The sequence below is a fragment of the Ferrimonas senticii DSM 18821 genome, assembly GCF_000422665.1.
GTDB classification, from domain to species: domain Bacteria; phylum Pseudomonadota; class Gammaproteobacteria; order Enterobacterales; family Shewanellaceae; genus Ferrimonas; species Ferrimonas senticii.
Genome location: NZ_AUGM01000007.1, coordinates 57,672 through 114,587, shown reverse-complemented (window position 1 = coordinate 114,587; position 56,916 = coordinate 57,672). Strand labels below are relative to the sequence as shown.

General features: G+C 55.1%; 54 protein-coding genes (2 of these 54 running past the window's edge). 31 read left to right on the top strand and 23 right to left on the bottom strand.

Annotated elements, in window-relative coordinates; all coding sequences use genetic code 11:
- Positions 1–186, bottom strand: the 5' end (the start) of a protein-coding gene (gene tolC, locus G506_RS0105935) for an outer membrane channel protein TolC (RefSeq protein WP_028116060.1). 1,113 nt of this gene lie to the left of the window's left edge; 186 of the gene's 1,299 nt are visible here — the first part of the coding sequence; it begins with the start codon at positions 184–186; its stop codon lies off the left edge, out of view.
- A 196-nt stretch (positions 187–382) separates the two neighbouring features.
- Here tolC and G506_RS0105930 point away from each other — a divergent pair, with 196 nt between their 5' ends.
- The 11 genes from G506_RS0105930 to G506_RS18985 all read left to right on the top strand — a co-directional run bounded on the left by G506_RS0105930 (position 383) and on the right by G506_RS18985 (position 10,106).
- Positions 383–997 (top strand): NUDIX domain-containing protein, encoded by a 615-nt coding sequence (locus G506_RS0105930; protein WP_028116059.1) that lies wholly within the window; start codon positions 383–385, stop codon positions 995–997.
- Complete coding sequence (locus G506_RS18995; RefSeq protein ID WP_051201943.1) at positions 994–1,458, top strand: DUF1249 domain-containing protein; 465 nt, start codon at positions 994–996, stop codon at positions 1,456–1,458. Before G506_RS0105930 ends, G506_RS18995 begins: the two co-directional genes overlap by 4 nt.
- Positions 1,455–2,282, top strand: a complete 828-nt coding sequence (gene cpdA / locus G506_RS0105920; RefSeq protein WP_028116058.1) for a 3',5'-cyclic-AMP phosphodiesterase — start codon at positions 1,455–1,457, stop codon at positions 2,280–2,282. The genes G506_RS18995 and cpdA overlap by 4 nt, the downstream gene beginning before the upstream one ends.
- A gap of 41 nt (positions 2,283–2,323) precedes the next feature.
- Complete coding sequence (locus G506_RS0105915; protein WP_028116057.1) at positions 2,324–2,920, top strand: YqiA/YcfP family alpha/beta fold hydrolase; 597 nt, start codon at positions 2,324–2,326, stop codon at positions 2,918–2,920.
- 48 nt (positions 2,921–2,968) lie between these two features.
- On the top strand, positions 2,969–4,858 hold the full coding sequence (gene parE / locus G506_RS0105910) for a DNA topoisomerase IV subunit B (protein ID WP_028116056.1): 1,890 nt from the start codon (positions 2,969–2,971) through the stop codon (positions 4,856–4,858).
- A 53-nt stretch (positions 4,859–4,911) separates the two neighbouring features.
- Positions 4,912–6,051 (top strand): PQQ-dependent sugar dehydrogenase, encoded by a 1,140-nt coding sequence (locus G506_RS18990; protein WP_051201941.1) that lies wholly within the window; start codon positions 4,912–4,914, stop codon positions 6,049–6,051.
- A complete protein-coding gene (gene parC, locus G506_RS0105900; RefSeq protein ID WP_028116055.1) occupies positions 6,048–8,315 on the top strand; it encodes a DNA topoisomerase IV subunit A in 2,268 nt (755 codons plus the stop codon). The genes G506_RS18990 and parC overlap by 4 nt, the downstream gene beginning before the upstream one ends.
- Positions 8,316–8,497: 182 nt before the next feature.
- On the top strand, positions 8,498–9,226 hold the full coding sequence (locus G506_RS0105895; protein WP_028116054.1) for a 1-acylglycerol-3-phosphate O-acyltransferase: 729 nt from the start codon (positions 8,498–8,500) through the stop codon (positions 9,224–9,226).
- A gap of 15 nt (positions 9,227–9,241) precedes the next feature.
- Positions 9,242–9,610: a ribonuclease E inhibitor RraB gene (rraB, locus tag G506_RS0105890; protein ID WP_240473392.1), complete on the top strand. Its 369-nt coding sequence runs from the start codon at positions 9,242–9,244 to the stop codon at positions 9,608–9,610.
- 154 nt (positions 9,611–9,764) lie between these two features.
- Positions 9,765–9,914 (top strand): hypothetical protein, encoded by a 150-nt coding sequence (locus tag G506_RS20880; protein ID WP_156904814.1) that lies wholly within the window; start codon positions 9,765–9,767, stop codon positions 9,912–9,914.
- Positions 9,915–9,926: 12 nt separating this feature from the next.
- Positions 9,927–10,106 carry a hypothetical protein gene (locus tag G506_RS18985; RefSeq protein ID WP_035387076.1) on the top strand — a complete coding sequence of 60 codons (180 nt, stop codon included), beginning with the start codon at positions 9,927–9,929 and terminating at the stop codon, positions 10,104–10,106.
- Here the strand turns inward: G506_RS18985 and G506_RS0105875 are convergent.
- The 3 genes from G506_RS0105875 to G506_RS0105865 are packed head-to-tail and all read right to left on the bottom strand — an operon-like array spanning position 10,103 to position 12,598.
- Entirely contained in the window at positions 10,103–10,606 is a 504-nt protein-coding gene (locus tag G506_RS0105875; RefSeq protein ID WP_028116052.1) for a GNAT family N-acetyltransferase, read from the bottom strand. The genes G506_RS18985 and G506_RS0105875 overlap by 4 nt on opposite strands.
- Before the next feature lie 46 nt (positions 10,607–10,652).
- Entirely contained in the window at positions 10,653–11,606 is a 954-nt protein-coding gene (locus G506_RS0105870) for a sensor domain-containing diguanylate cyclase (protein WP_240473391.1), read from the bottom strand.
- Positions 11,607–11,620: 14 nt separating this feature from the next.
- A complete protein-coding gene (locus tag G506_RS0105865; RefSeq protein WP_028116050.1) occupies positions 11,621–12,598 on the bottom strand; it encodes a response regulator in 978 nt (325 codons plus the stop codon).
- Positions 12,599–12,782: 184 nt separating this feature from the next.
- Here G506_RS0105865 and G506_RS0105860 point away from each other — a divergent pair, with 184 nt between their 5' ends.
- Positions 12,783–13,577: a crotonase/enoyl-CoA hydratase family protein gene (locus G506_RS0105860; RefSeq protein WP_028116049.1), complete on the top strand. Its 795-nt coding sequence runs from the start codon at positions 12,783–12,785 to the stop codon at positions 13,575–13,577.
- A gap of 264 nt (positions 13,578–13,841) precedes the next feature.
- Here G506_RS0105860 and rpoD read toward each other — a convergent pair whose 3' ends face one another.
- The 4 genes from rpoD to rpsU form a co-directional block, all read right to left on the bottom strand.
- Complete coding sequence (rpoD, locus tag G506_RS0105855; RefSeq protein ID WP_028116048.1) at positions 13,842–15,683, bottom strand: RNA polymerase sigma factor RpoD; 1,842 nt, start codon at positions 15,681–15,683, stop codon at positions 13,842–13,844.
- Positions 15,684–15,819: 136 nt separating this feature from the next.
- Positions 15,820–17,640 carry a DNA primase gene (gene dnaG / locus G506_RS18980; protein ID WP_035387074.1) on the bottom strand — a complete coding sequence of 607 codons (1,821 nt, stop codon included), beginning with the start codon at positions 17,638–17,640 and terminating at the stop codon, positions 15,820–15,822.
- A gap of 150 nt (positions 17,641–17,790) precedes the next feature.
- Positions 17,791–18,234: a GatB/YqeY domain-containing protein gene (locus tag G506_RS0105845; RefSeq protein WP_028116047.1), complete on the bottom strand. Its 444-nt coding sequence runs from the start codon at positions 18,232–18,234 to the stop codon at positions 17,791–17,793.
- 3 nt (positions 18,235–18,237) lie between these two features.
- Complete coding sequence (gene rpsU, locus G506_RS0105840) at positions 18,238–18,453, bottom strand: 30S ribosomal protein S21 (RefSeq protein ID WP_028116046.1); 216 nt, start codon at positions 18,451–18,453, stop codon at positions 18,238–18,240.
- Between the two features lie 187 nt (positions 18,454–18,640).
- Between rpsU and tsaD the strand changes: the two genes are divergently transcribed.
- Positions 18,641–19,657, top strand: a complete 1,017-nt coding sequence (tsaD, locus tag G506_RS0105835) for a tRNA (adenosine(37)-N6)-threonylcarbamoyltransferase complex transferase subunit TsaD (protein ID WP_028116045.1) — start codon at positions 18,641–18,643, stop codon at positions 19,655–19,657.
- Here tsaD and plsY read toward each other — a convergent pair.
- Complete coding sequence (gene plsY / locus G506_RS0105830) at positions 19,654–20,268, bottom strand: glycerol-3-phosphate 1-O-acyltransferase PlsY (protein ID WP_205619484.1); 615 nt, start codon at positions 20,266–20,268, stop codon at positions 19,654–19,656. The two genes, tsaD and plsY, sit on opposite strands and share 4 nt — an antisense overlap.
- A 197-nt stretch (positions 20,269–20,465) precedes the next feature.
- Here plsY and folB point away from each other — a divergent pair, with 197 nt between their 5' ends.
- From folB to G506_RS0105815, 3 genes are read left to right on the top strand one after another with little or no spacing between them, the layout of a single operon-like run.
- Complete coding sequence (gene folB / locus G506_RS0105825) at positions 20,466–20,822, top strand: dihydroneopterin aldolase (RefSeq protein ID WP_028116043.1); 357 nt, start codon at positions 20,466–20,468, stop codon at positions 20,820–20,822.
- Positions 20,819–21,328: a 2-amino-4-hydroxy-6-hydroxymethyldihydropteridine diphosphokinase gene (gene folK, locus G506_RS0105820; protein ID WP_028116042.1), complete on the top strand. Its 510-nt coding sequence runs from the start codon at positions 20,819–20,821 to the stop codon at positions 21,326–21,328. The genes folB and folK overlap by 4 nt, the downstream gene beginning before the upstream one ends.
- 12 nt (positions 21,329–21,340) lie before the next feature.
- The gene (locus tag G506_RS0105815) at positions 21,341–22,135 is read left to right on the top strand and encodes an undecaprenyl-diphosphate phosphatase (RefSeq protein ID WP_028116041.1); all 795 of its coding nucleotides are present in this window, start codon (positions 21,341–21,343) and stop codon (positions 22,133–22,135) included.
- A gap of 58 nt (positions 22,136–22,193) precedes the next feature.
- On the opposite strand, the gene G506_RS0105810 is transcribed toward G506_RS0105815, so the two are convergent.
- Positions 22,194–23,420, bottom strand: coding sequence for a multifunctional CCA addition/repair protein (locus G506_RS0105810; RefSeq protein ID WP_028116040.1), 1,227 nt, complete (start codon positions 23,418–23,420; stop codon positions 22,194–22,196).
- Between the two features lie 120 nt (positions 23,421–23,540).
- Here G506_RS0105810 and G506_RS0105805 point away from each other — a divergent pair, with 120 nt between their 5' ends.
- Both G506_RS0105805 and G506_RS0105800 read left to right on the top strand, forming a co-directional pair.
- Positions 23,541–25,106 carry an ExeA family protein gene (locus G506_RS0105805; RefSeq protein WP_028116039.1) on the top strand — a complete coding sequence of 522 codons (1,566 nt, stop codon included), beginning with the start codon at positions 23,541–23,543 and terminating at the stop codon, positions 25,104–25,106.
- Entirely contained in the window at positions 25,107–26,033 is a 927-nt protein-coding gene (locus G506_RS0105800; protein WP_028116038.1) for a general secretion pathway protein GspB, read from the top strand.
- Between the two features lie 208 nt (positions 26,034–26,241).
- On the opposite strand, the gene putA is transcribed toward G506_RS0105800, so the two are convergent.
- The 4 genes from putA to G506_RS0105780 form a co-directional block, all read right to left on the bottom strand.
- On the bottom strand, positions 26,242–29,397 hold the full coding sequence (putA, locus tag G506_RS0105795) for a bifunctional proline dehydrogenase/L-glutamate gamma-semialdehyde dehydrogenase PutA (protein WP_028116037.1): 3,156 nt from the start codon (positions 29,395–29,397) through the stop codon (positions 26,242–26,244).
- Between the two features lie 242 nt (positions 29,398–29,639).
- Positions 29,640–30,287, bottom strand: a complete 648-nt coding sequence (locus G506_RS0105790) for a TIGR04211 family SH3 domain-containing protein (RefSeq protein ID WP_028116036.1) — start codon at positions 30,285–30,287, stop codon at positions 29,640–29,642.
- Positions 30,288–30,479: 192 nt separating this feature from the next.
- A complete protein-coding gene (locus tag G506_RS0105785) occupies positions 30,480–31,745 on the bottom strand; it encodes an inorganic phosphate transporter (RefSeq protein ID WP_028116035.1) in 1,266 nt (421 codons plus the stop codon).
- Positions 31,746–31,789: 44 nt separating this feature from the next.
- A complete protein-coding gene (locus tag G506_RS0105780; RefSeq protein ID WP_028116034.1) occupies positions 31,790–32,467 on the bottom strand; it encodes a TIGR00153 family protein in 678 nt (225 codons plus the stop codon).
- Between the two features lie 228 nt (positions 32,468–32,695).
- On the opposite strand from G506_RS0105780, the gene G506_RS18975 reads away from it, so the two are divergent.
- Positions 32,696–33,589, top strand: coding sequence for a CYTH domain-containing protein (locus G506_RS18975; RefSeq protein ID WP_051201939.1), 894 nt, complete (start codon positions 32,696–32,698; stop codon positions 33,587–33,589).
- Here the strand turns inward: G506_RS18975 and G506_RS0105770 are convergent.
- A complete protein-coding gene (locus tag G506_RS0105770) occupies positions 33,586–34,488 on the bottom strand; it encodes a DUF350 domain-containing protein (protein WP_051201938.1) in 903 nt (300 codons plus the stop codon). The two genes, G506_RS18975 and G506_RS0105770, sit on opposite strands and share 4 nt — an antisense overlap.
- Positions 34,489–34,611: 123 nt before the next feature.
- Here G506_RS0105770 and glnE point away from each other — a divergent pair, with 123 nt between their 5' ends.
- Positions 34,612–37,473: a bifunctional [glutamate--ammonia ligase]-adenylyl-L-tyrosine phosphorylase/[glutamate--ammonia-ligase] adenylyltransferase gene (gene glnE, locus G506_RS0105765; RefSeq protein ID WP_028116032.1), complete on the top strand. Its 2,862-nt coding sequence runs from the start codon at positions 34,612–34,614 to the stop codon at positions 37,471–37,473.
- Positions 37,474–37,525: 52 nt separating this feature from the next.
- Here glnE and lpxL read toward each other — a convergent pair whose 3' ends face one another.
- Entirely contained in the window at positions 37,526–38,449 is a 924-nt protein-coding gene (gene lpxL, locus G506_RS18970; protein WP_051201937.1) for an LpxL/LpxP family Kdo(2)-lipid IV(A) lauroyl/palmitoleoyl acyltransferase, read from the bottom strand.
- A gap of 143 nt (positions 38,450–38,592) precedes the next feature.
- On the opposite strand from lpxL, the gene G506_RS0105755 reads away from it, so the two are divergent.
- From G506_RS0105755 to G506_RS20360, 3 genes are all read left to right on the top strand, one after another.
- Positions 38,593–39,429 carry a hypothetical protein gene (locus G506_RS0105755; RefSeq protein WP_028116031.1) on the top strand — a complete coding sequence of 279 codons (837 nt, stop codon included), beginning with the start codon at positions 38,593–38,595 and terminating at the stop codon, positions 39,427–39,429.
- A gap of 375 nt (positions 39,430–39,804) precedes the next feature.
- Positions 39,805–40,047, top strand: coding sequence for a hypothetical protein (locus G506_RS0105750; RefSeq protein ID WP_028116030.1), 243 nt, complete (start codon positions 39,805–39,807; stop codon positions 40,045–40,047).
- 29 nt (positions 40,048–40,076) lie between these two features.
- A complete protein-coding gene (locus tag G506_RS20360; protein WP_156904813.1) occupies positions 40,077–40,394 on the top strand; it encodes a hypothetical protein in 318 nt (105 codons plus the stop codon).
- Between the two features lie 340 nt (positions 40,395–40,734).
- Here G506_RS20360 and G506_RS0105740 read toward each other — a convergent pair whose 3' ends face one another.
- The 4 genes from G506_RS0105740 to G506_RS0105725 all read right to left on the bottom strand — a co-directional run bounded on the left by G506_RS0105740 (position 40,735) and on the right by G506_RS0105725 (position 43,057).
- Positions 40,735–41,379: a LysE family translocator gene (locus tag G506_RS0105740; RefSeq protein WP_035387072.1), complete on the bottom strand. Its 645-nt coding sequence runs from the start codon at positions 41,377–41,379 to the stop codon at positions 40,735–40,737.
- A 49-nt stretch (positions 41,380–41,428) separates the two neighbouring features.
- Positions 41,429–41,596 (bottom strand): hypothetical protein, encoded by a 168-nt coding sequence (locus tag G506_RS21020; RefSeq protein WP_169628076.1) that lies wholly within the window; start codon positions 41,594–41,596, stop codon positions 41,429–41,431.
- A 75-nt stretch (positions 41,597–41,671) separates the two neighbouring features.
- Positions 41,672–42,139, bottom strand: coding sequence for a YaiI/YqxD family protein (locus G506_RS0105730; RefSeq protein ID WP_028116028.1), 468 nt, complete (start codon positions 42,137–42,139; stop codon positions 41,672–41,674).
- A 36-nt stretch (positions 42,140–42,175) separates the two neighbouring features.
- Positions 42,176–43,057, bottom strand: coding sequence for a bile acid:sodium symporter family protein (locus tag G506_RS0105725; RefSeq protein ID WP_028116027.1), 882 nt, complete (start codon positions 43,055–43,057; stop codon positions 42,176–42,178).
- A gap of 153 nt (positions 43,058–43,210) precedes the next feature.
- Here G506_RS0105725 and G506_RS0105720 point away from each other — a divergent pair, with 153 nt between their 5' ends.
- From G506_RS0105720 to G506_RS0105710, 3 genes are all read left to right on the top strand, one after another.
- Positions 43,211–43,720, top strand: coding sequence for a M48 metallopeptidase family protein (locus G506_RS0105720; protein WP_035387071.1), 510 nt, complete (start codon positions 43,211–43,213; stop codon positions 43,718–43,720).
- A gap of 96 nt (positions 43,721–43,816) precedes the next feature.
- Positions 43,817–44,350, top strand: a complete 534-nt coding sequence (locus G506_RS0105715) for a GNAT family N-acetyltransferase (RefSeq protein ID WP_156904812.1) — start codon at positions 43,817–43,819, stop codon at positions 44,348–44,350.
- A 68-nt stretch (positions 44,351–44,418) separates the two neighbouring features.
- Positions 44,419–46,674: a peptidase U32 family protein gene (locus G506_RS0105710; protein WP_028116024.1), complete on the top strand. Its 2,256-nt coding sequence runs from the start codon at positions 44,419–44,421 to the stop codon at positions 46,672–46,674.
- Here G506_RS0105710 and G506_RS0105705 read toward each other — a convergent pair.
- Positions 46,667–47,161, bottom strand: a complete 495-nt coding sequence (locus G506_RS0105705) for a hypothetical protein (RefSeq protein ID WP_028116023.1) — start codon at positions 47,159–47,161, stop codon at positions 46,667–46,669. The genes G506_RS0105710 and G506_RS0105705 overlap by 8 nt on opposite strands.
- 204 nt (positions 47,162–47,365) lie before the next feature.
- Here G506_RS0105705 and G506_RS0105700 point away from each other — a divergent pair, with 204 nt between their 5' ends.
- The 3 genes from G506_RS0105700 (at position 47,366) to G506_RS0105690 (ending at position 48,964) form a co-directional block, all read left to right on the top strand.
- Positions 47,366–47,662 carry a DUF3144 domain-containing protein gene (locus G506_RS0105700; RefSeq protein ID WP_028116022.1) on the top strand — a complete coding sequence of 99 codons (297 nt, stop codon included), beginning with the start codon at positions 47,366–47,368 and terminating at the stop codon, positions 47,660–47,662.
- Between the two features lie 99 nt (positions 47,663–47,761).
- The gene (locus tag G506_RS0105695) at positions 47,762–48,457 is read left to right on the top strand and encodes an aspartate/glutamate racemase family protein (protein WP_028116021.1); all 696 of its coding nucleotides are present in this window, start codon (positions 47,762–47,764) and stop codon (positions 48,455–48,457) included.
- A gap of 3 nt (positions 48,458–48,460) precedes the next feature.
- Complete coding sequence (locus G506_RS0105690) at positions 48,461–48,964, top strand: GNAT family N-acetyltransferase (protein ID WP_028116020.1); 504 nt, start codon at positions 48,461–48,463, stop codon at positions 48,962–48,964.
- Between the two features lie 81 nt (positions 48,965–49,045).
- On the opposite strand, the gene pulA is transcribed toward G506_RS0105690, so the two are convergent.
- On the bottom strand, positions 49,046–53,083 hold the full coding sequence (gene pulA, locus G506_RS18960) for a pullulanase-type alpha-1,6-glucosidase (protein ID WP_051201935.1): 4,038 nt from the start codon (positions 53,081–53,083) through the stop codon (positions 49,046–49,048).
- Between the two features lie 283 nt (positions 53,084–53,366).
- Here pulA and G506_RS0105680 point away from each other — a divergent pair, with 283 nt between their 5' ends.
- Positions 53,367–54,158 (top strand): CLCA_X family protein, encoded by a 792-nt coding sequence (locus tag G506_RS0105680; RefSeq protein ID WP_028116019.1) that lies wholly within the window; start codon positions 53,367–53,369, stop codon positions 54,156–54,158.
- A 108-nt stretch (positions 54,159–54,266) separates the two neighbouring features.
- Here G506_RS0105680 and G506_RS0105675 read toward each other — a convergent pair whose 3' ends face one another.
- Positions 54,267–54,569, bottom strand: a complete 303-nt coding sequence (locus G506_RS0105675) for a cytochrome c3 family protein (protein ID WP_028116018.1) — start codon at positions 54,567–54,569, stop codon at positions 54,267–54,269.
- Between the two features lie 631 nt (positions 54,570–55,200).
- Here G506_RS0105675 and G506_RS0105670 point away from each other — a divergent pair.
- Positions 55,201–56,916, top strand: partial view of an OmcA/MtrC family decaheme c-type cytochrome gene (locus G506_RS0105670; RefSeq protein WP_028116017.1) — the 5' portion only. The gene runs 537 nt beyond the window's last position; the window shows 1,716 of its 2,253 coding nt (coding positions 1–1,716); it begins with the start codon at positions 55,201–55,203; its stop codon lies off the right edge, out of view.

The following is a 56,916-nucleotide window of genomic DNA, read 5'->3' as shown; positions in this document are numbered from 1 at the left end:
TGGCAACAAGCTGGCACGGCTCTGGCCAATGCGTTCGTAAGCGGCGGTGCGCGCGGAATCGGCCTGCAACAACTGTGGATCTTTAGTCAGCGCCAATTGGTAGATCTGCATTAGGTCGTCGGCTTGGGCCGCGCCGGTCAGCGATAGACCTAACGCTAGGCAGACGGAACGCAATTTGAAGTTCATTAATCTTCCTTAGTCGAAAACGGTAGCTTCGCCCGACTATGGCAAAGCTTGAATGAAAATTAAGTGTCCCCGAGCGGTGCTGACAGGGGTGGCATAGACTGGAATAGTGGCCAATTGATGGCTCTCAGTACAACGCCTAATTGTAACATAGTACTCTGATCTGCTTATCGAAAGCAGACTTGAAGGCGGATATTTAATGGACCAATTCCCGCATAAATTCAATCGTAATGACGTTTTGATTGATAAAATCGAGACCGCATTTCAAGGTTTTTTTCGCCTTGATAAGGTCACCTTTCGCCATCCGCTGTTTGCTGGTGGCATCAGCCCCAGCACCACCCGCGAGGTATTTGAGCGAGGGGATGCGGTGGTGGTGCTGGCCTATGACCGACAGCAAGACAAACTCGTTCTGGTGGAACAAATTCGCATTCCAGCGCTGCGCACCGCCGCCAACCCTTGGCAGTTAGAGCTGGTGGCCGGGATTGTTGAAGCGGGTGAAACCCCAGCCGAGGTGGCACAGCGAGAACTGCTGGAAGAATCGGGCTTAACCGCGCAATCGCTCAAGCAAATTTGCAGTTATTTACCCAGCCCCGGCGGTTGCAGCGAACGTCACACCCTGTTTTTGGCGTTGGTGGAGCTGCCGCAGGATCAGCAGCAGATGCAGGTCTTTGGTCTTGGCAGTGAAAACGAAGACATTCGTCGCCACATCGTTAGCCGCGAACAGGCGCTGCAACTGTTGGAGCAAGGCGCCATCGACAACGCCCCGACCATCTTGGGGTTGCAGTGGCTGGCGCTGCACTATCTGCGACTATGAATGCTCGCCGTCGCTACGCCCCGAACTTGCCTAAGTTGATGGCGCTGTACGCTCGCAACTACCGCTCGTTGCAATGGTTGTTAACCCAAGCGCGGCGTCAGCAGGGCGAGCAACGCGTGTTTCACTGGCGCCATCAAAGCCAGCCGCTGCAGTTAAAGTTAACCCTGACCGAACAAACCAAATACACCGAAACGGTACTATTAAGCCGCGAAGACCGCAGCCTGCCAAGTTGGCCGCTGCCGCAGATCCAACTGCGAATCTACCATGACGCGCAGGTGGCAGAAGTGTTAACTGGGCAGCAGTTTTCAAGATTTCTTCCGGTTTATTCCTACCCAAATGACGCCATGGTGCAGCGTGATGAAAAGTTTCAGGTTAACCTATTTGCAACCGAGCTATTAGAGCAGTTTCAGCGTCATCAATGGCGTTTAATTAACCATCGGGCGGAGAGCCACAACCCTTGAGTCAGCAAAGCGAAACCCTATCAATATCAACAAATAATGGCAGTGTGGTGTTGGCGCAATTAAGCGATCCGCATCTGTTCACTGATGTTGATAGTGTGTTTTTGGGGATAAACCCGCACGCTAGCCTGACGGAAATTTTGAATGTTATTCAAAATGAACGGGAACTCAATGCGGTGCTGGCTACCGGTGACATTAGCCAAGATCATCAAGACAGCACCTATCGGTTGTTTGAGCAGATGATGACCACTCTGCCGGTACCCACTTTTGTGTTGCCGGGCAACCACGACAAGCCGCACTCGATGCAGCAGGCGTTTGCTGGTGACAAAGTCCATTACGGCCGCCGGGTGGTCGCAGGCAACTGGCAGATTTTGCTGCTCGACTCGACGGTAGCGGGGCGCCCTAGTGGCCACCTAAGCGACAACGAGTTGGATTGGTTGGGGCGGATGCTACAACAGTTCGGTGAGATGCCAACGGTGGTGGCACTGCACCACAATCCGGTGCTTACCGAATGCGTCTGGCTAGACCAACATTGTCTGGCCAATGGCAACCAGCTGCTGGCGATGTTGGCGCTGCATCCGCAGGTTAAAGCTGTACTGTGGGGGCATGTGCACCAGCAGATGGATCTGTACCATCAGCACATTCGACTGCTGGCGGTACCGTCCACCAGCATCCAATTTAAGCCGAAGCAGACCAATTTTGTCTTGGATAAGCTGCAACCCGGCTACCGATTGCTGCGTTTATACCCAGATGGCACCTTTGATACTGAGGTTAAACGTCTGAAAGATGGTAAATTTATTGCCGATAGCAGCGCCACCGGATATTAGGTAAGGTATCAGCGCTCAAGTATTAATCAGACGCTGACACTATGCTTCTCTACCTACACGGCTTCAATAGCAGTCCCAATTCCGCCAAAGCACAACAAACCTTGGCTTATCTGCGTCAGCACTGCGCCGAGGTGCCATACGCGATGCCACAACTGGCCAACACCCCGGCCGAGGCTGTCGCGCAGATCTTACCGATTGCTGAAAGTGCTGCCGCCGTGGGGGAACCGCTGCGGATCATCGGCAGTTCCATGGGCGGATTTTTAGCGACCTATCTGATTGAGACGTTGCAGCCCAAGTATCCGGACACGCTGATGTCGGCGGTGCTGATCAATCCGGCGGTAACGCCTTGGGTGTTGAAGCCACTGCTGATTGGTGAGCATCACAACCCGTATACTGATCAGCACTTTACTCTGACCGCCGAGCAGATCGACCAGTTGCATCAATACCATATTGAGCGACTTCGTTATCCGGCGGCTTATCGGGTGCTACTGCAAGCTGGCGACGAGGTCCTAGACTATCGCTTGGCGTTGGCACACTACCAATTGTGCCAGTTACATATTGAGCCAAACGGCGACCACAGTTTTATCGGCTTCGAGCAACAACTGCCCGCAGCCTTTGCATTTTTGGATCTGGCCTAAGGGCGGATCACGGCGCAATGCGCTTAACCCTGATTTTTGGAATCGTTGATGAGTAATCAATACACCTCGAACTCGATTGAGGTTCTCAGTGGCCTAGAACCGGTACAAAAACGGCCGGGGATGTACACCGAAACCAGTCGTCCTAACCACCTTGGTCAAGAAGTTATCGACAACAGTGTCGATGAAGCCTTGGCCGGTCACGCCGATGACATTCAGGTGATTTTGCATAAGGACCAATCGCTGGAGGTGATTGATAACGGCCGTGGTATGCCGGTGGATATCCACCCAGAAGAGGGCATTTCTGGGGTCGAGTTGATCCTGACTCGACTGCACGCTGGCGGCAAGTTCTCTAATGACAACTACCAGTTCTCTGGTGGTTTGCACGGGGTGGGGATCTCGGTAGTAAACGCGCTGTCGAAGCGGGTTGAAATTAAGGTTCGCCGCGATGGCCAGATGCACGAGATCGCCTTTGAAAATGGCGAAAAGGTCTCAGAGCTGGAAATTACCGGCAGCGTAGGCAAGCGCAATACCGGCACCAGCGTTCATTTTTGGCCAGACGCCAAATATTTCGATTCCGCTAATTTTTCGGCCTCACGACTGATCCACGATCTGCGCGCCAAGGCGGTATTGTGCCCGGGGCTGCGGGTACGATTTGATAACAAAGTTAATGGCGAACGCTACGAATGGCACTTTGAAGCCGGTCTCAAAGATTACTTGATGGAGGCGGTCAAAGAGTGGCCGTGCCTGCCTGAACAGCCGTTTATCGGCAGCTTTAACAGCAACACCGAAGCGGTGGATTGGGCGGTACTGTGGCAGCCAGAGGGCGGCGACAGCATCAGCGAAAGCTACGTCAACCTGATCCCAACCGCCCAAGGCGGTACTCACGTTAACGGTTTCCGTCAGGGCCTGCTGGAGGCGATGCGCGAATTCTGTGAGTTCCGTAACTTGCTGCCTCGTGGCGTTAAGTTGGGGCCAGAAGATATCTGGGATAAAGCCGCGTACGTGCTGTCGACCAAGATGCAGGATCCGCAGTTCTCCGGCCAGACCAAAGAACGCTTGTCTTCCCGTCAGGCCAGCGCGTTTGTGTCTGGGGTGGTGCGTGACGCCTTCAGTTTGTGGCTTAACGAGCATACCGAACAGGCAGAGCTGTTGGCGGAACTGTGCATCAGTAACGCCCAAAGCCGTCTGCGCAAAGCCAAAAAGGTGGCCCGTAAGCGAGTTACCTCAGGCCCAGCGCTGCCGGGCAAACTGACCGATTGTGCCGGTGCCGATGCCAGCCGCGGCGAGCTGTTCTTGGTGGAGGGTGACTCTGCCGGCGGCAGCGCCAAACAGGCGCGCGACAAAGAGTTTCAAGCGATCATGCCGCTGCGCGGGAAGATCCTGAATACTTGGGAGGTGGATGCCTCGCAGGTATTGGCGTCGCAAGAGGTGCATGACATCTCGGTGGCGATCGGCTGCGATCCGGATTCTGAGGATATCTCCGGCCTGCGTTACGGCAAGATCTGTATCCTGGCGGATGCCGATTCCGACGGTTTGCACATCGCCACCTTGCTGTGTGCGCTGTTTATGCGCCACTTCCGCAAGTTGGTTGAGCTGGGCCACATCTACGTGGCGATGCCGCCGCTGTTCCGTATCGATATCGGTAAAGAGGTCTACTACGCGCTGGATGACAGCGAGCGTCAGGGGATCCTCGATCGCATCGAAAAAGAGAAAAAACGCGGCAAGGTACAGGTGACTCGATTTAAAGGTCTGGGTGAGATGAACCCGGGCCAGTTGCGGGAAACCACCATGGATCCGAATACCCGCCGTTTGGTGCAGCTGACCATCGACGATGGCGAAGCAACCTTGGCGTTGATGGATATGCTGCTGGCCAAAAAACGCGCCGGCGATCGCAAGAGCTGGTTGGAAAGCAACGGCGATATGGCGCAACTCGACTAAGCCACGCCGCCGTTTCGGTGCTTCGGCACCCTCTACTGTTGATGAGGTGAGTTATGACGCGATGGAATGCGTTGTGGGCAGTGGCGGTTGGCTTAGGTTTAAGCGCGACTGCTGTGGCAAAAGAGCTGCCGCAGGCGGTAACTCAAGCGCATTTGCCGCCGGGCTTTAGCTTAGAGCTGTACGTCGATGGCGTTGCCAATGCGCGGCAGATGGCGTGGGGGCCCAACGGTACTTTATTGGTTGGCAGTCGTCGTGAAGGCAAGGTTTATGCGGTCTACGATCGCGATCAAAACGGCCACCCAGAAACGGTCACCATCTTGGCCAGCGATCTCAACATGCCCAGTGGCCTAGCAGTTAAAGACAACCAGTTGTATGTAGCGGCGGTTAATCAGATCCTGCGGTTTGATCTGAGCAAGCCCGGCAGCGATCCAGCCGTGGTGTACGACGATCTGCCCAGCGATCGCCACCATGGCTGGAAGTTTATTCGCTTCGCGCCTGACGGGCGCTTGATAGTGCCGATTGGCGCGCCGTGCAATGTGTGCGATGAGCCGCTGCCTTACAACAGCATCTACGCCATCGATTTAGCGTCCGGTGAGCGCGAGCTATTGGCCCAAGGGGTGCGTAACTCGGTCGGTTTTGATTTCGACAGCGACGGTAAGTTGGTGTTTAGCGACAACGGCGCCGACATGATGGGCGACGATCTGCCGCCTTGTGAAATCAATCGGGTAGAGGTGAACGGCAGCCACTTTGGCTATCCCTATTGGCACGGTGGGGTAGTGGAAGACGCCAGCTATAAGATCCCCGCCGCGCTTAACGGCAAGCTGGTGGATCCCATCGCCCAGTTGCAGGCCCATGTGGCGCCGCTGGGGGTCGAATTTTATCGGGGCACGCAGTTCCCCAAACCATGGCAGGGAGCGCTGTTGATTGCTGAACACGGCAGTTGGAACCGCTCTAGCAAGGTCGGTTATCGCATCAGCGCATTAACCTTCGATGGCACAGCCAACAGCGGCTATCAAGTCTTAGTGGATGGCTGGCTCGATGGCGACACGCCGTTGGCGCGACCGGTGGCATTTTTGCCCCACGCCGATGGCAGTATGTTGATCTCTGATGATCATCACGGCCGGATCTACCGGCTTAGCTTCAACCCAGAATTAGTTAAACGTGCCGGCGATGCCGCGCAAGGAACACCATGACCGAACTCAGTGATATGAGCTTAGAGGGCGTAGAGCAGCAGCCACTGCGCCAGTTTGCCGAGCAGGCTTACCTCAACTACTCCATGTACGTGATCATGGATCGCGCCTTGCCGCACATTGGCGATGGCCTTAAACCGGTGCAGCGCCGCATCGTCTACGCCATGAGTGAACTGGGCTTAAGCGCCACCGCTAAGTACAAGAAATCTGCCCGTACCGTCGGTGACGTGCTGGGTAAGTACCACCCGCACGGCGACAGCGCCTGTTACGAAGCGATGGTGCTGATGGCGCAGCCATTTACTTACCGCTACCCATTGGTAGACGGTCAAGGTAACTGGGGCGCGCCGGACGATCCAAAATCGTTCGCGGCGATGCGTTACACCGAATCACGGTTATCGCGCTTCTCAGAGGTGCTGCTGGCGGAGCTTGGCCAAGGCACGGTGGAGTGGGGGCCCAACTTTGATGGCACCATGAAAGAGCCGAAACTGCTGCCAGCGCGGTTGCCGCACATTCTGCTTAATGGCGTTACCGGCATTGCCGTTGGTATGGCCACCGACATCCCACCGCACAACGCTCGCGAAGTGGCGCAGGCGTGTGCGCATCTGCTGGATAACCCGAAGGCGGAACTGGGCGAGCTGCTGCAGTTTGTCCAAGGCCCGGATTACCCAACCAAAGCTGAGATCATCACTCCGCAAAGCGAGATCGAGAAGATCTACCGCAGTGGTCGTGGTTCGGTGAAGATGCGCGCCACCTACAGCGTTCAAGATGGCGAGATCGTGGTGGATGCACTGCCGCATCAAGTTTCTGGTGCCAAGCTGATCGAACAGATCGCCGGCCAGATGCAGGCTAAGAAGCTGCCGATGGTGGCGGACTTGCGCGATGAATCGGATCACGAAAACCCAGTGCGACTGGTGATTGTGCCACGCTCGAATCGGATCGATCTGGATCAGTTGATGGCGCACCTGTTTGCCACCACCGATTTGGAAAAGAGCTATCGCGTGAACCTCAACATGCTGGGGCTGGATAACCGCCCGGGCGTGCGCGATCTGAAATCGATTCTGGCGGAATGGTTGCAGTTTAGAACCGAAACCGTCCGTCGCCGTTTGCAATACCGCTTAGACAAAGTGCTGGCGCGCCTGCATATCCTTGAAGGTCTGTTGGTGGCGTTTCTCAACATCGATGAGGTGATTGAGATCATCCGCAGCGAGGACGATCCGAAAGCGGAACTGATTAAACGCTTTGCTCTGTCTGAAAAACAGGCCGAAGCGATCCTTGAGATCAAACTGCGCCAGTTGGCCAAGCTGGAAGAGATTAAGATCCGCGGCGAACTGGACGAATTAGCCGCCGAGCGTGACAAACTGGAAACCCTGTTGGGCTCGGAGCGTCGCCTGAAAACTCTGGTGAAAAAAGAGCTACTGCGTGACGCTGAAACTTACGGCGACGATCGCCGCAGCCCCTTGGTTGAGCGCAGCGAAGCCAAGGCGATGACCGAGCAAGAGTTGACCCCAGCGGAGGCGATCACTGTGGTTATCTCCGACAAAGCGTGGGCGCGCGCCGCTAAAGGCCACGACGTCGATGCCGAAGCGCTGTCGTACCGTGCCGGTGACAGCTACTTGGGGCATGCCCGTGGTCGCTCGAACCAGCCGGTGGTGTTTATCGAAAGCTCTGGTCGCGCCTATACCACCGAGCCGCACACCTTGCCATCGGCGCGCAGCCAAGGCGAGCCACTGTCCGGCCGCTTTAACTTGGTGGCGGGCAGCCGCCTTGAGCACGTGTTGATGAGCGCCGACGATGACATGTACTTGCTGGCCACTGACGCCGGTTACGGCTTTATCGGTCAGTTCAAAGATATGATCAGCCGCAACAAGTCCGGCAAGGCGCTGTTAAGCGTGCCGACCAATGCCGAAATTCTGCCACCGCAGAAGATCGCCAACGACGGTAGCGAACGCCTGCTGGCGGTGACCACCGAAGGGCGAATGCTGCTGTTCCCGCTGTCGCAGTTGCCGGTATTGGCCAAAGGCAAGGGCAATAAGATCATCGGCATCCCAAGCGAACGCTCCAAGAGCCGCGAGGAGTACGTTAAGCACTTGGTGGTGGTTAACGACAGCACTCAAGTCACGCTGTGGGCTGGTAAGCGTAAGTTGACCCTGAGACCAGAGGATCTTAGCCACTACGTCGGCGAGCGTGGTCGCCGTGGTAACAAGCTGCCACGAGGCCTGCAACGGGTCGACAAGGTCGAGCTAGAACAGCCGCAAACCGAGCCTTAACCGCCGCTTACGGTTATCCAGCGCCCAGCCATTGTGCTGGGCGTTGTGCTTTTTCTGCAGAGGTCAGGTGGCTTCGGCGGCCAACGCTTACAAATTCAGCGCACATCTGTTAACCAAAGCTATTGCTCGTGAATATGGCCAGCCCTATACTGAGCGCCCTTTTTTGCCAAAGAGACTTGCTAGTGCTGACTCTATTGCGGGGCCTGTTGATGGTCCTATTGTTGTTGGTGGTGTTTCTGGCCACTTTAGTGGTCTGTATTTTCCGCCCGTTTCATAAAGATAACGTGGCGTTAGTTGCCCGTTGGTTTGCGGCTTCCGGTCGCTTCTTAGGCCTGAAACTGGAGCGGCGCGGCACCGAGCATCTGCAACTGGACACCCCAGTGGTGTTTGTTGGCAATCACCAGAATAACTTCGATCTGTTTACCCAGTCGTCGATGGTACCCAAGGGTACCGTCAGCATTGGCAAAAAGAGCCTCAAGTGGATCCCGTTTTTCGGTTTGATCTACTGGTTGACCGGCAACATTTTGATCGACCGGAAAAACAGCTCGAAAGCCCGCGGCACTATTGAAAACACCACCAATAGCATCCGCGAAAAAGGGTTGTCGGTATGGATTTTTCCTGAGGGTACCCGCTCTCGGGGCCAAGGGCTATTGCCGTTTAAAACCGGTGCCTTTCACACCGCCATCAATGCCGGTGTGCCGATTGTGCCAGTGATCGCCTCCTGTCAGAAAGATCTTAGCCTTGGCCGCTGGGATAACGGCACCATCATTGTTGAAGCGCTTGAGCCGATCAGCACTGAGGGCTTAGGCCGGGAAGATGTGCGACAATTGGCGCAGCAGGTGCATCAGTTGATGGCTGAGCGCCTAGAGCAGTTAAATGAACAAGCGCGCGCATTAAGCGCAGCGAAATAATTCGGAGAAATCGCGATGATGACCGCAGAGCAGCTGAAACAAGAGCAGCAGATGGAAACCCGCGAAATCGTGCAAGCGCTGCTGGAAGATGGCTCGGTTGCTGACGCCACTTACCGCATCGAGCACCACTTTGCGGCAGAGAACTTCGACGCGCTAGAGAAAGTCGCGGTAGACGTTTACAAAGCCGGTTTCGAGGTGGAAGACCCAGAAGAGATCGAACTGGACGATGGCGAAATCGCTTTTTGCTTCAGCGCAGTCATCGACCACGAGCTGAGTGTTGAACGTCTGGATAAAGATTGTGATCAACTGATCGACATCGCCGCAAAATACAAGGTGCTGTACGACGGTTGGGGCACCCACTTTATCGATCCAGAAGAGCAGTAATAGCCAGTTGGTCGTGGTCAGTCGATAGTTGTTAGTAACAGCAAAGCCAGACCTCGTGTGGGCTAACTGCCACTGAGCGGCGTAAATGAAAAGGGCATCCGATTGGATGCCCTTTTCTATACTTAGCGTTTGCGATTGATACTGGAGGTCGTCGATGAAATACCAAGGTCCCGAGCGCCGTGGCAAAGATCGCCGTTGGCAGATCCCGCGAGAGCTAGCCGAACGTTGGCAGGATGCCGGGGTTGACCGTCGTAAGCCGAGTCGTGGTCGGCGCGCCGATGATGTGCTGCCGCCCTCGCACTAGCGGAGTACGGTGATGTATATGGGACCCGATCGGCGGCAACGACAGTGGCAGTGCCAGCCTGAGTCGGCCATCAGCTGGCAACCGCTGATTGATCGTCGCCGTGGCCAGGGCAAGCCGTTGCAGCAGTTGCGTAAGCAGTCGCAAGCGGCCAAGCCGGAGTCGCCACAGAGCTGGGGCAGTTACTACCTTTAACCCAGTTGCGGTACCAGCGAGCGTTGATAGATGGCAACGTCGTACCAGCGCTCGAACTTAAAACCGACGCGGGTCATCAGGCCGACCCGTTCGAAGCCCATCTGTTGGTGAAACCTGGCGCTGGCCTCATTGGGGTGGGTGACTATCGCCAGCAGCTGCTCAATCCCTTGCGCCTTTAGCCGTTCGATCAGCTGATGATACAGCGGTTGGCCAAGGCCTCTGCCTTGGGCGTGCGGTGCCATATAGATGGTGGTTTCACAGCAAAAGCGGTAGGCACTGCGAGGCTTGTAGTGGTTGCCGTATGCGTAACCGGCCACTTTACCATCCTGTTCAATCACCAGCAGCGGAAACTCGGCGGCAATGGTGGCGAGGCGTTCGGCAAACACTGGTAGGCTTAGCGGTTGCTCTTCAAAAGTGGCGCTGCTGTGGCAGATGGCGTCATTGTAGATCGCCAACACGGCGGCGCAGTCACTGGTTCGATAATCGCGGATGGTGTGCATAGTTATTGTTTTGGTTCTATCCGGTAGGGTGACAATGTCAACGCGTTCAGGTGCGGGCTACGGTTAAGCGGTTGCGACCATTACGCTTACTTTGGTACAAGGCTTGGTCGGCGGCTTCAAACCAGATTTGCTCATTGGCCAGATCGTGTTGATAGCCACACAGCCCCAAACTGATGGTGATCTTAAGCGGCGGCTCGGTGGCAAACAACAGTTTGCTGACCGCATGGCGCAAGCGTTCGGCGATCTGCTTGCCTTGGTCAACGTCGGTGTTGGTTAGCATCACCACAAACTCTTCGCCGCCATAGCGGGCGACGATGTCAGTCTGCCGAAGTTGACTGCTTAATAAGCCGGCTAACTCTTTTAGAACCTCATCACCAACGGCGTGGCCGTAACGATCGTTCACCTGTTTAAAATGGTCGATATCCAACACCAGTAAGCAGGCATTTTGTTGGTAGCGCTGACAGCGCAGGTACTCTTGGGTCAGCATGGTTTGCCACTGCCGCCGGTTTAACAGCCCGGTTAGGCCATCTTGTTGGCTTAGCCGCTCTAATTGACTGTTGGCTTGGGTCAGCATCATCCGATCCTGCGCTTGAACGCTGACGTCGTAGATGATCATCGCCGCATGGCTGATCTCACCGTGACTGTTCTTCAGTGGCTGGATCGTCATGTTTTGGTGCATCTTTGCTAGCCCGCCGGTGATCGGTCGGGAGTTGGCAAACGGAAACACCCACGGTCGCTGTTCCCATACCGTGAAGCTGCGACTTTCCAGTAAAAACGCGGTTTCCAGTTTGTTCAGTAGCCACTGCTCTGGTAACTCTGGAAAGCAGGCAAACAGCGATTGTCCCAGCACTTGTTGATCACTCAGGCCGGAGTGGTCCGCCATAAAGCCGTTCCACAGTTCGATCTTGTAGTTGCGATCCAGCACCACTAGGCCGACTTCGATCCCCTGCAGTAACTGGGTGAGCCAATGCAGTTGAGTAAATTGTTGGTTGTCCATCATCGGCGTGCTCTTGGTTAATCGACAAGGAATTGCAGGGTATTTTCCAGCCGCGGCAGGCTGGCTTGCGGGAACAACAGCAGCAGATCACAAACGATCTCATGCGCTTCAAAGCGATAGCTGATCTCAACCGCCAGAGTCTGTTCGTCATAGCGTTCTTTGCTAAGACTATTCAGCACCACCGGATGGCTTTGGCCAAAGGCGATATTCAGCTGCTCTGACAGGCCGGTAAGAAACGACGCAAATAGAATATTGGCGGTATCCATCTGGATTTCGATTTGGGCGTTGGGGCAGTCACAGTCGGCGATCCCCATCAACTGGCCCATACTGGCGTAGCTGCCATCGCGCATCATCAATAGGGCTTCGCCGCTGATCCCAGCACCGATAAATCCCTGTGAGATCACTTGCAGCTCTTTGTCGCCTACCGACGGCGCAATCAGCATCATCATCTCGCCCCGAGTCAGCCGCCGTACGTGCGGGATAGGTAACTCGACAAAGGTGCCCAGAACCTGGGCGATGCTGGCACCGGCACGCCCCATGGCAACGTTACAAATCTCTCGCAGGGCATCGTCGTAGTCGACCTTGATCGCTTTGCGTGGTTGCGGCGTTGGTTGGGTTTCTGGACTTGGCTGATACAGTTGCTGTTGCTGCAGCAGTTGCGCTATCTGTTCGGCAGTGGCGGGTTTTTTCAAAAAGGCTAGGGCGCCCAATGCCATCGCCCGCCGCAGCGCTTCTGGCTGAATGTCGGCGGAGCAGACGATCACTTTCGGCGGTCGTTGTTGTCGCTGCAGTCGCAGCAACACCCCATAGCCATCCAGCTCTGGCATATTGAGATCCAGAAACAGTAACTCAATGGCGTTCATCTCAATCTGAGAGAGCGCTTCTAAGCCGTTGGCAGCAAAGTAGATCTGCACCTCCCAGTCGGTAGGCAGATTGCGCTGCAGATGTTTGCGCGCCATGGCGGAATCGTCGCAAATCAATATTTTTTGTGCCACAGGTCGCTCCCTTAGCCATGTGGTGGCGGCATTATTTTTTGTTATTTTCCCCTTTCATATAATTTATTCCATATTATTTTCAATACGTTGTCTTAAATCACAGGGGCTGTTAGTGTGACCAATAAATAACCGGTTTGAGTGATTGCTCCAGCCGTTAGGTCAAAGTGGGTGCAAGGAGTGCAACATGAGCCGAGTAGAGTGCCAAATCATCGATAGCATCGCCTATGTGGCGCTGGCACGACCGGATAAACGCAACGCCATGGACTTGGCGATGTTTCAAGAGATTGTCGCCACGCAGAAGCAGCTTAAAAAACAGCGCGATCTGCGCGGAGTAATTATCACTGGTCAAGGCAAAGATTTTTGCAGCGGCATCGACATCAAGTCATTGCTCAGCGATGGCAGTAAAGCGTTTAAGCTGATGTGGAAGTGGTGGCCAGGTTCGGCCAATAAAGCCCAACAAGTATGCACTGGCTGGCGCGATCTGCCGGTGCCGGTGATCGCGGTGTTGCATGGCAAATGTTGGGGCGCGGGGATGCAGATGGCGCTGGGCGCCGACTTTCGCTACGCCACCGCCGACAGCAGTTTTGCGGTAATGGAGGGGCGCTGGGGGTTGCTACCGGACATGGGCGGTAACTTAGGTATGCGCGAAACCATGGCGCAAGACCATGCGCTGTGGTTGGCGATGTCTGCCGAGCCAATTGACGCCAAACAGGCATTAGAATGGCGGCTGATTACCGAGATTAGCGACGATCCGCTGGCATTGGCGAAGAGTCAGATGGCTAAGTTGATGCAGCGCTCGCCAGATGCGATTGCGGCGACTAAGAAACTGTATCGCCGCCATGGCGTGCCGAAATCGGGGATGATGTTGGCGGCGGAAACCTTCCATCAATGGCGGTTGATCCTGGGTAAAAATCAACGGATTGCCACCGCGCGTGCCAAGGGCAAGGATAAGGATTATCAGCCACGGCAGAGTTGGTAAGGGTTAAAGCTGGTAGCGATTAGTTCTTTTTAGTCAGATTGATAGTCTTTAGTTTTCAGTTGGTAGTAACAGCAAAAGCCAAGAGCCTGTGGTTGCTGGGATGTGGGCGCTCATCCTGCTAACTGCTAACTGCTAACTGCTAACTGCTAACTGTTAACTGCTAACTGCACCAGTGAGTTGAGTAACGCCGAGTCAGACGATTTAAACCCAACAAAAAAGCCCAACACGTTGCCGTGTTGGGCTTTTTCTTTAAGCGCTAAACGATTACTCGTCTAGGAAGCTCTTGAGGATCTCGGAACGAGATGGATGACGCAGCTTACGCAGCGCTTTAGCTTCAATCTGACGGATACGTTCACGGGTCACGTCAAACTGTTTACCTACCTCTTCCAGAGTGTGGTCGGTGTTCATTTCGATACCGAAGCGCATCCGCAGTACCTTAGCTTCACGGGCAGTCAGACCGGCCAGAACCTCGTTAGTAGCCATTTTCAGGCTTTCAGAGGTGGCGGAGTCGATTGGCAGTGCCAAGGTGGTGTCTTCGATAAAGTCGCCCAGATGGGAATCTTCATCGTCACCGATTGGGGTTTCCATCGAGATCGGCTCTTTGGCGATCTTCAGCACCTTACGGATCTTATCCTCTGGCATCAGCATTCGCTCAGCCAGCTCTTCCGGGGTTGGCTCGCGGCCCATCTCCTGCAGCATCTGACGAGAGATGCGGTTCAGTTTGTTGATGGTCTCGATCATGTGCACCGGAATACGGATGGTACGCGCTTGGTCAGCGATGGAACGAGTGATCGCCTGACGGATCCACCAAGTGGCGTAGGTCGAGAACTTGTAACCACGACGGTATTCAAACTTATCTACCGCCTTCATCAGACCGATGTTGCCCTCTTGGATCAGATCCAAGAACTGCAGACCACGGTTGGTGTACTTTTTGGCGATAGAGATAACCAGACGCAGGTTGGCCTCAACCATCTCTTTCTTGGCGCGGCGAGCTTTCGCTTCACCGATAGACATGCGACGGTTGATGTCTTTGATCTTGCCGATCGACAGACCAGTCTCAGTCTGGATAACTTGCAGCTTCTGAACGCTGCGCTCCAGATCGTCTTGGAACTGCGACAGACCTTCAGAGTAGGACTTACCCGCGGCGATCTCGGCGTTCAGCCAGTCTAAGTTGGCTTCGTTACCGGCGAACACCTTCATGAAGTTTTTCTTCGGCATCTTGGCATGATCGACACAGGTCTTCATGATTAGACGCTCTTGCACACGGACGCGATCCATCATGTCGCGCATGCTCTTCACTAGGTTGTCGAACTGCTTTGGTACCAGACGGAACTCTTTGAACAGCTCGGACAGTTTGGTCACGATCATCGCCACTTCCAGCGAGTCAGAGCCGTGCTCTGCCATCGCCTTCATGGTCAGTTCGTAGTGAGCGCGCAGCTCGTCAAACTTCTCTTTGGCTTGTTCCGGATCTGGACCGTTGTTGGCGTCGTCGTCGCCGCCTTCGCTGTCGTCATCGTCGTCATCGCCGTCGTCGTCTTCGTCGTCCAGCTCTTCATCAGACAGCTCGGAACCGACGTGAGTCGCGGTTGGCGCTTCGTCTTCTTCGGTGATAAATCCAGAGATGATATCGGACAGGCGGATCTCTTCGGCAACGTAACGGTCCCACTGTTCCAGCAGGTAACCGATGGCAGCTGGGTACTCTGCGATAGAGCACTGCACTTGGTTGATGCCATCTTCAATGCGCTTGGCAATGACGATTTCGCCTTCGCGGGTCAGCAGTTCCACAGTACCCATTTCGCGCATGTACATGCGCACAGGATCGGTGGTGCGGCCCAGTTCACCCTCAACGCTGGCCAGTGCGGCCGCCGCTGCTTCAGCAGCGTCTTCGTCGGTGGCGTCCTCGGACATCATCAGTTCGTCTTTGTCCGGAGCGGACTCAAACACCTGGATGCCCATGTCGTTGATCATCTGGATAATATCTTCGATCTGATCGGAATCGACCATATCGGCAGGCAGGTGATCGTTCACCTCGGCGTAAGTCAGATAGCCCTGCTCTTTGCCTTTGGCGACCAGGAGCTTAAGTTGTGACTGCGGAGTTTGATCCATTGATATCATCCACTTAAGGTTAATTACTTCGGGTAAGCGGCCGTTGACGCGCAAATAGCCAATTATAAAGGTATTCGGCTTATGCCGCTAGGGGCTGATGCGCTTTGCTGTCAGTGAGTTAGCACCAGCAGTGGTGCTATTTACTGACAGTATCGGCACTACTGCCTCCGGCCTTAGCTGATTGTTTTAGCGACGCCAGGTTTTGATTGAGCCACTGCAGTTGCCGGATCTCATCAGCGGTGATGTTACCGCTGCGGGCTTTTTGATTCAGTGTCTCGGAGCATTGCTCGAAAAAGCGCTGGTTTAGCCAGCTAAGACAATCAGCGAATTCTTGTGTGAGGTTTTCCTCAACGGTAAATTTCCAGCCCATTAACTTACGTAACAGCGGCCCTTCCGGGCGTTCGCGAAACCGTTCCAACAACTGGGCTGTGGTCAGCGGTTGGGGGCGGCAAACCTCGAGCATCTCTCGCAGCAGAGCAACCCCTTGCAGATTTAACTGGGTGAGCGAAGTCTGCGGTTTTAGGTGGTGACCTAACTGCGGTTGATGCAGCAGCAGCGCAATCGCATGACGCAGTGGTGTACCCCGTCCTTGCGCGGCTTTGTGCAAATTATGTTGTGCCGGCTTGCTGGTCTGTTGCAAGAATCGGCTCAGTTTATGTTCGTCCCAAGATAGCTCGCGCGCCAGTCGTTGGCTAAACACCTGCCGCAGATTGTCGTCGTTCACGCGGCTGATGAGTTCAGTCACCTGCCGAGCCATGTTGGCTTTGCCCTCATCGTTACTGAGGTTGGTTTGCTGCGCCATCCGCCCAAACAGGTAATCGGATAGGCTCATCGCCTCGCCGATGCGCGCTTCAAAGGCGGTTTTGCCCTCGTGGCGAACCAGCGTATCGGGATCTTCCCCGTCGGGCAGGAACATAAACTTTAGCGCAGTTTGGCTGCGCAGCAGTGGTAAGGCGGTTTCCAATGCTCGCCATGCGGCTTCACGGCCAGCGCGATCGCCATCGTAGCAGCAGACCACTTCGCTTTGGGCGGTGCGGATCAGGGCTTGGATATGATCCGCGGTGGTGGCGGTGCCAAGTGACGCGACCGCATAGTCGATGCCGTGTTGCGCCAGCGCCACTACGTCCATATAGCCTTCGACCACCAGCACCCGCTCCGGATTGCGGGCAGCTTGGCGTACCTCATACAGGCCATACAACTCATGGCCTTTATGGAAGATTGGCGTTTCCGGTGAGTTCAGATACTTGGGCGTATCATCGCCCATCACCCGACCACCGAAGCCGATAACCCGACCACGGCGATCGCGGATAGGGAACATTAGGCGGTCACGAAAGCGGTCGTAACGGCCGCCGCCGTCTTTGTCGATCGCCATGCCGCATTCGCTTAGCAGTTGCTGGTTGCGTTGGTTGCCACGCTGCTGGCTTAGCAGGTTATCCCAGCCCGGCGGGGCAAAACCGATGCCAAACTTGGTGACCGTGGCTTGGTCTAAGCCGCGACCGGCAATGTAGTCTTGCACCCGCTGGCGCTCAGGGTGCTGTGCCAACGAACGCTGGAAGAATTCGGCCGCCCACTCCATTAATTGGTAATGGTCATTGAACTTAGCGCTGTTAACCGGCGGCGCGCTGCGGGGGGTATCACCGCTTTGGTAAGTGGACTGCTCCCGTTGCACCTCTAAGCCGGCTTGGCTGGCGAGTTCTTCGACCGCATCGGGAAATTCGAGGCGGTCGTATTCCATCACAAAGTCGATGGCGTTGCCGTGGGCGCCACAGCCAAAACAGTGATAGAACTGCTTGTCTTGAGCGACCGTGAACGAGGGCGTTTTCTCGTTATGGAATGGGCAACAGGCGTGGTAGTTGCGGCCCGCTTTTTTCAGTTTGACGCGGCCATCAATCAGCTCAACGATGTCGACCCGAGCCAACAACTGATCAATAAATTCTCGTGTAATACGACCTGCCACGATGCCCTCTGAAAAAACCGCGATAACTAGGAAAATTATCTAAGGCGATAAGCACTTTAGCAATGCTTATGGCGTTAGCTAATGGCGCTGCTGAAAAACAAACAAGCCGTGCTTGTGGCACGGCTTGTTGCAGTGAACGGTTGTGTTCGATTAGGACAGTTGGGCTTTCAGCAACTTGCTGACAACCGCCATATCGGCACGACCTTGAACCTGGCTTTGCAGCAGGCCCATCACTTTGCCCATATCTTTCATCGAGCTAACACCGCTGTCAGCAACAGCTTTGCTGATCAACGCTTCTAGCTCGGCTTCGGACAGTTGTTGTGGCAGGAAATCCTGCAGTACAACTACCTCAGCAGCTTCGGCATCAGCCAAGTCTTGGCGACCGGCTTCCTCATATTGCTTGATGGCGTCGCGACGCTGCTTAACCAGTTTGGTCAGCAGTTTGATCACGCCGTCGTTATCAAGTTCAACCTGAGTGTCGATTTCTACCTGCTTAACCGCAGCCAGAGCCATACGAATGGTGCCCAAGCGAACCTTATCTTTGGCTCGCATGGCGTCCTTCATGGCGTCTTTCAGTTGCTCGACTAAAGTCATGGCTTAGTACAGGCGAGTACGACGTGCGTTTTCGCGAGCCAGCTTCTTAGCTTGACGCTTAGAAGCAGCAGCTTTAGCGCGCTTGCGGATGGTGGTTGGCTTTTCGTAGTGCTCACGACGACGAACTTCAGCCAGAACACCAGCTTTTTCACAGGAACGCTTGAAACGACGCAGTGCTACGTCGAACGGTTCATTTTCACGAACTTTAATTACCGGCATCTGCCTATTACCTCGAAAATCTTCGGTTACTACGGGCTGGTCAATCTTTGAGCAGCCGCGATTCAAAATGGTGCGAAATTCTACTCCGATAACCCAGTCGTTGTAAAGTCCACATCACAAGCACTGGCGAGGTTCCGATGACCCCGTTAAAATTGCGCCACTTTTTCCCGCGATAGAGACCACAAGTATGCGTATTTTAGGCATTGAGACCTCCTGTGATGAGACCGGCATTGCCATCTATGACGATGCCAATGGCCTGCTGTCACACACTTTATATAGCCAAGTAAAACTGCACGCCGATTATGGCGGCGTGGTTCCAGAGTTGGCGTCGCGGGATCACGTGCGCAAGATTGTGCCGCTGGTGCAGCAAGCGCTGGCCGACGCTGGACTGACCAAAGACGACATCGACGGCGTAGCCTACACCGCCGGCCCGGGTTTGGTCGGGGCGTTGTTGGTCGGGGCCTGCGCTGGCCGTGCCTTGGCCTTTGCGTGGGGCAAACCCGCCATTGCAGTTAACCATATGGAAGGGCATTTGCTGGCGCCGATGCTGGAAGACAATCCGCCGCAATTCCCATTTATTGCGCTGCTAGTGTCCGGCGGTCATACCCAACTGGTGCAGGTGGATGGCATTGGTCAATACCAGCTGTTGGGCGAGTCGATTGATGATGCCGCTGGCGAAGCGTTCGATAAGACCGCGAAGCTGATGGGGCTGGATTACCCGGGTGGCCCATTGCTGTCGAAACTGGCTGAGCAAGGCGAGGTTGGCAAATACAAGTTCCCACGGCCGATGTGCGACCGTCCCGGCTTGGACTTCAGCTTCTCGGGCTTGAAAACCTTCGCCGCCAATACCATCGCCGCCGAAGGCACCGAAGCACTGGCGGACATTGCTCGTGCCTTTGAGGACGCGGTGGTGGATACCTTAGCGATCAAGTGCCGCCGAGCAATGGATCAAACCGGCATTAACCGACTGGTGGTGGCCGGTGGGGTGAGCGCCAACCGTCATTTGCGGGCGGAACTGGCAGCGTTGATGGTGAAGCGCAAAGGTGAGGTGTTCTACCCACGGCCAGAGTTTTGTACCGACAACGGCGCGATGATCGCTTTTGCTGGGATGCAGCGGTTGTTGGCCGGTGAAAATGCGTCGTTAGCAGTAACAACCACCCCGCGCTGGCCACTGTCGCAATTAACCGTTCCGGGCGCCAATTAATCGGTTTCTGGACCGGCGTTACGCTTGGCACCGAGTTTCGGCTCGGTGCCTTGATAAAGGCGTACCATGTTGGCGCGATGGCGCCACAGGATCAGCGCAATCAGTAGTGACACTGGGGCGATATATTCCGGGTGTTCTGGCCGCACTAGGTAGACGTACAGTGGGGTTAAGCTGCAGGCGACAATCGACGCCAGTGACGAATAACGACTGATGGCGGCGACCGCCAACCAAGTCGCCCCAAGCATCAGCAGTACCTGCCAGCCAATCGGTGCAATCGCTCCCAAGGCGGTCGCCACCCCTTTGCCGCCCTGCATTTTGAAATAGAGCGGATAGATGTGTCCCAACGTTGCCGCCACCCCAACCAACGCCAACACCCATGGCGACAATCCCAGAAAATAACCGCCCCATACTGGAATGGTGCCTTTCAAAATGTCACTGATTAGCACCAGCAGGGCCGGCAGTTTGCCACCAAGGCGCAGCACGTTGGTGGCACCGGGATTGCCCGAACCATGCAAGCGCGGATCTGGCAGCCGGAACAGCTGACAGATCAGCACCGCACTGGAGATCGATCCCAGTAGGTATCCGGCGATGACGGTGGCAAGGCCAAGCAGAAGGGTGCTGTCCAATGTTTTTCCTAAGCAGTGTTTGGGCTATTATCCAACGCCCACAACGGTTGTTGTCAGCAGACGGCAATCTAATGAATGACAGTATCTTATACCAACCGCATAAAATTACTGGTCTTTCTAGTGCGCGACAGCGTTGATTCGGTAATCGATTGAGTTGGTGGGATGCCAATGGCGAAGAGCAGATGAGTGACAGCGTTTTTATCCAAGGGTTGGAGTGCCACGCCGTAATTGGTGTGTTTGATTGGGAAAAGCAGATCCGACAGAAGCTGCTGATTGACTTGACCATCGGTTGGGACAACCGTCCAGCGGCGGCCAGCGATGATTACCAATACGCGCTCTGCTACGACACCGTTTCTAAAGCGGTAACGGCACTGGTGCAAGACACCCCGCACGAACTGGTGGAAACCGTAGCGGAAAAAACGGCGGCATTGATTCTGACGCAATTTAACGCGCCGTGGGTGCAGGTGCGAGTCAACAAACCCGGTGCGGTGGCCAATGCTGCCACGGTTGGGGTGGAAATTCGTCGGAGCCAAGTATGACTCGGATCTTCATCAGTTTAGGTTCCAATATCGATGCCGAGGCTCACATCCGTAATGGCCTCAATGACTTGGCGGATGCACTCGACCATGTGCTGATCTCTACTGTGTATGAGAGCGAAGCGGTTGGTTTTGAAGGCGATAATTTTTTAAACCTCGTCGCTCAAGCCGATACTGAGCTGTCGATTGCCCAATTGGTGGCGCTATTTAAGCAGATTGAGCAACGTCATGGCCGAGTGTTGGGTGCCAAGAAGTTTGCCCCGCGCACCTTAGATATCGATCTGCTGCTGTATGGCAACCTGGCCACCAACGAGCCGGTAGAACTGCCGAGACCCGAAATTTTTGATAACGCCTTTGTGCTGCTGCCGTTACAACAGTTGTGGCCTGACGGCGTGCTGCCGAACTGCAGCCAATCGCTGGCGCAGTTGTGGCAGGCGTTTCCCCAGCAATCGCAAAAACTGTGGCCAATTGAGTTTGATTGGGCCGCCCCTTCAGATAAATCGCAATAAGGAATAACCATCGTGGATCTGATCCAGACCATCGTGCTGGCACTGCTGCAGGGCTTCACGGAATTTTTGCCGATCTCCAGTTCGGCTCACCTGATTTTGCCGGCGCAGATGTTTGGTTGGCCGGATCAGGGCACCGCTTTTGATGTGGCTACTCACGTCGGCACCTTAGCGGCGGTGGTGCTCTATTTTCGACAAGACATTGGCCGCATGGCATTAGCTTGGATCGGTTCTTTTAGCGGTAAACACAACGACGACAGTCGTACCGCATGGTTTATCGCTCTGGGTACGGTACCGGCGGTGATTGCCGGTCTGCTGTTTAACGATCTGATCTCCACCGAGCTGCGCTCGACGGCGGTTATCGCCACCACCACCATCCTGTTTGGCTTGGCGCTGTGGTACGCCGATGCCAGCGCCAGCGAGCGCAAAGGCTTGGTCGATATCACTTGGAAGATGGCGCTGCTGATCGGTATCGCTCAGGCGCTGGCGCTGATCCCCGGCACCTCGCGTTCTGGCATTACCATCACCATGGCATTGCTGCTGGGGCTTACCCGTGACAGTGCCGCGCGGTTCTCGTTCCTGCTGTCGGTGCCGATTATTGTCGCTGCCGGTGGCCTTAAAACCGTGGAATTAGTTACTGAAGCCGCCAGCGTTGATTGGCTGGCGATGGCAGTCGGCACGGTACTGGCTTTTGTGTCCGCCTTTGTCTGCATCAAGTTGTTCTTGGCTGCGATTAGCCGGATGGGGATGCTGCCGTTTGTGATCTATCGCTTAGCGCTGGGCGCGGTGCTGTTCGCGTTCTTCGTCTGAAGCTGAAGCCATTGAATTGAACAACGGGCGGCCTGATGGTCGCCCGTTTGTTTTTCATTTATAAATAGTTTTGCTTGAAGGCGGTCAGGGCCGTCAGTCGCTGCTTAGCCAGCTCGCTGCGGATCTCTGGCCCTTTAAAACCGGCGGCAACAATTTGTTTAACCTCGACCCCGTTGGCGCAGGCCAAGGCGTCGGTCAGATAGTGCTGGGCAGGGTAGGGCTCATCGGCGCAGTTAGGCCGTCCCTGCACATCGAAGCGACAAGCCTCCAGCAACAGTGCGAAACGATCGGGTTTGCGCCAGGCATCCACTTTATCGAACAGCTTCAACAGCGTTTCCGGCCGCAGTTCCAGCGCGCGGTGGACGTTTAAGTGCTGTTCGGTGACCTGCAGCGCCAGATCGCGCCAGTCGTTGTTGACTCGCAGCCGTTCACACAACGCCTTAAGCGGTTTGATGCCGGCGCGCTCATGGCCGATATGGCGCGGCCACTGCGCTGGCGGGGTTAAGCCTTTGCCCAGATCGTGCAGCAGAATCGCAAAACGCACTGGATTAGGCTGGCACTGTTTGGCGGACAGTTGCAGCGCCAATAGGGTGTGTTCAAACGCGTCTAAGCCGCCGTGCCACTGCGCCGGTTGCTCGACGCCATCCAGTGCCGCCAGTTCTGGCATCAATACCTTAAGGGCACCGCACTGGGCCAGCAGCGCAAAGTAGACCTGCGGATCGCGCTCGCCAAGGGCGCGTTCGGTTTCTTGCCAGACCCGTTCGGCGCTGAGGTGCTCAAGTTCGCCGCTGTGGCTAAGCTCGGTCATCAGCGCCATGGTCTCTTCGGCAACGCTAAAGCCAAGATGGGCAAAGCGGGCGGCAAAGCGGGCGACCCGCAGCACCCGCAGGGGATCTTCGGCAAAGGCCGGCGATACGTGGCGCAGCAGTCGGGCTTGCAGGTCAGCTTGGCCACCGTAGGGATCGTGCAGGATACCGGCATCGTCTTGGGCGATGGCGTTGATGGTGAGATCGCGTCGAAGCAGATCCTGTTCCAGCGTTACCGTTGGCGCTGCGTCAAAATCAAAACCGCCGTAGCCATGGCCGACTTTGCGCTCGGTGCGGGCGAGGGCGTACTCCGCTTTGGTTTGCGGATGCAAAAACACCGGAAAGCTTTTGCCCACTTGGGCGTAGCCTTGAGCCAACATCTGTTCGACACTGGCGCCGACCACCAGATGGTCGCGGTCTTTGATTGGCAGTCCGAGCAGTTGGTCGCGTACCGCGCCCCCGACCAGATAGATCTTCACGTTTTGGTTCTCGTTACTTGATGGCGTAGGTTTTTGCGCAGTATATCAGCCTTGGCCTTTTGACTGATCCGGCGTCAGCCTTTACCTTAGCGGCAGACCCCATTCGAGCTACGACCATCGATGTATAAAGGATTCTACGGGCTAACGGAAAGCCCTTTTTCCATCGCCCCTAATCCGGCCTTTTTGTTCCTAAGTGATCGTCATCGCGAGGCGCTGGCGCACCTGACTTACGGTCTGGGTGAGAACGGCGGTTTTGTGCTGCTGACCGGCGAAGTTGGCACCGGCAAAACCACGGTCTCGCGCACTCTGTTTAATCAGTTGCCGGAAGATGCTGACTTGGCGTTTATCTTAAATCCGGCGCTGACTCAATTAGAGCTGCTGGCAACGGTGTGTGACCAATTTAAGATCCCACTGCCAGCGCAGCCAACCCTAAAGCAACTGACCGATCTGATCGCTGAGTTTTTGCTGGCCAACCATCAGCGTGGACGCCGCAGCTTGTTGGTGATCGATGAGGCGCAGCATCTAGCGGCAGAGGTGTTGGAACAACTGCGACTGCTGACCAATCTGGAAACCGACACCCGCAAATTACTGCAGGTGATCTTAATTGGTCAGCCAGAGTTGCAAGCGCTGTTGCGGCGACAGGAGCTGCGCCAGTTGGCACAGCGGATTACCGCCCGTTATCACCTGTTGCCGCTGACTCGCGATGAGGTGGCGGCTTACGTAGCGCATCGCCTGCACGTGGCGGGGCGAGCGCAGCCGCTGTTTAAGGCCTGCGCCATCAAAGCGCTGCATCAGTGTTCTGGCGGCGTGCCGCGGATCATCAACCTGATCTGTGAGCGGGCGCTGATGGGCGGCTATGGTCGGCAAAAGCCGCTGTTGGATGGCAAAGATATCGAGCAAGCCGCCGCAGAGGTGTTGGATCTGCCGGCAGTGAAGCGTAAGCCGTGGGGCACCATCGCTGCCAGCGTCAGCGCCTTGCTGTTATCGGCCGGCATCGGCTATGGCGTGACCCTACAACTGGCGGCGCAGCCAAGCGCCGTGCCGTTGGCGCCGACGCCAAGCAATACCGCCGCGGCGGTAAAGACGGTGAATCTCGGTGATTACCCCAGCTCTGAGCTGCAATCGTTGCAAGTGCTGTTTCACCAATGGCAGCAACCGCTGCCGGCTTCCGAACCTTGTCGTTACGCCGGTCAGTTCGGTTTGGCTTGCCTAAGCGATTCCGGCAGTTGGCAGCAGCTGCTGCAGCTAAATCGTCCGGCGGTGATCAGCGTCGACGATGACTACGGTCAACTGCATACGTTGGCGCTGCTGGGCAAGCAGGGGGATCGTTGGTTAGTGCAGTTGGGCGAGCAACAGTTGTGGCTAGAGCACAGCTGGTTTGTGCAGCACTACCAGGGCCGGTTTACCCTGTTGTGGCAACCGCAAGGCAGTTTGCCCAAGCTGATCAGTCCCAGTGCCTCGCTGGCGCAGATGCAGTGGTTAGAGAACCGACTGGCGCAGCTGCAAGGTCGTGATGCGCGGCTGTTAAGCTCGTTTGATGTTGGTCTCAAGCGGGCGTTAATGGCGTTTCAGCAACAGCAAGGGCTTGCTGCCGATGGTCTGGCTGGACGGCAAACCCTAGAACGATTGCAACTACTGACCAGCACTGACGGCCCAACCCTGACAGTTAGCGCGGAGGCCAACTAAATGTCGATGTTATTAGATGCGGTGCAGCGTCAGCGCAGCAGTCAAGCCAACAGCGATCCGGCGCTGGCGGTGATGTTGCCGCAACAGCCAGCGCAACGATCATTGCCGTGGCCGCGATTGTTGCCGGTGGCGCTGGCTATCCTAGGTGCGGCCGCTGGAGCGGCCATCGCTTATCAGTCGCAGCCGACTAATGCGCCAGCAGCGCCGCTGACCGTGGCCGCCTCTGCCGGGCCGATTACGGTTGCGGCGCGGGTATCGCTGCCGCTGCCAGTGGAGATCAATCCGGTCGAGATTGTTGTGCCAACGGCGCCTACACCGGCTCCCGAGTTAACCGCGCCGCCGGTGTCGATGACCGCTACCTTGGCAGCCGCGCCAGAGCCGATGATCGAGGCGGTGCAACTGTTACCGACCGAGCCAGTTCAAGCTGAAATCGCCGATCCGATGTTGTTGGCGGCGTTTGAACAAGCGCTGTTGGATGTTGGTGGTGTGGAGCAGCCGGCAGCGGAACCGTCGTTGCCGGTGGTGATTGGCGAACCCGAGCCAGAGATTGCGGCAGTGGAGGCTGCGGATGTTAATCAGGCTGAGCAGCCAACTGCGGAGCTAACTCCAGCACTGCAACAAGCGCTGGAGGATGCCCTGCAACAAGCTGGGATGGCGCCGTTGCCAGAGCAGCCATTAACGCCGGTGCAGATCCCCAAACTCGGTCAGCTGCCTTGGGCATTTCAAAAGCGTTTGCCGGATCTGGAGGTGACCGCCCACGTCTACGCCTCGCAAGCGGAAAAACGCTGGTTGCGGGCCAATGGCCGCGAGCTGCAAGAGGGCGATGAAGCCGCTGCCGGGCTGACGGTGAAAGAGATCCTGCCCAACGAGATTATCCTCGAGATGGATAACCAAGCGTTCCGGATCCCGGCGTTGGGTAGTATTTAGTTTTCAGTTTTCAGTTTTCAGTTTTCAGTTTTCAGTTTTCAGTTTTCAGTTTTCAGTTTTCAGTTTTCAGTGATTAGTTATCAACTAGAAGCTAGAAGCTAGAAGCAGAGGGTCGTTGGCGTTGTTCCTGGAGCCACAAAAAGAGCGCCAACCTGGCGCTCTTTCTACTAGCTAAAAACTAACGACTGCAGGCTGCAGGCTAGCATTTTCAGCCATCCCCCAACGACAACAACGTGGCATTGCCGCCGATGGCGGTGATGTTGTTGCTGATGGTTTTCTCGCTGATAAAGCGGCTGAGGTAGTGCGGACCACCAGCTTTATGGCCGGTACCAGACAGGCCTTGGCCACCAAATGGCTGCACTCCAACCACCGCGCCAATCTGGTTGCGATTAATGTAGGCGTTGCCGACGTTAACTTGACTGGCGATCTGCAACGCGTGGCGCTCGTTACGGCTGTGGATGCCTAAGGTCAGGCCGTAGCCGCTGGCGTTGATCTGGTCGATCACCTCTGGCAGTTGCTTACTGCTGTAGGTGATCACGTGCAGGATAGGCCCAAACTGCTCTTCGGTTAGCTGCGCCAATGAATCGATTTTGACCGCCGTTGGCGCTACAAAGTGGCCGCTTAGCTCGGACGGAATTTCGGTTTGTGCGATCAGTTCCCCTTCGCCGCAGATCCGCTCGATATGGGCTTCCAGCTTGGCTTTGGCGTTGGCGTCGATCACCGGACCAACGTCGGTTTGATATTGGCTTGGATCGCCGATGGTCAGCTCGGCCATCGCCCCTTTGAGTAACGCCAACATCCTTGGTGCTACGTCTTGTTGCAGGAACAGCACGCGTAGCGCAGAGCAGCGCTGGCCGGCGCTTTGAAATGCCGATTGCACCACATCGATGATTACCTGCTCTGGCAGTGAGGTGGAATCAACAATCATCGCATTTTGGCCGCCGGTTTCGGCGATCAGCGGCACAATGGCGCCAGCGCGCTGCGCCAGCGTCAGGTTGATCCCCTTAGCGGTGGCGGTTGAACCGGTAAAGCAGACGCCGCTGATCCGCTCATCAGCAGTCAGCTTCGGGCCAATATCGCGGCCAAGGCCGGTCAGCAGTTGCAGTGCGTCTTGGTCGATGCCCGCTTGATGCGCCAGTTCTACCGCGCGAAAGGCGATCAGATTAGTTTGCTCTGCCGGTTTGGCTATCACGCAGTTGCCGGTGGCCAGCGCCGCAGTGATTTGACCTAAGAAGATCGCCAACGGGAAGTTCCACGGGCTGATGCATAAAAAGGTGCCACGACCATGGATCGACAGTTGGTTACGCTCGCCGGTGGGGCCAGGCAGGGTGGTGGTGACCATCAACTCCCGTGCTTGGTTGGCGTAATAACGGCAAAAATCGACCGCTTCGCGTACCTCGTCGATGCCATCTTGCAAGGTTTTACCCGCTTCACGGCAACATAGGGCAATCAGTTCTGGCCGATGGCTTTCCAGCAGATCGGCTAGCCGCTCTAGCGCTTGCGCCCGTTGTTCGACGGGTGTGGCGTTCCACTTGGCAAAGGCGCTGCTGGCACGGCTAATGGCCTCTTCAATTTGGCGATCATTGGCGTAATGGGCGCAGCCAACCTCGCTGCCATCCAATGGGCTATTGACTCGATAGCCATCTCCTTCAAAGCGAGCTTCGCCACCAATGATCGGCGCGGCGCGCCACTGGGTTGCCTGGAAATCGGCAAACTCAGCGAAAAACGGCTGTGAATCACTGCGCAGATTGAGGTTGAGTCCTTGCGAATTGAAACGGTCGCTAAAGATCCTCGATGGCAGGGGAATGCGCGGGTTGTGCAGGCTGCTGTAACTTTCCAAGGTGGTGAGCGGGTGAGTCACCAGGCTGTCGATGGGGGTCTTCGGATCTACCAGCTTGTGCACAAACGAGGTGTTGGCACCGTTTTCGAGCAAGCGTCGAACCAGATAGGGCAACAGATCTTTGTGGGCGCCGACCGGGGCGTAGATCCGTACTTTCAGCGGCTTAGGCGCTTGCGTCAGCAGGGTGTCATACAGCTCTTGCCCCATCCCATGCAGGCGCTGGAACTCGTAATCGCGACTGCCAGCCATCGCTTCAATGCTGGCGACGGTCTGGGCGTTGTGAGTCGCGAACTGCGGGTAGATGTTGCCGGTTGTCAGCGGCGATAACAGATAGCGGGCGCAGGCCAGATAGGAGATATCGGTGCCCGCTTTGCGAGTAAACACCGGGTAGTTATCGCTGCCCGCTTGCTGACACCATTTGATTTCACTGTCCCAGTAGGCGCCTTTAACCAACCGTACTGGGATGAGATCGCCTTGTTCGGCAGCTAGCGCATTGATCCAACAAAGTACCGGTAGCGCGCGTTTGGAGTAAGCCTGCACCACCAAGCCGAGGTTGCCCCAGCCTTGGCAATCTGGGTGGCGGTAGATCTGCTCGAACAGCTCCAGTGAGAGCTCTAAGCGGTCGGCCTCTTCGGCGTCGATGCTGATCCCGACATCCAGCGGTCGCGCTTGGTTAATCAATTGCAGTACGGTGTCGCGAAGCTCTGATAATACCCGTTGACGATTGGCCACTTCGTAGCGTGGATGCAGCGCCGACAGTTTGATGGAGATGGTCGGTTTGGTGGCGGGATCGCCGCCGTTGCCTTTGCTGCCGATGGTGGCGATCGCTTGGCGGTATTCGTTGCAGTATTTATCGGCATCCGCTTGGGTGAGTGCCGCTTCACCAAGCATATCAAAAGAGTGGCTGTAGCCGCGTTGGCGATTATCTTGGCTGCGTTTCAGCGCTTCGCTGATGTCACGCCCCAGCACAAACTGTTTGCCCATAATTTTCATGGCGCTGTACATCGCCGAGCGGATCACCGGTTCGCCGACGCGATTGATCAACTTGCTAACGGCACTGGCTGGCTTGGCGTGGATCGTTTTATCCAAGGTCATCACTTTGCCGGTCAGCATCAGCGCCCAAGTGGAGGCGTTCACCAGCATCGAATCGGAACATTTAAGGTGTTTGCCCCAATCGGCACTGGCGAGTTTCTCTTCAATCAGCGCATCAGCGGTCGGCGCATCCGGGATCCGCAGCAGCGCTTCGGCCAGACACATCAGCAGCACCCCTTCGTGGGTCTCTAAGCTGTATTCCTGCAAGAAGGCATCGATGCCGATGGCTAACCCCTTTTTCTCAACGGCGCGTACCTGTTCAACCATGTGGCTGGCGCGGGCGCTGATCGCGTCGATTTGGTCGCGCGGCACTAACGGCAGTAGCTCTGCCAGATACTCCGCTTCATCAACCCCATAGTTGGCGCAGATCTGCTCAAAGCGTTGGCTTAGGGTAAATGAGTGAGGTTGCAGCACGGTGCTGGCAGCAAACATCGGCGTCTCCTTGTTCTGGTGTCGGTCCTGTGACGTATCAGCTTATCGCTGCTGATTTGGTTATTGCCCGACAGTAATCTGCCCCTGTTGTTTTTCGCAATGATCGCCAAGGGCCATTAGCTAAAAGTCTAATAGGGGTAAAACCGACTTGGTTGTAAGCAAGGATTGCCAGTAACAAAAAGCCCCAGCACAGAGGCTGAGGCTTAATGGCAGTTGGCAGGTAAGCGGGTGGTTACCGGCGTTTAGCGAATGTAGTTTTTATCATGATGGCGCCGACGTTGTGGCCGTGGCAGGTAGGCGACAATCAAGCCCAACAACAGGCCACCAGCGGCGATCATCCCGCCTTGTTTCCACATCACAAAACGTTCGGTGTTTTGTACCGAGTTCAGCGCGGCGTTCAGTTCTTGGTTTTGCTGCTCCAGCTCATTGATGCGCTGCGCTTGCTGGCTGACGCGCTGACGCTGTTCGGTCAGCATCTCGGTGCTGTTTTGCTGATCGTTGTCGTAGCGGGCTTGCAGCAGTGACAGGTCGCTGTTGGCTTTCTTCAGTTGCGCTTGCAGGTCGGCGCTGTTGCTTGCCAGCTTTTGCTCCAGCTCAACGATCTTTTGTTCGGCGGCCGGCAGCAGGGTACGGAAACTGGCGCCTTGGTGCAGATCGCTGCTCTTGATCCAGCCTTGGCGACCGCGGTTGTCTTCGACCTTGGTGTAGTCGCCACTGGTTTCGCCCAGTGCGGTAACGCTGTCACCAACGGTGACAGTGCCGATGATGCGGTATTGGGTGGTTGGCCCAGCCAACATATAGACGCCCACATCTTCCGAGATAGTGAGCTGTGCAGCCGCCACTTGGCTGCTCAGTAGTGCCATAACAATCAGGCAAGTACGAATTAACATAGGGTTTAGGCCTCTTAAATGCTGGCTCATGCTATGAAATCACCGCCCAAGGTACAAGTCACAACTGGCTCTGGTTAACCTTTGATACGGCAAGTTGGCCAATTGTTAAGCGATGTTGCTTAGATTCACGCTTAAGCGCGGCTTATAAAAAAAGGAGCCGCAAGGGCTCCTTTTCGGATGCAATGGCTGTGATTACAGCAGGTGCACCATGATTTCGAAGAACACGATAGACAGGGCAGCACCGGCTGGCAGGGTTACAACCCAAGACACCACGATGTTACGTACTACGTCGATGTTCAGCGCGGCGATACCGCGAGCCATACCAACACCCAGTACCGCACCCACCAGAGTTTGGGTGGTGGAGATTGGCAGACCAGTACCGGAAGCGATTACTACGGTAGAGGCGGCAGCCAGTTCGGCGGCGAAGCCACGGCTTGGGGTCAGGTGAGTGATCTTGTTACCGATGGTGGCGATTACGCGCTTACCCAGCAGTGCCAGACCAACAACGATACCAACCGCACCCAGAGGCAGGATCCACCATGCCAGTGGTGCTTTGGCTGGAATGTCGCCGTTGTGTTCAACGATGGTTACTACCGCAGCCAGAGGGCCAATCGCGTTTGCTACGTCGTTAGAGCCGTGAGCAAATGCCATACAACACGCGGTTACCACCATCAGCAGGCCAAACACTTTTTCAACGTTGCCGAACTGAGTGTGACGATCCATGTTTGGATCGAACTGAATGCGGTTGATAAACACTTTACCGATGAAACCGGTGATGATCGCCAGGATCAGCGCCAGACCGTAAGCTTCAAGAGTAGAGAAGTCCAAACCAACGTGCTTCAGACCTTTTTGTACGGTTACCAGCGCCATGACAAAAGTGGCGAAGCCCATGTACAGCGGCACGTAGCGCTTGGCGTTAGCCAATGGTGCGTCGGTGTCGAAGATCAGCTTTTGCGCGCTTTGGAAGATCAGGTAAGCGATGAAACCAGAGATGGCCGGGGTAACAACCCAAGAACCAACGATGCCACCCACTTTGCCCCAAGATACCGCGTCTACACCAACGCCAACGGCAGCAAAGCCGATGATAGCGCCGATGATGGAGTGAGTGGTCGATACCGGCCAGCCCAACCAAGAGGCAGCGATCAACCAGATACCGGCGGCCAGCAGTGCAGAAATAAAGCCATACACCAGCAGTTCTGGGGTATCGACAAAGTAGCCACTGTCGATGATGCCGCTGCGGATGGTGTTGGTTACTTCACCACCAGCCAAGTAGGCACCGGCGAATTCAAACACCATGGCGATCAGGATCGCTTGTTTGATGGTCAGTGCGCCAGAGCCCACTGAGGTACCCATTGCGTTAGCTACGTCGTTAGCGCCAACACCAAAGGCCATTAAGAAGCCAAATAGAGCCGCAGCGCCAATCAGCCACGGGCCATAAGTTACGAGAACTTCTACCATGGAAGAACCTATAAAAATCTAATCAGTTGTCTATCTACAATGGGTTAAGAGCGAGCTAGCATCAGCTCCAGACGGGCGCCTACGCGCTCGGCCAGATCCGCCAGATCACCGATCCATTCTAGGATTTTGTAAAGCACCATAACGTCGATTGGTTTGAGGCTATCCTCCAGCTCAAACAGTTGACGGCGCAGTTGTACCTGCAGCTGATCGGTATCGTCTTCGATGGCATCCAGTTGCTGGACCAGCTCTTGCGCAATCTCCACCTCACGGCCACGGAAACCGCTTTCCAGCAGATCTTCCAATTCGTGAATGGCCTTTTTGGCGTGATTAACGGCATCAACGCAGCGCTGCACATAGGCAACGAAAGTCGGTTGCATTGATTCAGGGATTTGGGCTTGACGACCGATGATTCGGCCAGCGATGTCTTTCGCCTTGTTGGCGATCTTGTCTTGCTGGGTAACGATCTCCAGCAGGTCAGTACGTTGCACTGGCATAAAGATGCCGCTTGGCAAGCTCAGACGGATTTCGCGTTTTAGGGTATCAGCCTCTTGCTCGTGGCGGCTGATTTGACGTTGCAGAGTTTCTGCTTCTTCCCAGCGCTGTTCGATTACCGCGTTAAAGAATGGCACCATCAGTTCCGCTGCAGAGGCAACTTTGTCGATGTGTTTCTCAAGTGGTTTAATCGGCGACTTAGCGAAGACGCCTAAAATGTTAACCGGCATAGCCTTAGTTCCTAGTTTGGAGCCCTAAGTTAGGCGAGCGAATCATACTCACCTGAAGTCGATGCGCAAGTTCGTTTATCGCGCTGGTTCAGCCTTATTCTATCGTAATCGGCCAAACCTCGACGGTTTGTTCAACGCCGCGCATCCTATGAAAGAAATATGACAGCGAGATTACAGTCGCAATCAAACTGCAATAATAAGTAAATTTTAAAGAAAAATTAGTGTGTTATGGAAATTGAAATTAAGTTGCTGCTGCCTAGTCATGAAGCGGCTCACACCTTGACCCAGTGGCAGTGGCCAAATCCGTTGACCGAAGTGAGCCGGCAACTGCTGACTAACCGCTATTTCGATACCGCCGAGCAAGATCTTCGAAAACGTGATATGGGTCTCAGGATCCGCCAGCGTAATGGCCAACGGGAACTGACCTTAAAGACCGCCGGCCGCGAAATTGGCGGCTTACATGCACGGCCGGAATACAATATTGCCTGCGACAGCGACCAACCGGATCTGCGCTTGTTTCCCGCCGGCATCTTCCACGAGGCGGAGCTGGCCGAGTTGAATTCCAAGCTTATCACCAGCTTCAGTACCGACTTCGAGCGCCAGCAAGCCAACCTCAGCGTTGCCGGAGTGAGCCTGGAGCTGGCATTGGATTACGGCTGGGTGATCGCCGCCGATAAACGCCAAGCGATTGCCGAACTGGAACTGGAGTTAATCGACGGCGAGGCCAAGGCGTTGCTGCCGTTAGTCGAACAGCTGATGCTGCAACAACCGCTGCGCTTAGGGCTCGACTCAAAGGCCGCTCGTGGTTACCGCTTAGCAGGGCTGCAGCCACCGGCGGCGGTACAGCAGCAATGGGATGCGACCCCTGAAGGTGTATTGGCAGCGTGGCAGCGTAATGAAGAGCGGTTGCTGGCGGGGGAGTTGAGCGCCCTTGAGCCGTTGCTGCAACTGCTTGGCGAGGCACAGGCTTGGCAAGAGGTCGCCGCCAGCCAGTGGCTTAGCGCCGCGGCGCAGGCGTTAACCGATGCGCCACAGACGCTGCCGAGGTTAATCGCCCAGCGCCAATATGGCCTGTGCCAACTGGCGTTGCTGCGGGCTTACCTTGCTATGCAAGCGGCTTAAATTACGTGGTTGAGCAAGTAGGCGGCGGCGAAGATCAGTGCCGCCTCTAAAGCTGCCACGCCGCCGTTGTTTTGCCGCTCAATCTCGTCGCTGACCTTTACCTGAGCCAACACCACCCGCCGCAGTAGCGTTGATAGCAGCATTAGTAGCAGCAATTTGCCAAAAGAGATGGCAAACCACAGCGCCATATTGAACACCGGCGTATCGGCCTGCAGCTGCTCCGATTGACCGCTGGCGAGCATGATCAAACCGCAAGCTAACAGATAGCCACTGTGACGGATGGCCACCGGCATGTGGCCATGCACCAGTGCTTGTTGCAAGCTGCCGCCTTGATTGAACTTGGCGTAGCGTCGCTCCAAAAAGCGGCTGATCAGGATCAACAGCGCCATTGCCCCGATAAAGTTGACCACCAGCATCGGGATGGTGCCCCAGTACAGGCGGCCAAACCACTGCATCGCCCCTTTCAGCATAAAGGCGATGGCGCAGGCGACGGCGGCGTCGACAATCGCCACTGGCACATTACCCTCCAGGATCAACTCACGTTTATCAAAACGGTCCATGCCCCACTTATCAAAACAGATCCGTCCTAGCCTGATCAGCAGCAGCGATCCCAACCCCAGTGCCAATAAGCGGGCGCTGTGCCACAGCAGATCGGCACTGGCGGGTTGCAGAAATACCCCAGAGATGGTGATCGCCAGTGCAATAATGCCGCCGGCGACGCTGATGCCAAAGGCGACGTTATCGCGTTCGGCCAACTCTTTGGTGGAGTCGACGCCGCTGAACCAACCATGACTGTAACGGGCGGCCAGAAACAGCAGCACCACTAGCAGCAGATCAACCAGTTGCAGGGCTTGTTGGGGTTGCAGCGGCCAATGGGTCAATAGCTCGATGTTGTCCATAATGGGTTTCTTGAATGAGTCCTTTTTGCGGCGGCCATAATGAAAACGTATGGCACCTCTGTGCGCTGCCGCCGTGGGTTGCTAAAGTGCCTTTTTCATTCAGGTTAAACAAGGCGTTAGATAATGACCAGCATGCCGACGGATCCACAGTTAAGTGTCGGGCTTGAGCAAGCCGCAAACAGCGGTTGGCAACGCCTGTGCCCAGAGGTGCTGGCGCGGTTAACCGCCGCGCAGCAGCAACCATTGTGGCGCTTGTTGGCACTGTCAGAGTTCGTGACTGGAGTCTTAGCGCGCGATAGCCAATGGCTTGAGCAGTTGTTTATTGATGGGGTGCTGCAACAGGGCACGGCGGCTGCTGCGCATCAACCGGCGTTGGCTGCCGAACTAGCCGATTGCCACAGCGAAGCCGACGCCGCCATGCGGTTACGCCGTTATCGCAATCGCCAGTTAAGCCTGATTGCCAGCCGCGACCTGCTGAACTTAGCCAGTCTGGATGAGTCGCTGGCGCAGCTGTCGGCGTTGGCCGAAGCTCAGGTTATCGCCGCCCGCGACTATCTGGTGCGCCAGCAACGGCCAGATTGGGGCGAGGCGTGCGACCGCAATGGCACGCCGCAATCGCTGCTGATCCTCGGCATGGGTAAGCTTGGTGGCGGCGAACTCAATTTCTCCTCTGATATCGATCTGATCTTTTGCTACCCAGAGCATGGTCAGACTCAAGGGGGGCGACGCCAGTGGGACAATCAGCAATATTTCATCCGCATCGCCCAGAAGCTCATTAACCTGTTAGCCAAGGTTGACGTTAACGGTTTTTGCTATCGAGTCGATATGCGCTTGCGCCCCTTTGGTGAAGCCGGACCGCTGGTGGTGTCACTGGCGGCGTTTGAAGACTACTACCAAGAGCAGGGGCGTGAATGGGAACGCTACGCCATGGTCAAAGCGCGGGTACTTGGCAACGATGCGGCGGCAGCCGAGGTCGAGCAACTGTTGCGGCCCTTTGTTTATCGCCGCTATCTGGATTATTCCGCCATCGATGCGCTGCGGCGAATGAAGGGGCTGATCGAAACTCAAGTACGGCGCCAAGGGCTGACCAATAACATCAAATTGGGTGCCGGCGGCATTCGCGAAGTCGAATTTATTGTCCAAAGCCATCAACTGGTGCGCGGTGGTCGTGAACCCGGACTGCGGTTAATGGCGCTGCAACCGGCTTTGGCAGAACTGGCTCGACTAGGCATTCTCAGCCCGTTTGAGCAACAGCAATTGAGCGACGGCTATCGCTTGCTGCGGGCGGTCGAAAACCGTTTACAAGCGCTGCAGGACAAACAGACCCAGACCTTACCGGACACCGATGACGATTGGCTGCGATTAGCGCTGGCGATGGGCTGCGAACACGCCAGCGAACTGCAGCAGCAGATTGCGGCGGCGATGGCGCAGATCCACGCTATTTTTCGCACCACCATTGGCGACAGTGACGACAGCGATCAACAACTGGGTGAGTTACCGGCGCTGTGGCATGACAATGCCAATAAATTCGATGGCGCTGAGATCTTGCCGGAATTGGGGATCGAGGCGGCACTGTGGCCGCAACTGCAACGCAGTCGCGATCAGATGAAGCAGCGCCGCTTGGGCAGTCGCGGCCGTGAAACCTTAGCCAAACTGATCCCGCACCTGTGGTTGGAACTGGCGGGGCGGACGCAGCCCGAAGCGCTGTGGCAACGACTGGAATCGGTACTGCTGCCGATCTTATCGCGCACCACCTATCTGGAGTTGCTGCTGGAAAAAGCCAGTGCCCGTACCCAGTTGGTTAATTTGTGCGCCGCCAGTCCGTGGATTGCAGAACAGCTGTCCCGCTATCCGATTTTGCTGGATGAATTGATCGATCCGGTGGCGCTCTACCAGCCGCTGCCAGAACATGGCTATGCCGCCGAATTGCGTGAATTTATGCTGCGGATAAGCGATGACGATCTGGAACAACAGATGGAAGCGCTGCGGCAATTTAAACAGGCGCAACAGTTGCGGATCGCGGCGGCGGATATTACTGGGGTATTGCCAGTGATGGCGGTCAGCGATCACCTATCGTGGCTGGCTGAGGCGATCATCGATAAGGTGGTGGCGATGGCGTGGCAGCAGGTCAGCGCTCGCCATGGGGTGCCGCAATTCCTAACCGATGGTCACAGCGGCTTTGGGGTGGTGGCCTACGGCAAATTGGGCGGTTTGGAGCTGGGCTACGGTTCCGATCTCGATCTGGTGTTTTTGCATCTGCAAGATGTCGGCAGCACCAATGGCGATAAGGCGATCGACAGTGGCCACTTTTACATCAAACTGGCGCAACGGATCTTGCATCTGTTCTCGACCCGCACCGCCTCAGGGGTATTGTATGAGGTCGATACTCGCCTGCGGCCATCCGGTCAAAGCGGCTTGTTGGTCAGTCAAATTGGTCGTTTTGAAGAGTATCAACGCAGCGAAGCGTGGGTGTGGGAACACCAAGCGCTAGCGCGGGCGCGCTTTGTCTACGGCGATGAGGTACTGGCACGGCGCTTTGCGCGGCTGCGTAGCGAGATCCTTACCCGTGAACGGGATCTGATATCGCTAAAGGCCGAGGTGGTGAAGATGCGCCATAAGATGCGTGATCATCTGGACAAGAGCCGGGTTGCTAGCGAACAGCGACCGGGGCTGTTTGATCTTAAGCAGGGTGCTGGCGGCATGGCTGATATTGAATTTATCAGTCAATATTTGGCGCTAGCGTACAGTCAGCAGTCGCCTGAATTGGTCCGTTTTAGTGATAATGTGCGCTTGCTTACCGCGGCGCTGCGAGCGGAACTTATCACCCCAGAGCAAGCGGATCTGTTGATCCACACCTATACCGCACTGCGCGATGACAGCCATCACCGAGTGCTGGCGGGAACGGCAACGGTGGTGCCAGCGACAGAGCGCCCCGTCGCATGCCAGCAGGTGGCGCAGCTGTGGTTAACGCTGATGGAATCGTAACCACCAAAAACAACGCCGCTCAATTGAGCGGCGTTGTTTTCAGGACTGACAGCTATTGATAGAAACTGCGGCGTTCGCCCCCTTTGGCGCAAGTCTTAAAGCGTTGATGCAGCCACATATATTGTTCCGGACGCATCCGCACCAGTTGCTCGGTAACGTCGTTGCCGCGCTGCACGTCCGCTTGCTCGTCGCCGCTTGGGAACTGCTCTAGCGGCGCTTGGATCTGGATCCGGTAGCCGCTGTTATCGGCTTTACGTTCGACAAAGAACGGCACCACTTTGGCTTTGCCTAAGCGCGCCAGCGCCGGAGCGCCTGGGGCGGTGGAGCAGGGAATGCCAAAGAAATCAGCAAAAATTCCGCGGTCGCCAGCGTCTTGGTCTTGGGTGTACCAGATCACCTCGCCCTGACGCAGCGCTTTGACCATTGCACGGACGTCGGTTTTAGGGATTAAGCCTTTGTTAGAGCGCAAACGGCCACGAACCTGCAGAAATTCCAGCAGTGGGTTTTTATTGGGGCGGTAGACCCCAACCCCTTGGCAGCGCTGGCCGAAGATCCGCGCGCCGGGTTCCAGCATCAGACAGTGGGCTGCCAGCAAAATCACCCCATGGCCTTGCTGTTGCAATTGTTCGATATATTCAAACCCTTCGACGGTCATATGGCGCTGAATGCGGGCGTCAGACCAATACCAGGCGTTGCAGGTATCAAATACCGCCATACCAACTTCGGCAAAGTTGGCGTGCAGCAGTTGCTGTTGTTCAGCGGCGGACAGTTCCGGTAAGCAGCGTTCGATGTTGCGCTGCACCGTGTGTACCCGCTTTGGCAGCAGCGCCCGCAGCAGGCGGCCAATGCCGGCGCCAATTTTGGTTTGCAGTGACAGCGGTAGCAGGCTCAACAGCCGAAATAGCCCAAGGCCAAGCCAGATTGGCCAATACTTAGGGGCTAAAAATTGCGGCTGAAATTCAATAGATTGGTTCATAGATTGCAGTTAGCTCTGGCCAGCATTGGCGGCTTATCGTTATGGTTTATTGCGGTAACATCATACACATAAATGCCGCTAACGCGGCATTACTCGGCATGGATGGGCGGGCGACAATGATAATTAGGTCATGGCGACAAATTGTGAAAGCCAGCAGCCGCTTACTGTGGTTAGCCATCGCCATTAGTGGTTCAGCGGTGGCCAACCCCGACCATCAGATGTGTCGTTTAGATCGGTTGCAGCAGTGCCAGTTAAGCCCGCATTGGCAACAGATTGTCACTCGACTGTGGCCACAACCGCTGGCGCAAGCACTGCAATCGGCGGTGGCGGGGCAGGGGGGCGTAACCCTGCTGAGTGAAAACCAAGCCCTTATACTGCTCAACCCAGAAACTCTCAAGCGAAATCACCTCGTGCTGCTGGATGAACAGCTGTATGAACGCCCGAGTTTGCGTAATTATCGTTCGACCTACTATCACGAGCTTGGTCATGTTGCCACCCGCAACTCACCGTGGTTGGCGTCATTGCAGCGCGAGCAGTGGCCGCAGCATTGGAATCGCGAGGTGTTGGCGGATCTTTACCTGTATTGGCGTTTGTTGCGCGAAGGTGCCTCGGCATCAGAGCTATGGGCACAACTGCATTTGCGCAATATCGGTTTGATTCAGGCCAAACCCGATTGGCAGCATTGGACTACACCGGTGCTGTACCCGCTGCTGCAGGATCTGCCGAAACTGCGTTTAGCGGCGCAGTGGCCGTTGTCGCAATTTCTTAATGCCGTGTTGGCCGATAGCGATGTCAGTAGCGAGGCTCTGCGCGCTTACCAACGTTTGGGGCAGCGTCAGTTCGCGCTTACTAGTAGTAGCGTTGGTCAACCCTATCTAAGCGCTCCGTATCGACAGCAGTGGCGGCAAATGTTGGAGCCAACCCTGCGTTGGCTTGACGTTGACACCGCTGCCTATCTACGTCGCCATCAGCTTGATTAACTTCACCAACCACCGGTCGAATTGACCAAATAGTTGCTTGGGTTTTTCAGTAAGCTTTTGATTTTAAATGTTAATGCTTGTTGGAATAGTAATTGCTTCAATCCACAAGTGCATTTGGTTGATTGCTAATACCAATTCACTTAAGTAAATGGTCTATCTAGTGCGAAGGAGAAATCGTCTCAATCAAGGCACTCAACGCCGCTGCTAGTGACTCTACCAGTAAGTTGAGTAACGCCGAGTGAGGCGATTTAAACCAGCAATAATGATCAGATATTTAGGTGAATTGGTATAACCCCCGGATTTGACAGATCCGGCACTAGCAACGATGTTTAGGGTGTTTTAAACACGCCGGTGGAAAGAGCTTAAGGAGAAGTTATGTCGTTTTGGACGGCTATTGTCATCATTACCGCCATTTCAGTGGGGTTCGGTACCATTCCTGAGATCATGAAGCAGCGTAATCGCAGTAAGCAATTAGGCAAGTCGAATGAAGAACTGGAGCAGCGGCTACACACCCTTGAACAGCAAAACCAGCAACTGCATGAGCGGGTCGAGGTGCTGGAGCGGATCGTCACCGATGGTCAGTACGATCTTAAAGAGCAGTTTCGCAAGTTAGGTTAACGGTTTGAGTGCAATCGAGGGAGGATATGATGGAAGCAAAACATATGGTGGTGCTGGTATTGGTGTTCGGCTTTTTGGCATTGGCGGTATGGACCGACTACCGCAAAGATATGATGAAGTTAAAAACCGGTCGCACCAACTGGTTTGATCGGATGTTTGGTGTCGGCAGCGCCAGCGGTGATGACGGGATGGGCGAGTTGATGGGGGAAGGCAGTAGCAAACTGCGCGATGAAGTGGCCGAGCTGCGAGCACAGAACCAGAAATTGGCCGAGCGGGTGGAAGTGCTGGAGCGGATCGTCACCGACAGCCAATATGAGCTGAAACAGCAGTTTCAAAAGTTAGGGTGATACAGCGTTATCAGTTGGTAGTTTTCAGTCGATAGGAAGAGCAGTGATTAGCTGGCAGTTATCAGTAGCGAGCAAAAGCAGCAATTAGCTGGCAGTTATCAGTAGCGAGCAAAAGCAGCGATTAGTTGCAGTTATCAGCAGCGAGCAAAAGCAGCAATTAGCTGGCAGTTATCAGTGGCGAGCCAAAGCAGCAATTAGTTGGCAGTTATCGGTAGCGAACAAAAGCAGCAATTAGTCGGCAGTCTTCAGTTGCTTGTGGCAGATCATCGGCATACTGCTTTGAACTACCAACTACCAACTACCAACTACCAACTACCAACTACCAAGAATAGCCCGTTGATTACGCCAAGGTGGCAATCAGAATTCCGCCGCCGATAACGCAGAACACCGCGCCGCACAGAGCGTCGATCCACACCGCCATTTTTTGCATCAGCGCCTGCATTCTTCTGCCGGTCAGCAGCAGCGACAGCAGCGCAAACCACAGGAACGACAAGCCCCACAAAATGGCGATGGCGCCGCCTTTACCGGCAACCGACATCTGTGCTGGCACCAAACTCGACAGCAAACTGACGAAAAATACCAACGCTTTGGGGTTCAACAGGTTGGTCATAAAGCCTTTGCTGGTAGCTTGTCGGCCTGACAGACGCGGGGCACTTTGGCTGATAAGCGCGCCGTCGCCGTGGCGCAAGCGCGCCGGAATCGTCTTTAAAGCGCCGTAACCCAAGTACAGCAAGAACAGCCCGCCGGCGCATTGCAGCAGCATGCCCAGTAGCGGCGCTTGTTGGATCAGTAACGCCACCCCGGTAATCGCTAAAACGCTGTGCAGCAAGATCGCCAGCGAGATCCCAAATGCCACGGCGATGCCGGTTTGGCGACCATGGTGACTGGCGGTTTGCACTACTAGGGCAAAATCGGGACCGGGGCTGGCGAGCGCGATCAGATGCACCACCGCAAGGGTGGTTAAGATGGAAATTTCATTAAGCACGAACAGTTGCGCGGTTGCGCCTCTCGGTTATTGGATTAGAGCGGTATGCCTATTTGCTGCGGTGACCTTTGCCAATCAGCAGTCGGTGCAGGCCAAACCAAAAGCCCAGTTCACACAGGAAACCAAGCACAATCGCTAATAATGCGCCGCTGGCAAAGCCAATGGAATAGCAGATCAAGGCCGTGACGATAAAAAATAGCGGCAGCAGATAACGCATTGGTGTCGATCCTGTAAGCAGATGCCCTGTTATTAACCTAGTTAGACTTAAGCACTAGGGCAAACTGTTATCACATTAATTCTTAGAACTATTCTGCCGTTGCTGCCGGGCCAGATAGCGATCCAATTGGGCGGCGAACTCGCGTCTATCTTGAACCCCCAGTGGCGCCGGGCCACCACTTTGAATGCCGCTGCTGCGCAGGGTGTCCATAAAGTCGCGCATATTCAGGCGCTGGCGGACATTGGCACTGGTGTACAACTCGCCGCGGGGACTTAGCGCTAGCGCCTGTTTGTCGATCACTTCAGCTGCCAGCGGAATATCGGCGGTGATCACCAGATCGCCAGCGACCACTTGCTGCACAATCCAGTTATCAGCGACATCAAAACCGGCACTTATCTGGCGAAATTGGCTGTAGGGCGAGGGGGGTAAGCGGATCGGGTGATTGGCAACAAAGGTGGTGGTGATCTTGGTGCGATCGGCGGCTTTGCAAAGGATCTCGCGGATCACCGCCGGACAGGCGTCGGCGTCTACCCAAATACTCATAACATCGATTTTCTTGATAACAAAGGCGCCAGTGTATCAGAGCGGCGTAGCTTGCACCTGTTGTTGGCGTAATCGCTGCTGACGCCATACCAACGCCGCCGCCCCAAGATACATCACCAGCCCATACAGGCCAGCGGTTATCGCAAAATCTGGCTGGCCGATAAAGTTAATGGCGATCAGCATCGCCAAGGTGGTGTTTTGCAAGCCAACCTCAATGGCAACGGTGCCGGCCTCAGCGGCGGGTAAACGCATCAGTTTGCCAAGGCCGATGCCCAGCAGCACTGCCGAGGCGTTAAACAACAAACAAGCGAGGATCAGCTCCAGCGCCATAGAGCGCAGCAACTGCCACTCTTGAATGCAGATGGCGATCACTAAAACGATTAAGCCCCACTGCGACAGCATCCGAAACTTGGGCTCCATGGTGATCGCCCAATCCTCGAAAAAGCGGCGTAGCAACATTCCCAGCAGCACCGGCAACAAGGAAAACAGCAGCAATCCCAGGCCGGTTTGCACTAGTGAAAACTCACTGCTGGCCTGTGGTGCCAGCCACGCAAGGGTCAGCCCTAAAGCCAGCGGCGCGGTTACCATGCAAATCAGATTACTGATGGCGGTCAGCGAGATGCTTAGCGCCAAATTAGCCCGAGCCAGTTGGCAGATCAGGTTGGAACTGGTGCCGCCGGGGCACAGTGCCACCAGCATTAGGCCAACGGCGAGCGCGGTATCTAAATCAAACAGCAGGATCACCAGCAGCGCCAGCAGTGGTAATCCCAGCAACTGCCCCAGCAGCCCGGCCGCCACCGCCCGTGGCAGGGTGATTAAGCGTTTGAAGTCGGCGCCGGTTAACCCCAGCCCCATGCCAAACATGATGGTGGCCAGCAGCAACGGCAACAGAATTTGGGTCAGTAGCGAGCCCTGCATCAGCGCAGGCCCATGGTGCGGTAAACGGCAGTCATCTTGCTGTTATACAAACAAGCGTTGGTAAGCTCGAATGACGTATATGCAGGGTAGTTACTGAAGCAATTTCATCGTCCTGCTACGCTATAGCGTTTTTGACAACTGACACTGGCTCCGATGCAACTGAAGTACCTTGCTCATTATCCCGAATCGCTGCAACAACAGGTGCAGCAACTGATCGACAGCGAACGGTTAGGGCCGTGGCTACTAAGCCACTACGGCAAACGCCACCAGATCAGCAGTGATGGCGCGTTACGCGACTACGTGATGGCGCTAAAGCAGCAATATATGCAGCGTTCGGGGCCGATCGCCAAGATCCAGTTTGATGGCAAACTCCACATCATTCATAACGCCCTAGGCACCCACACCACCGTCAGTCGGGTGCAGGGCGGTAAGTTAAAGAGCAAGAACGAGATCCGCATTGGTAGCTTGTTTAAACAGGCACCCGAGCCGATGCTGAAGATGATTGTGGTGCATGAACTGGCGCACCTAAAAGAGAAGCAGCACGACAAAAATTTCTACGCCTTGTGCGAGCATATGCTGCCGCAATACCACCAGTTGGAGTTGGCGACGCGGATGTGGTTGACCGCGCGCGAACTGGGCTGCGATCCATTTAAAACTTGGTAACAGTTGTCGCCATTAAGATCGGATCTGGGTCACCTCGACTGGGGCAAAGTTTGTGCTAGTCTGAGCCTCAATCGCACAGCATTAATAAGGATAACGATGAGGCTGCGTGTTGCTAATTTAGGGGATGTGGCGGCGCTGCACGCGTTGCAGCAGCAGTGCTATATCGCCAACCTTTCCGCCGAAGAACAGCAGGATGGCTTTCTTTACAAGGTGCTGGATCAACAGCAGCTTAGCCAAGCCATTGCCGAACGCTCGGTGGTCCTGGCCGAACGCGACGGTCGCGTGCTGGCGATGGCGGTATTCGCCAGTTGGTCGTTTTGGGGATTCTCCACCACCTTGATCGATGTCGCCGAGCAGTTGCCCGGTCTGGACCTGCCGCTGAACTGTGATAATTCAGTGTTTTGGGGGCCGGTGGCGGTCTGCCAAAGTAGCCGCGGTTCGGGGGTGTTTACTGAATTGGTCGACTTTGCGGTGGCGCATTTAAAAGGGCGTTATCGCTACCTTTACAGTTACGTGCATCATCGTAATCACCGCTCGTTGGCGGCCCACATTAATAAAGCTCAGTTTGAACTGCAGCGCGATCTGATCCTCAAAGGTGAGCACTTTCGCGAGCTGATCCTACCCCTTTAAGTGGCTATACAGTCGCCATCGCGGACTCTACAATGCGCGCCTTTGATTCGTTTCTCGGCGCGTTTTTTATGAGTAGTACCCAGTTTGAACTTTTGGCTCCCGGTGGCGATATTGATGCCATTAAGGCGGCGATCGCCGCTGGAGCAGACGCCGTTTACTGTGGCTTGGACAAATTCAATGCCCGTAACCGCGCTGGCAATTTGGACTGGGTGCAACTTAATGGGGTGATCCGCCTTGCCCATCAACACCGCTGTAAGATCTTTTTGACCCTTAACATCGTGATGCTGCCACGGGAATTCGCCCAGTTGTGGAAGCTGCTCAACCAACTGAACAACAGCGATATTGATGGGGTAATTGTGCAGGACTACGGCCTGTTTATGCTGATCCAGCAGCATTTTCCTGATCTGGATCTGCACGCCTCAACCCAAGCCAATACCCACAACACCGGCCAGATCGATTTTTTGGCGCACTACGGCGTTAGCCGAGTCAACTTGTCGCGGGAGCTGGATATCGATGAGATCACCGCACTGGCCAGTTACGGTGCCGCCCGTAATGTGCAGATGGAGGTGTTCGTTCATGGCAGCTATTGCGTTGGTTTCTCCGGCCTGTGTTATTTGAGCTCGCATCACAATGGCGCCTCAGGCAACCGTGGTCGTTGCTCGCAGCCTTGTCGTGATGCTTATCAGCAAACCCCGTCGGGGTTGAGCTATCCACTGAACATGAAAGACAACAGCGCCTTTGCCGATCTGGCCAAGTTAGCCGACGCCGGCGTCTATTCATTGAAAATCGAAGGGCGGATCAAGCAAGCCCATTACGTCTACAGCGTGGTTGATCAGTGGCGCCAGCAGATCGACGCCTACGCCGATAATAAGCCGTTAGCCGCTCACAGCGATCTGCTGTACACCGTGTTTAACCGCGATTTCAGCGCCGGTTACCTCAATGGCAACCTCAGTCGCGGGATGTTTATCGACAACCCCAAAGATCACAGCGCCCACCACTTTGCTGCCCGTGCTGGAGTCAGTGACTTCAGCGGCTTTAAGCAGATTAAGACCGCGCTACACGATGTCAAAACCGACATCATCAACCACGTGGAGCAAGCGATTGCGCCGCTGGATAGCCAGCCATTGCCGCTGCTGCTGAATCTTTCCGGTCAGTTAGGGCAACCGCTGCAACTGACTCTGATCCGTGGCCGCGGTGCCGATGCAACCGTCTGGCAAGGACAGTCAAGCAGCGGCTTGATCGCCGCCGATCGCTATCAGCTGGATGATGCCACGCTGGCACCGATTTTTAACCCGCTCAACGACGCCAATCATCAGCTGCAAGCGCTGCAACTGGATGGCTTAACCGGGTTGTTCTTGCCGTTTGCAGAGCTGGCCACGCTGCGCCAGCAGATGCTGTTGTGGTTGCGCGGTGGTAAGGCGATCAAAGCCGAAGTGGCACTGCCTGCCGCACCGCAGCCACAGCGGTTTAGTGGAGATAAACAGCTGGCGGTGATCATCAACCAAGCGCCGTCGGCGGAGCTGCTGGCTGAGCCGGTAGAGCTGTACTACCAACTGCCGGAAGCCTTAGCGCCGCAGCTAACCCAGATGCAGGCGCTGTTTGCCGAAAATCCGCAGTTGCTGCCGTGCTTCCCGGCGGTGTTGATTGGAGCAAACTTCAGCGCCGCTAAGACGCTGTTGGAAACCGTGCAACCGGCCAAGATCTTGACCCATAACAGCGGCGTGGCTGCGGTTGCCGAGCAGTTAGGGATCGCTTGGATTGCCGGCGGGCAATTTAACCTGCTCAATGGCTATGCGTTGGCGGCATTGCAGCAGCGTGGTGCGGTCGGGGCGGTGCTGTCCAGCGAGCTGAGCAGACGTCAACTGCAAGGGATTGGCGCACCGGCTGGGATGGGGGTGTACTTCAGCTTGTTCCACCCGCAAGCGCTGCTTAGCAGTCGTCAGTGTCTGTTGCGACAGGTTATCGATTGTCGCAAAGACACCATGACTCCAGGCTGTTTGCGCAAGTGCGCTAAACGGGCAGAGCTTCGTCACGGTAGCAACAGTGAGCGGCGCTACATCATCGATAAACAGCGCGGCGATAACAACGTCATCTACGCCGATAAGCACTATCTGTCTGTTGCGGCGGTGGCGGATCTGCCACAGCTAAGCCATGGCTTGATTGATCTGCGGCAAATCGAAACCACCACCCAAGTCGCGTTGGAACCGGTGGCGTTGGTGCGTTTGTTCCGGTCGTTGCTGGCCGGGGATGAGGGCGCGGCAGCGCGGCTCACTGACGCCATCAGTAACCACTGTCAGCGTCAGTACCTGCAAGGGATCAGTTAGCTTTGGCTTTCAGTTGCTGCCACCGCTGACGCAACAACTGGCGCTGCTGTTCAATCAAGCGTTTGCGACCTTGGGCTTCGAACATCCGCAGTCCACCTTCGCTAAAGGCCAGATGCAGCAGCACCAGCAGAATGTCGTCGTCACTGGCCTCTTTCTCTGCTTTTCGCAGACGCGGGTACAGGGCTTGTAACTCCAGTGCCAGCGCTTGGTTTTGGCGCCGCAGATCGCTGACCTTAGCGGCGACCTTTTTATTGCCCTCGTTGGCGTGGTAGCCCTCCACAAACGCCTGCTTAAACAACGCCAGTTCCGCCTCGCTGCGGTCATTGTTATCGCGGTAGTGTTGCTGCTTAAAGTCGTTAAGCAGTTGCTTTAAGGTGGCCCAAGCCAGTTCATTGGCAGCGATTTGGCGTTGCCGATGTTGCCGCGCCTTGTAAACGGCGAACAGTGCCAGCGCGCAAGCAAATAGGATCAGCGGAAGGTAGCTCATCGGTCGGATAAACCCAGTGGTGATTGAAGTTGGGCAGGATACCGAACTGGCAAACGCCAGACAATTTGCAGCGCCTCACATTTACGCTTTGCCGCCACAGTAAGAGTGTGAACAAGGTTACGGTGTCTTGGCACAAAAACGCATACCTTTTGGGTAAGCATTTTTGATACTACCAACTGGGTAGCCAAGATAAGAGACCGAACCATGTCCGACAAAGCCGATAAAGAATTTTACCAGCGCGCCAGCGAACTGATCGAAGTAGCTAACAAGCACAACCAAGATCCAGAGCTGGAAACCGGTGCCGTAAGCGCCTCCTTCATGTACGCCCTGTGTAAGTACAATGCGTGGTTCAGCTCTACCGGTTTTGCCAACAAAGAGCAGATGCAATCCAAGCGTGATGCGATGCTGAAGTACTACACCGAAGAGTACGCCAAACTGTTGGCTGCCCACATGGACGACTACATCGAAAACTTCGATCACTACCGCTCTACTCAAAAATAAGCGTTAGTTGCATTAAAAACGCCGTCCTAGTTCAGGGCGGCGTTTTGCTTTGTGGATTACTGTGCCAAGCTGGCGGCATCAACTTAACGAGAGCAAATCATGAAAACCATCGGCTTATTGGGCGGCATGAGCTGGGAGTCGACCCAGAGCTATTACCAAGCGATCAATCGCGGCGTGAAAGCTCGATTGGGTGGGCTGCATTCCGCCAAGATCTGTTTGTATAGCGTCGATTTTGCTGAGATTGAAACCCTGCAACACCAAGGTGACTGGGATGCTACGGCGGTGATATTGGCGGATGCCGCCAAAGCGGTGGAGCGTGGCGGTGCCGATCTGCTATTGATCTGCACCAACACCATGCACAAGGTGGCGCCGCAAATCGCCGCGCAGCTGTCGATCTCACTGCTGCATATTGCCGATGCCACTGCGGCGCAGTTGCAGGCGGCGGGGATCAGCAAGGTTGGCTTACTTGGCACCCGCTTCACCATGGAGCAGGATTTCTATAAAGGTCGCTTAACCGAGCAATTTGGCATTGAGGTGCTGGTGCCGGATGAGCAAGAGCGCGGCGAAGTGCACCGAGTGATCTACGACGAACTGTGTCGCGGTGAGATCAAGCCGGAATCACGGCAACGCTACCTCAACATCATCGACAGCCTGCATCGCCAAGGGGCGCAGGCGGTGATTTTAGGTTGTACCGAAATTGCCTTGTTGGTGCAGCAGTCGCACACTTCGGTGCCGCTGTTTGATACCACGGCGATCCATGCCGAAGCGGCCGTTGCCGCGGCACTGGCGGAGTAAACCATGCTGACTGAATTAACTATTAGGCCGTTAAATGCCGCTGACCTGCCGCTGCTGCTGGAACTGGAAGGCGATGAGCAGGCGATGTTTTACACCGGTTCGCCGGGGGCCAAGTCGGCGGCTGAGATCGCCGAACGCCTAGACAAGGTGCTCAGTGGCGCTGAATCGCATCGCCAGTTTCATAAGTTGGTGGCGCAACATCCGGAGCATGGGGCGATCGGCATTGTGCTGTGCTACCTCGGTGACAGCGGCCATGGTGAGATCGGCTACATGTTGCTGCGCCGCCTGTGGGGGCAAGGGTTAGGTCAACAATTGGCGGTGGAGGCGTTAGCATTAGGGCAGCGTCAGTTTCCCAAGCAACCCTTGGTGGCGCTGGTGTATGAAGACAATGTTGCCTCATGGAAGTGTCTGTTGAATATTGGCTTTACCATCACCAAGCGTTTGGTGTGTCCGGATCGCGGCCTGAATGACATGGTGCTGGAGTGGACGCCAAGCGATCCTGATTAGCGTGGGCGGTTTGGTTGTTTAATAACTCAGCCCTAACAACAACGGCTTACCGGTTAGGTAAGCCGCTGTTGTTGAAAAAATTCAGCTGGGATTGCAGGCTTCAATGAGCAGATTGCCGGCATCGCCATCAAGTACCAGTGGCTCATCCAAGGTCAGGGTGACGCGCCAGTTGCCGCCGTCTAGGTTAACGCTGTTGTTATCCGTGCCCGCATTACCGCGCTGAATGCGGTAGTCGGTTTCAGTTTGCAACAATCCGACGCTGCCGTTGTCCGAGACAAAGTACTGCAGATCCCAGTTGGGGCTAGCATCCGCCAACTTAAACTGCACCGTGCCGCTGTAGCTAAACAGCGCTTGATAGATGTTGTTGCCCTTATAGCTCAGCTCAAACTGATCCTCCGCATTCCAGCCAGAAAGATCGCCGCGGACAAATAAGCGGCTGTCGCCCAAAGGCCCCAACTCGGCGACATCATCTAAGGCGCTGCAGGACTCAACGCTCGGTTGTTGATAGCTAACCGTGACCGTCGGCTGTGCCAGATTGCTGATGTTCAGCAAAAACTGGTAGTCACCATCGCGGTCAACGGCCAAGTTGATGTTACCGCCATTTTGGTACAACGGGGTGGCTTCGGCCAATACCAGCGCAGTATCACTGCCCCAGTTGTGGGTACTCCAGTCGCTGCTGGCCAACTTAAATTGATAATTGCCAGCGGTTAACGGCAAGGTCACGGCGTGCAGATTGCCGCCGAGATCTTGCAGCAGATTGCCATCATCCGCTGGCCAGCCATCGCCATACAAACTGCCACGAACATGCACTGGCGCTTGTAAGGTGGTTGGGGTAGCGGTCTTAGGGGTCACCGCTAGACCCGCACCTTGGCTGGCGCCCTGCGCCTTAACAAACACCGAGACGGTGCGGGCGGGAACGTTAAAGCCGTGGTCATCGACATAAGCGCTGGCTTGGAGTGGATCGTCATTGATGCCGTCGCTAAGGCTTGGATGCAAACTAAAACCGCTGGCCTTGTCCGCCAATAACGTCACCGCTTGCGGGCGAGCGTTGATGATCACCATTAGCGCATCGACCAGCGGATCGAGGTCACTGACGCCAAGGCCATCGTCAATCGACATGGCGATGACACCTGCGAGCTGATCGGCACCGGTGTTGTGAAAGTCGACTCGACTCATCACCGTGGTTTTATCGGCCAGGGCGAACAGCGCTGAACTGGCCCGAATGCCCAAAAACTCCTTGAGGTTGGCACTGGCGGCGGCAATGTCACTGCTGGTCACGGCAATATTGCTGTTGCCGATGATGGTTTGGATCAACGGCCAGTTGTCGCCATCTTTGTCGGCGCGGGGCAGACCACGATTCCAACCATTGCTGCTGCCATCAAACCACACCGAATTAAACCAATCGCCAGAGTCGTAGGAGTCGCGCTCCATCGATTTCGAGCGCAGCAGTTCAGCGCCCATATGCAAAAATGGCACCCCTTGGCCGACCAGGATGGTATTTAATGCCAGATTTTGCACCCGTACTCGTTCGGCGGCGCTGAGTTCGGTCGGCAACTTGTATTGATTGTTGTCCCACAGGGTTTGGTTGTCGTGTTTCGAGACGTAGTTCACCAGCTCTTGAGGGTCATCGGTGTAACCGGCGCTCTGGCCCTGATAGTCCACATCAACGCCAGCCATGATGCGGTCGTCGCTAACCTGCAGCAGGAAGTCTTTCAGACCGCCAGCAAGGTTGACTCGAATGATGTCGGTTTCATGCAGCAGTTTGGTTTGTTCCGCTGCCGAACCTTGATTGAGCTCATTCGGATCGGTAAACAAACCGGTGGTAAAGCCTTGGCTTTGGCGCAGTCCGGTGCCGCTGTCAAAGGGGCCGCCACCGCGCAGTGAGTCGCGAATACGATCGGAGAAACTGCCAACCCCAGTGCCCGCCATATTGGCTTGAGTGGCCTGCACAAAGCGGGCGTCGTTGGCGACCTCGCCAAAGTTCCAACCCTCGCCGTAGAAGTAGATAAAGTGATTAACGGCGGTGGTTACCGCTTGGTAGGCGGTTTCGATATTGGCTTTGCTGTGATGACCCATTAGATCGAAGCGAAAGCCATCGATCTGGTAGTGCTTAGCCCAGTGCACCAAGGAATCCACCATCAGCTTCTCCATCATCCGATGTTCCGAGGCGGTGTTCTCACAACAGGTCGAATTCTCGATACTGCCGTTGTAAGGATTAAGGCGGTGGTAATAGCCCGGAACGATGCGATCCAGCACCGAATTGTCATACAGGCCAGAGCTGGCGGTATGGTTGTAGACCACATCCATCACCACGCTTAACCCCATCTGGTGCAAGCTGTGCACCATCTGTCGAAACTCCAGCACCCGGCTACTGCCGTTGGCATCAGAGGCGTAACTGCCCTCTGGGGTCGAGTATTGCAGCGGATCGTACCCCCAGTTAAAGCTGTCGAGGCCGCGAACATCCGCCAGCAGTTGTTGGCCGCAGCCGCTGCTGACATCGCAGCGGGCTAGCGCTTCAGCAATGGTATCGCTGGCGGCCACATCGGTATTGCTGCACAGCGCGGCACTCGGGTTGAGTGCGCACAGAGCCGCTTTACTGCTGGTCAGATCGATCCGCTGGGCGGGATTTTCGTTGACCGAGGCGATATCAAAGCTCGGCAGCAGGTGAAAGTGCGTTAAGCCGGCATCTGCCAAGCTTTGCAGGTGGCTAACGCTTTCACGCTCAGTTTCGGTAAAGGCCAGATACTTGCCGTTATACGCTGCGCTGCCAAGCTGATCGCTGTTGGAAAAGTCGCGGATGTGCGCCTCATAGATGATGATCTGTTCGGCACTGTCGACCTGATGATCGGCATCATCCAGCCAGCCGCTGGGCTGCAGAGCGCTGTCATCCAAGTCCAGCAATTGCGAATAGGTGGAATTGGTCGATACGCTCAGCGAATAGGGATCAGCAACCCGATAGGTTTCTAACTGCATCGTCAGCGGGTGGTACAGGGTTAACTCATAGCGATAGTAATCGCCACTGACGAGTTGATCGGTGCTGAGCGTCCATGCGCCAGAATCGTCATCAAAGCTCATCGCAATCGGCGCGGCTTCGACGATGCTGCCGTTGCTAAAATAAGCCGGAACCAGACTCACCTGCTGGGCGGTTGGTGCCCACAGGGTAAAACCAGCTAGATTGCCGCTTAACTGTGGAAAGTAATCCAGTTGGCTGGCGGCATCGCCATAAAGGCCATCCAGCGCACCAGCCAACTGCACTTGAGTGGCCATTTGGCTGCCATCGGCACGGCTGTGGTGCAGTACCAATTGCTGTTTTAACAGGGTGTTGGCATCAACCTCTGTGGCAAAGCGCCACGCGCTAAAATCGGCTAGATGGGGGTATTGGCGCTGTAATTCAGCGCTTAAGTCGGTGGTGGTTAACGGGTAAGCGTTGCCATTCACTAAGCGATTGCTGGCGCCGTCGATGGCTAATTCGGCGGTGGCCGAGGCATACAAGGTGGCACTGCCAAGATTGTTGTCATTGGTCAGCAGCACACTGTCGCCATTAGCGTCGATCAGCCAGTGGCTGCTGGCACCTTCTATGGTCAGTGGCGGCTCAGTTAGCGGTTCGACAAACAGTTGCCCATTGCCGCTAAAGGTAAAGATCTGCTGCCCCAGATCGGCCTTGCTAAAGCGATGATCGCCACCACCAACGTCCTTTTCATCGCCCTTATGGACGATAAAGTTAAACGATTGCCAATCGGCGCTGTCCAGTTCGACCACATAGTAAGCGCCAAAAGTGGGATCGATGCCCTCAGCCAGTTGCGGTTTCGCCCAGTCGGTTTCACCGCTGTCGCTGATGTATTCGTTGCTGACAAAGTTGGCGCCCTGCGCGCCCCACAGGTGCAAGCCCCAATCACTGTAGTCCTGATCGGCGCGGTTATAGTAGATCACCGCTTGCCGTTCGTTTGGGCTGACCGGAAGGACGATCTCCGTTACGGGCTCTGGCGCTTGGTTGGTGGGCGTGTCGTTGTCACTATCGCAACCGGCCAACAGCAACGCACAGCCTGCCAGCAGGGCGCTCGACCATTTGCGGTAACCTTCGGCGGTTGTTGCGGTTGGTGTGAAATGGATTACGTTCATGGGTTCTCCATCGGTGTTATCTGCTGCAACGGCCTCGTTGATGTGAGTGCCGCTCTCCCCCAGCGGTTACAATGGTGCGCACCCATTCGCTGTAACCTAAACCCTCGATCAAGCCCCAGTTATGATTGTTGTAAGGGGCAGCAGCAAACCGAATGCATAGGTATGCATTGGAAGCTAAAGAAAACTGCGAACGATGTTCAATGAATACGTATGCAAGCGGAGATTGTTAGATTGATAAGTACAATCAGTGAATGACCAAACCAAACAACGCACGAGGGGGCCGATGAACGGCGCCTTGCACCGCGACTACCGCCGCTATGGCCCCGATTATCGCTGTGGCGAGCAGGTTGACTTTGCTGACATCAAAGCCCAGTTTGGCTTAGCTGGGATTGTGGTTGGTCGCTGGGTTGATAAGCAAGAAAAGGCGCTGGCGGCCAATCTGGTGTTTGATGCCTTGGCGGATCTGGCGTTTTTGCTGAATCTGCCGCCGCAAGCGATGGGATTGCGGCAAACCTTAAGCTTGGCCTTTGGCCATGGCGGTTCGCCGGTTGCACAGGCCCACTATGCCCCTGCCAGTAACACCTTAGCGCTGGCGAAAAACGCCGGCGCTGGGGCGCTGGCCCATGAATGGTGGCACGCCTTTGATCACTACATCGCTTTTCGCTTATTCAAGCGCGACAGCCACGACAGCATCATCAACAGCTTTGCCAGCAATTTGTGGTTGGCGCAGCGGCAAGCCATTGAACATCCGCTTAATCAACGGCTAGAGCAGTTACTGGCAACGGTGCTACTGAGTGCCGATGGCGCCGATCAAAGTGAGTATGTGCGGCGCTCGGTGGCGCTGGATAAGCAATTTGGTCGGCGCTATTTGAGCCTGCCGACCGAAATGCTGGCGCGGGCGTTTGAAGCTGCCATCCAAGGCGATGATCGCATTCACAATCCCTATCTGGTTAGCGGCACCAAAGCCACTGAATTGGCCAAACTTGGCGGTTTTCCAGATCGCCACCACCTCGGCTTAATCAGCACCGCGCTGCATGGCTATTTCACCCCGCTGGGGCAGGCGTTAAGCCGCTGAGCAATTGCAACTCAGCGGTCGTTTGTATTACTTGAAACCTGGCCGAACTGAGAGTTTAAGCATCAGCGTTGTTAGTACGAGTTCGGCCTCGATGAGTGATGGTCGTAATTATTGTGGATCTGGCTCTTGTTGATATTGCTCCATCTCCATTTGGGTCGCTAAATCCTTTGGCGAGTGATGGCAGACTCCGCAGTCTTTTTGCAATGCGCTGTTACTTGGCAGTACTGGGGGTAAGTCTTTGCCGTCCTGCCATCTATGGCAATCCATACAACTGACGGCCTCAAGATGTTCTTCTGTATCTATCCAAACGTGTGCGGGGGTCAGTTGCCACTTTTCATCGTGGCATTCATTGCAGCCATCAATAGCGAATACGTTAAAACTGGCCAGCAATATAACAATAAGTATTTTCATGTGGTTGTTAACTCTCTATGAAGCGGCGCTTATTACTATAACCCTTTCGATATTATTTGCTCTATATAGTTTGGTTGATTAGCTGTACTGAAACGGTGAATGTAAATATCTACCGATTTAAATTCTGATGTGAGAGCGCAGCCTAAATATAAAATTCAGGCATTGATGAATGTGTATCTAAAGTAAGCTGTTGTCTTTGTGATTGTAAATATTGTGTGGCGGCAAGGTGTAAGAATTGCTGAGTTGTTGGCTTTTATGTGTTGCCTGGTTTTGTGTTTTTTGGTCGCAGAGTTTGTTCGGTATCGTTGACTTATGTGTTGTATTTATTGATGAAAATTATCTTGTTTTTGCTTTGTGTGTGTGCAAGGTAAAGTGTGAATTTTTTGCAAGTTTAATCAATTAAGCCTTTCCCTGAATTAAGTCTAATTAAATTGCAAGCAAGTTTGCGGTGAGTCATTTTCGCAGACGAGTTAATGTCGAATGTGTCTTCAATGACAATGAATAAGTGAGTTGTTGTGATCTTGATTCAGACTATGAAGTAGCCAACTTGATCGGCTACCTCTTCATGGGTATCTATGTCGCTACGGTTAATTGGGGCTAATTATTGACCCATTTAAGGGGGGAAGCCGTGATGATGAAAAAGTTTCACTTAAATAAAACTTATAAGGCGTTACTTAGCGCCGGTCTATTAGTGCTTGGTCTAAGCGCTTGTGGCGGCAGCGATGGCAGAGATGGTGCCAGTGGCGAAAATGGCTTTATTGGCAAGGACGTGCATGACGCTAAAACGGTACAAGCCCGTTTTAGTAGCGCCAAACTGGAAGGCAATAAAGTCACCATTCAGTTTAAGTTAACAGACGGTAATGGTGTAAAACTGGTCGGCTTGACCAAGCAGGATGGGCTCAGTTTTGGTATTGCCCAGTTAACGGAAGTTTCTGATGGTAACTTCCAGTGGCAGTCCTACCTTAATAAAGAAGTCAAACTAGGGACGCTTCCGGAAGATACCTCACATCTAACGCCACTCGAATCCGCGACCCAAGCAATGGTTGAATCGGCAGCAAATTGCGCCGGTGATTGCCTAGTTGATCATGGTGATGGCAGTTATAGCTACACTTACCAAGTTGACATCATGAATGTCACTAGCCCGGTAAAAGTGGCATATAACGCTGAATTTACTCAACGTGCGACGCTGGAGTTGGCGCTTGCTAACGGTATCGTAGTAAACGCTCATCATGAGTGGCAACCTGCAACAGGAAGTACCGACAATATCCAAACCCGTGATGTTGTGAGTCTTGATAGCTGCCACGCTTGCCACCAGCCAGACAGCCTGGCCTTCCACGGCGGTAAACGCATCGACATAGAAAACTGTGCCGCCTGTCATACCGCGACCTCCGCCGATCCAGAAAGTGGCAATAGCATTGAGTGGGGTTACATGATCCACGCTATTCACCGTGGCGAAGATCGTAAAATTTACGTTGAAAACGAAAATGATGCCGGTGAAGTGGTTGGTAGCAAAATAGCGGCGCCATACAAAATCATTGGCTACAAAGGCAGTGTTCATGACTATGGCACTCTGGCTTATCCGCAAAACCCAGCCGCAGACTGTAGTGCGTGTCATACCACTGAAGGCGAAAACGTCCCTGCTAACGCCGATCTGTTCTTAGCGGATAACAGCAATCAAGCGTGTATCTCTTGTCATACGCTTGTGCCAAAACAGTGGCACTCAGAAGATAATGCCGATTGTGTCGCCTGCCATACCGTGGGTGGTTATGGCCGTGGTGCCGAAGAAGCTCACGCCGACGCGATGAAGCCTTACCTGAGCAGCCAGAAATACAGCGCTAAATTTAGCAATATTCAAATCAGCAACAACGGCAGTAAAAACGTACTGACTTTTGATGTGCAAATTCTGGATGAAAACGGCACTGCGTTGTCGGATAAGCACATTGCTAATCCAAGTGCCTATGCCCAATCCAGCATCTACTTCTCATGGAACGTTGATCAAGATTACCCCGCTTACACCGATGGCAGCAAATACAGCGATCGTGGCTTAAAACTGCGCAATACCGACTACACCACTTACCAAAATGGCGTATTCAGTGTGAGCAGTGAAAACTTGTCATTAGCGCTGCCTGCCGATCTTGATGGGGTTAATGTTGAACTGTATGCCGGTGTGGCCACTTGCTTTACCTCTGGCGGTAAAGGCCGGCCGGTGATTGAAGCGACCGAGTGCACCGTTACTGCAGGCGATACAGACTTCGTTACCAGCAGTGATTACGCCTACATCCAAAGTGCCCCACTGCGCTTTAAATGGGATGGCAGCAAGACCATTCAAGAGCCAGAGGCCGCCACT

Excerpts from the sequence above, each read along its gene's own strand:
- G506_RS0105930 (WP_028116059.1), top strand. The coding sequence starts at position 383 with ATGGACCAATTCCCGCATAAATTCAATCGTAATGACGTTTTGATTGAT.
- G506_RS18995 (WP_051201943.1), top strand. The coding sequence starts at position 994 with ATGAATGCTCGCCGTCGCTACGCCCCGAACTTGCCTAAGTTGATGGCG.
- G506_RS0105915 (WP_028116057.1), top strand. The coding sequence starts at position 2,324 with ATGCTTCTCTACCTACACGGCTTCAATAGCAGTCCCAATTCCGCCAAA.
- parE (WP_028116056.1), top strand. The coding sequence starts at position 2,969 with ATGAGTAATCAATACACCTCGAACTCGATTGAGGTTCTCAGTGGCCTA.
- G506_RS18990 (WP_051201941.1), top strand. The coding sequence starts at position 4,912 with ATGACGCGATGGAATGCGTTGTGGGCAGTGGCGGTTGGCTTAGGTTTA.
- parC (WP_028116055.1), top strand. The coding sequence starts at position 6,048 with ATGACCGAACTCAGTGATATGAGCTTAGAGGGCGTAGAGCAGCAGCCA.
- rraB (WP_240473392.1), top strand. The coding sequence starts at position 9,242 with ATGATGACCGCAGAGCAGCTGAAACAAGAGCAGCAGATGGAAACCCGC.
- G506_RS20880 (WP_156904814.1), top strand. The coding sequence starts at position 9,765 with ATGAAATACCAAGGTCCCGAGCGCCGTGGCAAAGATCGCCGTTGGCAG.
- G506_RS18985 (WP_035387076.1), top strand. The coding sequence starts at position 9,927 with ATGTATATGGGACCCGATCGGCGGCAACGACAGTGGCAGTGCCAGCCT.
- G506_RS0105875 (WP_028116052.1), bottom strand. The coding sequence starts at position 10,606 with ATGCACACCATCCGCGATTATCGAACCAGTGACTGCGCCGCCGTGTTG.
- G506_RS0105870 (WP_240473391.1), bottom strand. The coding sequence starts at position 11,606 with ATGATGGACAACCAACAATTTACTCAACTGCATTGGCTCACCCAGTTA.
- G506_RS0105860 (WP_028116049.1), top strand. The coding sequence starts at position 12,783 with ATGAGCCGAGTAGAGTGCCAAATCATCGATAGCATCGCCTATGTGGCG.
- rpoD (WP_028116048.1), bottom strand. The coding sequence starts at position 15,683 with ATGGATCAAACTCCGCAGTCACAACTTAAGCTCCTGGTCGCCAAAGGC.
- G506_RS0105845 (WP_028116047.1), bottom strand. The coding sequence starts at position 18,234 with ATGACTTTAGTCGAGCAACTGAAAGACGCCATGAAGGACGCCATGCGA.
- rpsU (WP_028116046.1), bottom strand. The coding sequence starts at position 18,453 with ATGCCGGTAATTAAAGTTCGTGAAAATGAACCGTTCGACGTAGCACTG.
- tsaD (WP_028116045.1), top strand. The coding sequence starts at position 18,641 with ATGCGTATTTTAGGCATTGAGACCTCCTGTGATGAGACCGGCATTGCC.
- folB (WP_028116043.1), top strand. The coding sequence starts at position 20,466 with ATGAGTGACAGCGTTTTTATCCAAGGGTTGGAGTGCCACGCCGTAATT.
- folK (WP_028116042.1), top strand. The coding sequence starts at position 20,819 with ATGACTCGGATCTTCATCAGTTTAGGTTCCAATATCGATGCCGAGGCT.
- G506_RS0105805 (WP_028116039.1), top strand. The coding sequence starts at position 23,541 with ATGTATAAAGGATTCTACGGGCTAACGGAAAGCCCTTTTTCCATCGCC.
- G506_RS0105800 (WP_028116038.1), top strand. The coding sequence starts at position 25,107 with ATGTCGATGTTATTAGATGCGGTGCAGCGTCAGCGCAGCAGTCAAGCC.
- putA (WP_028116037.1), bottom strand. The coding sequence starts at position 29,397 with ATGTTTGCTGCCAGCACCGTGCTGCAACCTCACTCATTTACCCTAAGC.
- G506_RS0105790 (WP_028116036.1), bottom strand. The coding sequence starts at position 30,287 with ATGTTAATTCGTACTTGCCTGATTGTTATGGCACTACTGAGCAGCCAA.
- G506_RS0105785 (WP_028116035.1), bottom strand. The coding sequence starts at position 31,745 with ATGGTAGAAGTTCTCGTAACTTATGGCCCGTGGCTGATTGGCGCTGCG.
- G506_RS0105780 (WP_028116034.1), bottom strand. The coding sequence starts at position 32,467 with ATGCCGGTTAACATTTTAGGCGTCTTCGCTAAGTCGCCGATTAAACCA.
- G506_RS18975 (WP_051201939.1), top strand. The coding sequence starts at position 32,696 with ATGGAAATTGAAATTAAGTTGCTGCTGCCTAGTCATGAAGCGGCTCAC.
- G506_RS0105770 (WP_051201938.1), bottom strand. The coding sequence starts at position 34,488 with ATGGACAACATCGAGCTATTGACCCATTGGCCGCTGCAACCCCAACAA.
- glnE (WP_028116032.1), top strand. The coding sequence starts at position 34,612 with ATGACCAGCATGCCGACGGATCCACAGTTAAGTGTCGGGCTTGAGCAA.
- lpxL (WP_051201937.1), bottom strand. The coding sequence starts at position 38,449 with ATGAACCAATCTATTGAATTTCAGCCGCAATTTTTAGCCCCTAAGTAT.
- G506_RS0105750 (WP_028116030.1), top strand. The coding sequence starts at position 39,805 with ATGTCGTTTTGGACGGCTATTGTCATCATTACCGCCATTTCAGTGGGG.
- G506_RS20360 (WP_156904813.1), top strand. The coding sequence starts at position 40,077 with ATGGAAGCAAAACATATGGTGGTGCTGGTATTGGTGTTCGGCTTTTTG.
- G506_RS21020 (WP_169628076.1), bottom strand. The coding sequence starts at position 41,596 with ATGCGTTATCTGCTGCCGCTATTTTTTATCGTCACGGCCTTGATCTGC.
- G506_RS0105730 (WP_028116028.1), bottom strand. The coding sequence starts at position 42,139 with ATGAGTATTTGGGTAGACGCCGACGCCTGTCCGGCGGTGATCCGCGAG.
- G506_RS0105725 (WP_028116027.1), bottom strand. The coding sequence starts at position 43,057 with ATGCAGGGCTCGCTACTGACCCAAATTCTGTTGCCGTTGCTGCTGGCC.
- G506_RS0105720 (WP_035387071.1), top strand. The coding sequence starts at position 43,211 with ATGCAACTGAAGTACCTTGCTCATTATCCCGAATCGCTGCAACAACAG.
- G506_RS0105715 (WP_156904812.1), top strand. The coding sequence starts at position 43,817 with ATGAGGCTGCGTGTTGCTAATTTAGGGGATGTGGCGGCGCTGCACGCG.
- G506_RS0105710 (WP_028116024.1), top strand. The coding sequence starts at position 44,419 with ATGAGTAGTACCCAGTTTGAACTTTTGGCTCCCGGTGGCGATATTGAT.
- G506_RS0105705 (WP_028116023.1), bottom strand. The coding sequence starts at position 47,161 with ATGAGCTACCTTCCGCTGATCCTATTTGCTTGCGCGCTGGCACTGTTC.
- G506_RS0105700 (WP_028116022.1), top strand. The coding sequence starts at position 47,366 with ATGTCCGACAAAGCCGATAAAGAATTTTACCAGCGCGCCAGCGAACTG.
- G506_RS0105695 (WP_028116021.1), top strand. The coding sequence starts at position 47,762 with ATGAAAACCATCGGCTTATTGGGCGGCATGAGCTGGGAGTCGACCCAG.
- G506_RS0105690 (WP_028116020.1), top strand. The coding sequence starts at position 48,461 with ATGCTGACTGAATTAACTATTAGGCCGTTAAATGCCGCTGACCTGCCG.
- pulA (WP_051201935.1), bottom strand. The coding sequence starts at position 53,083 with ATGAACGTAATCCATTTCACACCAACCGCAACAACCGCCGAAGGTTAC.
- G506_RS0105680 (WP_028116019.1), top strand. The coding sequence starts at position 53,367 with ATGAACGGCGCCTTGCACCGCGACTACCGCCGCTATGGCCCCGATTAT.
- G506_RS0105675 (WP_028116018.1), bottom strand. The coding sequence starts at position 54,569 with ATGAAAATACTTATTGTTATATTGCTGGCCAGTTTTAACGTATTCGCT.